At 59.8% G+C, this 57,671-nt stretch carries 33 protein-coding genes, 17 pseudogenes and 2 other annotated features (1 of these 52 running past the window's edge); of the genes and pseudogenes, 20 read left to right on the forward strand and 30 right to left on the reverse strand.

Annotation, left to right across the window (positions count from 1 at the left end; all coding sequences use genetic code 11):
- Both QFZ94_RS40455 and QFZ94_RS40460 read left to right on the forward strand, forming a co-directional pair.
- Window positions 1–1,758 (forward strand): thioesterase domain-containing protein (locus QFZ94_RS40455; protein ID WP_429463711.1); only part of this gene is annotated, 1,758 nt, incomplete at its 5' end.
- 4 nt (window positions 1,759–1,762) lie between these two features.
- A complete protein-coding gene (locus QFZ94_RS40460; protein ID WP_429463713.1) occupies window positions 1,763–3,313 on the forward strand; it encodes a hypothetical protein in 1,551 nt (516 codons plus the stop codon).
- 454 nt (window positions 3,314–3,767) lie between these two features.
- On the opposite strand, the gene QFZ94_RS40465 is transcribed toward QFZ94_RS40460, so the two are convergent.
- Complete coding sequence (locus QFZ94_RS40465) at window positions 3,768–4,310, reverse strand: transposase (protein ID WP_429464297.1); 543 nt, start codon at window positions 4,308–4,310, stop codon at window positions 3,768–3,770.
- A gap of 195 nt (window positions 4,311–4,505) precedes the next feature.
- Here QFZ94_RS40465 and QFZ94_RS40470 point away from each other — a divergent pair, with 195 nt between their 5' ends.
- Window positions 4,506–5,255 carry a Long-chain-fatty-acid--CoA ligase gene (locus tag QFZ94_RS40470; RefSeq protein ID WP_410853150.1) on the forward strand — a complete coding sequence of 250 codons (750 nt, stop codon included), beginning with the start codon at window positions 4,506–4,508 and terminating at the stop codon, window positions 5,253–5,255.
- A gap of 55 nt (window positions 5,256–5,310) precedes the next feature.
- Complete coding sequence (locus QFZ94_RS40475; RefSeq protein ID WP_429464299.1) at window positions 5,311–7,119, forward strand: ABC transporter ATP-binding protein; 1,809 nt, start codon at window positions 5,311–5,313, stop codon at window positions 7,117–7,119.
- 122 nt (window positions 7,120–7,241) lie between these two features.
- On the opposite strand, the gene QFZ94_RS40480 is transcribed toward QFZ94_RS40475, so the two are convergent.
- Window positions 7,242–7,457, reverse strand: coding sequence for a hypothetical protein (locus QFZ94_RS40480; protein ID WP_410853149.1), 216 nt, complete (start codon window positions 7,455–7,457; stop codon window positions 7,242–7,244).
- A 249-nt stretch (window positions 7,458–7,706) separates the two neighbouring features.
- Here QFZ94_RS40480 and QFZ94_RS40485 point away from each other — a divergent pair, with 249 nt between their 5' ends.
- From QFZ94_RS40485 to istB, 3 genes are all read left to right on the forward strand, one after another.
- Window positions 7,707–8,195 carry a hypothetical protein gene (locus tag QFZ94_RS40485; protein ID WP_429463715.1) on the forward strand — a complete coding sequence of 163 codons (489 nt, stop codon included), beginning with the start codon at window positions 7,707–7,709 and terminating at the stop codon, window positions 8,193–8,195.
- Between the two features lie 186 nt (window positions 8,196–8,381).
- Window positions 8,382–9,959, forward strand: a complete 1,578-nt coding sequence (istA, locus tag QFZ94_RS40490; protein ID WP_429455387.1) for an IS21 family transposase — start codon at window positions 8,382–8,384, stop codon at window positions 9,957–9,959.
- 2 nt (window positions 9,960–9,961) lie between these two features.
- The gene (istB, locus tag QFZ94_RS40495; RefSeq protein ID WP_429455436.1) at window positions 9,962–10,729 is read left to right on the forward strand and encodes an IS21-like element helper ATPase IstB; all 768 of its coding nucleotides are present in this window, start codon (window positions 9,962–9,964) and stop codon (window positions 10,727–10,729) included.
- Between the two features lie 224 nt (window positions 10,730–10,953).
- Here istB and QFZ94_RS40500 read toward each other — a convergent pair.
- From QFZ94_RS40500 to QFZ94_RS40535, 8 genes and pseudogenes are all read right to left on the reverse strand, one after another.
- A pseudogene (locus QFZ94_RS40500) lies at window positions 10,954–11,118 on the reverse strand (type II secretion system protein GspL); the annotation flags it as partial.
- A gap of 28 nt (window positions 11,119–11,146) precedes the next feature.
- Entirely contained in the window at window positions 11,147–12,280 is a 1,134-nt protein-coding gene (gene gspK, locus QFZ94_RS40505) for a type II secretion system minor pseudopilin GspK (RefSeq protein WP_429463717.1), read from the reverse strand.
- Between the two features lie 28 nt (window positions 12,281–12,308).
- A pseudogene (gene gspE / locus QFZ94_RS40510) lies at window positions 12,309–13,822 on the reverse strand (type II secretion system ATPase GspE).
- Window positions 13,823–13,827: 5 nt separating this feature from the next.
- A complete protein-coding gene (gene gspD, locus QFZ94_RS40515) occupies window positions 13,828–16,221 on the reverse strand; it encodes a type II secretion system secretin GspD (protein ID WP_429463719.1) in 2,394 nt (797 codons plus the stop codon).
- A 383-nt stretch (window positions 16,222–16,604) separates the two neighbouring features.
- Window positions 16,605–17,276 (reverse strand): annotated as a pseudogene (locus QFZ94_RS40520) (IS6 family transposase); the annotation flags it as partial.
- Window positions 17,277–17,334: 58 nt separating this feature from the next.
- Window positions 17,335–19,263, reverse strand: a pseudogene (locus QFZ94_RS40525) (S53 family peptidase).
- Window positions 19,264–20,004: 741 nt separating this feature from the next.
- Window positions 20,005–20,815, reverse strand: a pseudogene (locus QFZ94_RS40530) (IS5 family transposase).
- A gap of 220 nt (window positions 20,816–21,035) precedes the next feature.
- Window positions 21,036–21,853, reverse strand: a protein-coding gene (locus tag QFZ94_RS40535) for an IS5 family transposase (RefSeq protein ID WP_429463721.1) whose coding sequence is annotated in 2 segments (ribosomal slippage) — window positions 21,036–21,505 and window positions 21,505–21,853 — 819 coding nt in all. Because the reading frame shifts where the segments join, the coding sequence is not laid out codon by codon here.
- A gap of 106 nt (window positions 21,854–21,959) precedes the next feature.
- Here QFZ94_RS40535 and QFZ94_RS40540 point away from each other — a divergent pair.
- Entirely contained in the window at window positions 21,960–23,312 is a 1,353-nt protein-coding gene (locus QFZ94_RS40540) for an IS30 family transposase (RefSeq protein ID WP_429464301.1), read from the forward strand.
- Between the two features lie 289 nt (window positions 23,313–23,601).
- On the opposite strand, the gene QFZ94_RS40545 is transcribed toward QFZ94_RS40540, so the two are convergent.
- From QFZ94_RS40545 to QFZ94_RS40560, 4 genes and pseudogenes are all read right to left on the reverse strand, one after another.
- Complete coding sequence (locus tag QFZ94_RS40545; RefSeq protein WP_410853355.1) at window positions 23,602–24,627, reverse strand: IS110 family transposase; 1,026 nt, start codon at window positions 24,625–24,627, stop codon at window positions 23,602–23,604.
- Between the two features lie 63 nt (window positions 24,628–24,690).
- Window positions 24,691–26,064, reverse strand: a complete 1,374-nt coding sequence (locus QFZ94_RS40550; protein ID WP_429463723.1) for an IS4 family transposase — start codon at window positions 26,062–26,064, stop codon at window positions 24,691–24,693.
- Window positions 26,065–26,251: 187 nt separating this feature from the next.
- A pseudogene (locus QFZ94_RS40555) lies at window positions 26,252–26,434 on the reverse strand (transposase); the annotation flags it as partial.
- A gap of 65 nt (window positions 26,435–26,499) precedes the next feature.
- Window positions 26,500–27,737 (reverse strand): IS3 family transposase gene (locus tag QFZ94_RS40560; protein ID WP_429458928.1). Its coding sequence is split into 2 segments (ribosomal slippage): window positions 26,500–27,434 and window positions 27,434–27,737, totalling 1,239 coding nucleotides; the frame shifts between segments, so codons are not numbered across the junction.
- Window positions 27,331–27,447, reverse strand: a sequence feature (AL1L pseudoknot). (Overlaps the previous gene by 117 nt.)
- Window positions 27,738–28,303: 566 nt before the next feature.
- Between QFZ94_RS40560 and QFZ94_RS40565 the strand changes: the two are divergent.
- The 3 genes and pseudogenes from QFZ94_RS40565 to istA (QFZ94_RS40575) all read left to right on the forward strand — a co-directional run.
- Window positions 28,304–28,814, forward strand: a pseudogene (locus tag QFZ94_RS40565) (IS3 family transposase); the annotation flags it as partial.
- Window positions 28,815–29,230: 416 nt separating this feature from the next.
- Window positions 29,231–30,247, forward strand: a complete 1,017-nt coding sequence (locus tag QFZ94_RS40570) for an IS110 family transposase (RefSeq protein ID WP_429463725.1) — start codon at window positions 29,231–29,233, stop codon at window positions 30,245–30,247.
- Window positions 30,248–30,633: 386 nt separating this feature from the next.
- Window positions 30,634–31,828 (forward strand): annotated as a pseudogene (istA, locus tag QFZ94_RS40575) (IS21 family transposase); the annotation flags it as partial.
- 391 nt (window positions 31,829–32,219) lie between these two features.
- Here istA (QFZ94_RS40575) and QFZ94_RS40580 read toward each other — a convergent pair.
- A pseudogene (locus QFZ94_RS40580) lies at window positions 32,220–32,492 on the reverse strand (IS21 family transposase); the annotation flags it as partial.
- Between the two features lie 575 nt (window positions 32,493–33,067).
- Here QFZ94_RS40580 and QFZ94_RS40585 point away from each other — a divergent pair.
- Together QFZ94_RS40585 and QFZ94_RS40590 are read left to right on the forward strand one after the other, a co-directional pair.
- Window positions 33,068–33,655: a hypothetical protein gene (locus tag QFZ94_RS40585; RefSeq protein WP_410853031.1), complete on the forward strand. Its 588-nt coding sequence runs from the start codon at window positions 33,068–33,070 to the stop codon at window positions 33,653–33,655.
- A gap of 108 nt (window positions 33,656–33,763) precedes the next feature.
- A pseudogene (locus QFZ94_RS40590) lies at window positions 33,764–34,076 on the forward strand (DDE-type integrase/transposase/recombinase); the annotation flags it as partial.
- 59 nt (window positions 34,077–34,135) lie between these two features.
- Here the strand turns inward: QFZ94_RS40590 and QFZ94_RS40595 are convergent.
- The 6 genes from QFZ94_RS40595 to QFZ94_RS40620 all read right to left on the reverse strand — a co-directional run bounded on the left by QFZ94_RS40595 (window position 34,136) and on the right by QFZ94_RS40620 (window position 42,226).
- A complete protein-coding gene (locus tag QFZ94_RS40595) occupies window positions 34,136–35,401 on the reverse strand; it encodes an IS256 family transposase (protein WP_429455372.1) in 1,266 nt (421 codons plus the stop codon).
- Between the two features lie 523 nt (window positions 35,402–35,924).
- Window positions 35,925–37,060, reverse strand: a protein-coding gene (locus QFZ94_RS40600; protein WP_429463728.1) for an IS3 family transposase whose coding sequence is annotated in 2 segments (ribosomal slippage) — window positions 35,925–36,796 and window positions 36,796–37,060 — 1,137 coding nt in all. Because the reading frame shifts where the segments join, the coding sequence is not laid out codon by codon here.
- 160 nt (window positions 37,061–37,220) lie between these two features.
- The gene (locus tag QFZ94_RS40605; protein WP_368587726.1) at window positions 37,221–38,261 is read right to left on the reverse strand and encodes an SAM-dependent methyltransferase; all 1,041 of its coding nucleotides are present in this window, start codon (window positions 38,259–38,261) and stop codon (window positions 37,221–37,223) included.
- A complete protein-coding gene (locus tag QFZ94_RS40610) occupies window positions 38,254–41,529 on the reverse strand; it encodes a type 2 lanthipeptide synthetase LanM family protein (RefSeq protein WP_429463730.1) in 3,276 nt (1,091 codons plus the stop codon). Before QFZ94_RS40610 ends, QFZ94_RS40605 begins: the two co-directional genes overlap by 8 nt.
- A gap of 14 nt (window positions 41,530–41,543) precedes the next feature.
- A complete protein-coding gene (locus QFZ94_RS40615; protein WP_410853035.1) occupies window positions 41,544–41,882 on the reverse strand; it encodes a hypothetical protein in 339 nt (112 codons plus the stop codon).
- Between the two features lie 89 nt (window positions 41,883–41,971).
- Window positions 41,972–42,226: a hypothetical protein gene (locus QFZ94_RS40620; RefSeq protein ID WP_429463732.1), complete on the reverse strand. Its 255-nt coding sequence runs from the start codon at window positions 42,224–42,226 to the stop codon at window positions 41,972–41,974.
- Between the two features lie 893 nt (window positions 42,227–43,119).
- Here QFZ94_RS40620 and QFZ94_RS40625 point away from each other — a divergent pair.
- The gene (locus QFZ94_RS40625) at window positions 43,120–43,755 is read left to right on the forward strand and encodes a hypothetical protein (RefSeq protein WP_410853037.1); all 636 of its coding nucleotides are present in this window, start codon (window positions 43,120–43,122) and stop codon (window positions 43,753–43,755) included.
- Window positions 43,756–44,170: 415 nt separating this feature from the next.
- Here QFZ94_RS40625 and QFZ94_RS40630 read toward each other — a convergent pair.
- Window positions 44,171–44,386 (reverse strand): annotated as a pseudogene (locus QFZ94_RS40630) (IS3 family transposase); the annotation flags it as partial.
- Window positions 44,387–44,398: 12 nt separating this feature from the next.
- Window positions 44,399–45,448 (reverse strand): IS110 family transposase, encoded by a 1,050-nt coding sequence (locus QFZ94_RS40635; RefSeq protein ID WP_368587999.1) that lies wholly within the window; start codon window positions 45,446–45,448, stop codon window positions 44,399–44,401.
- A 344-nt stretch (window positions 45,449–45,792) separates the two neighbouring features.
- On the opposite strand from QFZ94_RS40635, the gene QFZ94_RS40640 reads away from it, so the two are divergent.
- Together QFZ94_RS40640 and QFZ94_RS40645 are read left to right on the forward strand one after the other, a co-directional pair.
- Window positions 45,793–47,190, forward strand: coding sequence for an IS30 family transposase (locus QFZ94_RS40640; protein ID WP_429463734.1), 1,398 nt, complete (start codon window positions 45,793–45,795; stop codon window positions 47,188–47,190).
- Window positions 47,191–47,494: 304 nt separating this feature from the next.
- On the forward strand, window positions 47,495–48,508 hold the full coding sequence (locus QFZ94_RS40645) for an IS110 family transposase (RefSeq protein WP_429463736.1): 1,014 nt from the start codon (window positions 47,495–47,497) through the stop codon (window positions 48,506–48,508).
- Here the strand turns inward: QFZ94_RS40645 and QFZ94_RS40650 are convergent.
- Window positions 48,472–49,709 (reverse strand): IS3 family transposase gene (locus QFZ94_RS40650; RefSeq protein ID WP_429458928.1). Its coding sequence is split into 2 segments (ribosomal slippage): window positions 48,472–49,406 and window positions 49,406–49,709, totalling 1,239 coding nucleotides; the frame shifts between segments, so codons are not numbered across the junction. The two genes, QFZ94_RS40645 and QFZ94_RS40650, sit on opposite strands and share 37 nt — an antisense overlap.
- Window positions 49,303–49,419 (reverse strand) — a sequence feature (AL1L pseudoknot). Its footprint overlaps the gene before it by 117 nt.
- A gap of 48 nt (window positions 49,710–49,757) precedes the next feature.
- Between QFZ94_RS40650 and QFZ94_RS40655 the strand changes: the two are divergent.
- The 4 pseudogenes from QFZ94_RS40655 to istA (QFZ94_RS40670) form a co-directional block, all read left to right on the forward strand.
- A pseudogene (locus QFZ94_RS40655) lies at window positions 49,758–49,874 on the forward strand (IS110 family transposase); the annotation flags it as partial.
- Window positions 49,875–49,886: 12 nt separating this feature from the next.
- Window positions 49,887–50,102 (forward strand): annotated as a pseudogene (locus tag QFZ94_RS40660) (IS3 family transposase); the annotation flags it as partial.
- 35 nt (window positions 50,103–50,137) lie between these two features.
- Window positions 50,138–50,310: pseudogene (locus tag QFZ94_RS40665) on the forward strand (IS5/IS1182 family transposase); the annotation flags it as partial.
- Window positions 50,311–50,744: 434 nt separating this feature from the next.
- Window positions 50,745–51,959 (forward strand): annotated as a pseudogene (gene istA / locus QFZ94_RS40670) (IS21 family transposase); the annotation flags it as partial.
- Window positions 51,960–52,018: 59 nt separating this feature from the next.
- Here the strand turns inward: istA (QFZ94_RS40670) and QFZ94_RS40675 are convergent.
- From QFZ94_RS40675 to QFZ94_RS40700, 6 genes and pseudogenes are all read right to left on the reverse strand, one after another.
- Window positions 52,019–53,556, reverse strand: a protein-coding gene (locus QFZ94_RS40675) for an IS3 family transposase (protein WP_429463739.1) whose coding sequence is annotated in 2 segments (ribosomal slippage) — window positions 52,019–53,328 and window positions 53,328–53,556 — 1,539 coding nt in all. Because the reading frame shifts where the segments join, the coding sequence is not laid out codon by codon here.
- A 156-nt stretch (window positions 53,557–53,712) separates the two neighbouring features.
- Window positions 53,713–54,807, reverse strand: a complete 1,095-nt coding sequence (locus QFZ94_RS40680; RefSeq protein ID WP_429463741.1) for a cysteine protease StiP domain-containing protein — start codon at window positions 54,805–54,807, stop codon at window positions 53,713–53,715.
- Entirely contained in the window at window positions 54,800–55,558 is a 759-nt protein-coding gene (locus QFZ94_RS40685; protein ID WP_410853053.1) for a trehalose phosphatase, read from the reverse strand. Before QFZ94_RS40685 ends, QFZ94_RS40680 begins: the two co-directional genes overlap by 8 nt.
- Window positions 55,548–56,675, reverse strand: coding sequence for a phosphoribosyltransferase domain-containing protein (locus tag QFZ94_RS40690; RefSeq protein ID WP_018436565.1), 1,128 nt, complete (start codon window positions 56,673–56,675; stop codon window positions 55,548–55,550). The genes QFZ94_RS40685 and QFZ94_RS40690 overlap by 11 nt, the downstream gene beginning before the upstream one ends.
- A 534-nt stretch (window positions 56,676–57,209) precedes the next feature.
- Window positions 57,210–57,541: pseudogene (locus QFZ94_RS40695) on the reverse strand (transposase); the annotation flags it as partial.
- 99 nt (window positions 57,542–57,640) lie between these two features.
- A pseudogene (locus tag QFZ94_RS40700) lies at window positions 57,641–57,671 on the reverse strand (IS6 family transposase); its annotated part runs 488 nt beyond the window's last position; the annotation flags it as partial.

A 57,671-nucleotide genomic window follows, 5' to 3' on the forward strand; every position in this document is an offset into this window, starting at 1 on the left:
TCTGTAAAGAATTTCTACGGGCCAACCGAAACAACCATCTGGTCATCCTTTTTTCCTATTGACACCCCATTCGGCGTGCCACATCAAGGTGTACCGATCGGCCGTCCGATTGCGAACACGCGGGTGTACGTGCTGGACGGTCATGACGAGCCGGTGCCGTTCGGGGCGGTGGGCGAGCTCTACATTGGCGGGGCGGGCGTGACGCGTGGCTACCTGAACCGCCCCGAGCTGACAGCCGAGCGGTTCATCGCCAGTCCCTTTGTGGAGGGCGATCGGCTGTACCGCACGGGGGACCTGGCGCGGTACCTGCCGGACGGCAATCTGGAGTTTCTGGGGCGCACCGACGAGCAGGTCAAGATCCGGGGCTTTCGCATCGAGCCGGGCGAGGTGGCCGCGCACCTGTGCGGACATGCGTGGGTGCGCGAGGCGGTGGTGGTAGCGCGCGAGGAGCGGGCCGGCGAGCCGCAGCTGGTGGCGTATGTGGTGGCCGCAGCGGAGGCGCAGGAAGCGCAGCTTGCGGCGACGCTGCGCGCGCATCTGGTGGGGCAGCTGCCGGACTACATGGTGCCGGCGGCGTTCGTGCCGCTGGCGGAGTTGCCGCTGACGGTGAACGGCAAGCTGGACCGCCGGGCGCTGCCGGCGCCGCAGGACGATGCGTATGCGCGGCGGGGCTACGAGGCGCCGCGCGGGGAGCTCGAGACGGTGCTGGCGCAGCTGTGGGCGGAGCTGCTGGGGCTGGAGCGGGTCGGTCGGCATGACCACTTCTTCGAGCTGGGCGGCCATTCGCTGCTGGCCGTGCGGCTGCTCAGCCGAGCACTGGATCGGGGAATGAAATTAAGCGCTATCGATCTATTCGAAGCCCCCGTCCTGAAGGATCTTGCCTCCAGGGTCGAGATGGACATGGATCCTCATGTGTCTGGAGTGTTGCCGGTCCGTTTGGCGGGAACTCAGCCTCCCGTTTTCTTTGTTCCGACAGGCTATGGAGATTTTTCGTATGTCTCCACTTTAGCAAAAGAAATGGAAGTGGATAGTCCCATCTACGCTCTACCATGGCCCTCCTTCAAAGATCGTTCACTGACTCTTGAGGAGATCGCAACACATACACTGTTGACGATGAAGAAGATTCAGCCACGAGCTCCCTACCGGATTGCCGGATATTCGTCCGGTGCGATCCTCGCTTACGCGATTACTCAGCAGTTGCTGCGCTTCGATGAAACGGTATCTTTTCTGGGTCTTATCGATGCCCCGCTGCCAGCAAATTCTCCGAAAAAATCTGATGCCGAAATAATACTCGAAATGGTATTTGAACCTCTGGAGTCTTTGGACGATGAACGATTCGAACTGCTACAGCGCTGCGCTAGGAACAGTTCTGTTCCGCTACTACTCCAAAAGGCACAGGAAATTGGGGCGATAGTTGTAGAAGCGGATTTCTACGAAACCGTCGAAACGTATATCCATTTTCAGCACGCGTTACTGAACTATCAGGTTCCATCCCTGCAAGTCGAAATTCACCAGTTCTATGCATCTGAGCTTCCCGAGAATTTCCGGGCTGGGCGCACTCCGGATGCAACGGAGGCTAAGAAGATTGCACCCATGCATGGCTGGGACCGAGTTCTAAATCCCGAGGCCATTCACGCCATACCGATTCCCGGCGATCACGTGACAATGATGGCCGTGCCGGAAAACCGTCGGATTCTTGCACGCGCGCTTTCCTTATGCTTAAGCAGCACACCACACCCGCGAACAATAGGGCCCTGACGCTATGACAACGCGCTGGCACAATCTCGACAGTTACCTCCCGTCGACTTTCGAAGCCCTAACGCAAGGAGGGGACCCGCGGATCGAACTCGACACCGCCGCAATGATCAACAAATATGGGGGGCGACCGATACCAGATACAGGACTGTTAGCATTTGGCTCCGCCACGGCATCTACTATTTCCCTATCTGGCCACTCTGCTGCGCAACAACTACGCTCCCATCTCTTGAGTAGCTTACGGGAGAGAAATCCGGCGGATGTTTATTTGGAGGAGATGTCGAGGCTGCGTAGTGAATTTATCGACCTGTGTGGCTTAGGAGAACTATCTGGGTTGGAGGCTATTGTATCCGCTTCCGGCACAGATGCTCACATGCTTGTCGCAAGACTGGTGGCCGGGACCAGCTCTCGCACAACGTTGGCGATCATGGTTCAACCGGAAGAGACGGGGAGCGGTGTCGCGCGTGCTTTGGCGGGCGCCTTGTATCATCGCTACCCCCCCGCGATGAACGATGGGAATGTGGGAGATTTCGGCGATGTCAATCACGTCGAGTCGATAGCAATTCGCTCAGAGGACGGCAGTCTCCGACCCATTGCTGAGGTTGATGACGAACTTGAAGCAACGGTATTGAGTGCTGTAAAGCAGTATGATCGCATTTTGATCGTATTAACCGACGTCTCCAAGACCGGCGTGTTGGGCCCCAGTCCGGATCGTGTCCTCGAACTCAAGCGGCGCTGGCCAAACATCATCGAGACTGTCATCGATGCCTCTCAATTCAGGCTGGCATCGAGCACGTTAGTTAGTTACCTCCGTGCGGATAGTATTGTCATCATTACTGGATCAAAGTTTTTTAGCGGCCCTCCATTTTCCGCAATGTTGCTGGTTCCGGCAGACGCAGCATGCAGATTGATGATGCGGCCGGTCGATCCGGCACTTCGCGTCAATAGCGCGCGCGCAGAGTGGCCGCCACATTGGAATGGCATCATGTCGCTTCACAATGCAAGCAACTTTGGATTGCTTTTGCGGTGGGAGGCTGCCCTCACTGAACTGCGGGATTTTCACGGCATCCCCGCGGAAGGTGTCAGAAAGGTCGTGGAGAACTTCTATAACGCTATTACGTCATGGATGAGTAATTCGCAACAGCTTAGTCTCCTGGAACAACCCGCCTTGCAGCGCCGTCCAACGGAAAATCAGTCGACGTGGGATCAGATACCAACGATTTTTCCTTTCATCTTGTTCGAGTTTAATAACCGAAGAAGGCCGCTGCGCGCGGAGGAGACCACCAAAATCTTCAATCGAATGAAAGCAGACCTTGGTGGGAATTCGCGCGGAGTAAGACGAAAAATATTGTCCGCGCGTTGCGAATTGGGCCAACCCGTTTTATGTGGCGAGATCGATGGGGTTCCTGTTTCTGCGCTGCGGATGAGTCTTAGCGCGCGCTTAATTGTGGAGGCCGTTTGCGAGAAAGATAACAGCGCTGAATATCTAGTAGAACGTGCCATTTCTGTGTTGGAAAAGGTATCTCTTCTCGCTAAGAACAGGGTGCTTGTATCCTGACTTAAAGCAATCTTGGTCGAGCGCCGGGCCTACTGGCGGGCGGCGATCGCAATAGTCGAGAGAGCGCGATATTTGCTTTGGCGTTGCTCGAATATGGTAATGATTTTCAAACTCGAACCAGTGGCACAATGACTCCGATTCAAGGCTGTCAGCCAACCTGCAACGAGAAAATGGCACTGACATCACGAGCAAATAGAAACGATCACTTTGCAGTGCTAGCGGTGATGTGAAGCGGGTCGACCCGCGGGGAGCGCAACTCAATAGTACGGCGTGGATATCCATTCCCGGTCAGAGAATGAGGCCTCTGGACGCGTCTTTCATCAATGGGGGCATTTGATCCAACATGACCGATTGTCCAGCCACAGTTCTCCACTATCTCACGCCGCGCGTGCATTGCATATATCAACAGGGAACTTGGATTGAGCTTGTGCTCAACGGGGACGCGCTTGTGGTGTTAGAAGGCAATTTTGTTAAGGAATGCACAGTGGATAGGCATAAACACGGGGGGTACGACAGAAAGGCCGGCCATGGTCTCGGGGAATTGCCGTTGGTGTCCTGCCAGTCGGTGGAAGCGGTTGAGCCAGCCGAAGCCGCGATCGACCGCCCAGCGGCGCGGCAACGGCACGAAGCCATTTTTCGCCTCAATCCGCTTGATTATCTGAAGCTCGATCTCTTCGTCGAGTGCGGCCTGTGCAGGCTCTTCGCAGGTATATCCCTGATCGGCGAACGCTACCTTGACCGTCTGGCCTTTGGCGTGCTGAATCTGGCGCGCCAATTCTCCGACCAGAGCATGCTCCTGTTCGTTGGCCGGCATCACATGCGCGGCAAGCAACTGGTCGAAGATATCGACCGCCATATCGACATTACTGCCGGACGGCGGAAAGTCATTGGCCAACAAAGGCCACGGCATAGCCGCGCGCACGATCCAGTGCAGTGCATTGAACATCTCGCGCAATTCATTGCAGCGACGCGGCGTGTCTTTGTTCATCAACGTCAGATACGCAGTGGCGAAGTATCAATCTTCATCCGATATATCGGTTGGCTATGGCCTGTGTTATTTCGCCCCGTCAGGATACAAAGCCCGGCACAAAGTGCCTAACGTTCTCAAGATCATTGATGATCCTATCCATTCGGGGGGCTGTAAGAAAGAATATGAGCGATGCAATTTAATGATTCCCGTCGGAGTTCGGAGATGAATTTGAAAATATTTTCTTTGCGAGAGAGGCCGGAACTTATTCCTCTTGTTTTTTCGAGCGAGTTAGATAGCATGTGGCCGGACTTTATGCGCCATGATCGAACCGCAAAGCTCTATTTTGGCGCGGGAGTCTTCTCAAGATACCTAGACTTCGCGTATGCTGGGCTTGTCGACGAGGAGGTCGTTGGGCGCGCTTTCGGCGTTCCATTTGCCTCAAACATCGAGGGCCGCATGGAATTGCCGGACGGCGGTTGGGATGAGGTTATCCGCTGGGCTCACGAAGACAGTCTGCTAGGCCGTGAACCAACGACGATAAGCGCACTCGAAATTACCCTACTGCCAAAGGCGAGAGGTCTCGGTAATGCGCTGGCACTGCTGAATGCGTTGAAGCAATGTGCCAAAATGGCGGGATTCTCAAAGCTTTCGGTCCCCGTTCGGCCAAGCCAGAAACACCATGTGCCCGGGATGCCGATGCTCGAGTATACGCGACTACAACGCCCCGACGGTTTGCCGATGGATTCTTGGTTGCGAACCCACCTCGGTGCTGGAGGAAGGCTCATGAAAATTGCCCCTTATTCCATGACCATCGTTGGAACGATTTCGGAATGGTCACGATGGACAGGGCAAATATTCGAACATTCCGGAAGTGCTGAGGTCGATGGGGCATTGGTGCCGGTGCTCGTTTCAATGGAGCAAAATTGCATCGTTTATGTCGAGCCAAATGTTTGGTTTCAATACGACCTATGATTGATGAAGCTTAATTCTTTCATTCCACGAAGTGAGATACGTCGATATATAAATGATGGCGAAAAAGAAACCTTGGTTTGACATGCGGGCGTTTAAGTGCGTACTAGTCTTTACTGTACGATACTGGCGCAAACAGCCTGTGAGAATTTCCGCGATCGCGACGCTCGCATTACTGGCCACCCTTGCCGAGGTGGTGACGCCATTCTTTTCTGGGCGACTGGTGGATGCGCTGACAGCTGGTGGCGGTGATATGGGCTTGAAGTCCGCTGCGTGGCACCATGCAGCAAGTACTTTTGGTTTGCTGATTGCATTGGGAGTTGGCACGACCTTGGCGAGACATTTCACGCTTCACAACATTATGGTGCTGACGTTGAACATGATAAGCGACGTCGCGTCGAACGCATTTTGCCGAGTGCAACGTCTCTCCACCGATTGGCATGCGAATAGTTTCGCCGGTGCGACAGTACATAGGATCACGCGCGGTATGTGGGCACTAGAACTGATGAACGACACGCTGCTTCTCGCGTTGCTGCCTTCGCTGCTGATGCTGGGTGGCGCGACGATACTGCTTGGTGTTCGCTGGCCGCTGATGGGTGTCTTGGTTGGCGCAGGCTCGCTGCTGTACATTACGGTCGCAGTGTCGCTATCGCTCGGCTATGTAGCGCCCGCCGCGCACATCAGCAATCTGTGGGACACCCGCATGGGAGGTAGGCTTTCCGACGCGATAGCCTGTAACTCGCTCGTGAAAGCGTTTGGCGCCGAGAGCCGAGAAGAAGCTAGGTTTGCCCGCATAGTCAGCAAGTGGCGTAAGCATACGGCTCGCATGTGGGCGCGCAGCACGACCAATGGTGGAGTCCAGAGCGGCATGCTCGTGCTGATGCAAACCGCGATGCTCAGTGCCGCACTATGGTTCCGCGTGCGCGATGAAGCAAGCGTCGGTGACATCGCGTTTGCGCTAACAATGTTCTATGTCTTGCAAGGTTATCTACGCGAAGTTGGGATGCACGTACGCAACCTGCAACGCTCTGTGAATGATATGCAGCAACTAGTTCTGCTTGAGCGAGAGAGATCTGGCATCGAGGACCGGCCAGGTGCGCGTCCTATCGAGATTCGACGAGGGGAGATTTGCTTCGACCGGGTGACTTTCCAATACGACAACGTCCGGGAGCCTTTGTACAAGGATTTCTCAGTAACCATTGCGCCCGGTGAGCGCGTTGGGCTGGTGGGCCGTTCAGGGGCGGGAAAGACTACGTTCATAAAACTAATCCAGCGGCTCTACGATCTCAGCGATGGTCGCATAAGGATTGACGGGCAAGACATTTCCCAAGTTGAGCAGACTTCGCTGCGACGGCAGATCGCTATCGTGCAACAAGAGCCGTTGTTGTTTCACCGTTCGCTCGCGGAGAACATCGCATATGGTAAGCCGGACGCGACGCAGGCCGAGATCGAGCAAGCTTCCGCGCTAGCGAACGCGCACGAGTTCATTGCCGCGTTACCGAACGGATATGCCACGCTGGTGGGCGATCGCGGCGTGAAGCTTTCGGGCGGTGAACGTCAGCGAGTGGCTATCGCTCGTGCTTTCTTGGCAGACGCGCCAATCATTATTCTCGATGAAGCGACCTCGAACCTTGACGGCGAAAGTGAAGTGCTGATTCAGCAGGCGATGGAGCGGTTGATGGTTGGGCGTACCACACTCGTGGCTGCACACCGCCTGTCCACGGTTCGTGCGCTCGATCGGCTGCTGGTGTTTGATCACGGCCGCCTCGTCGAGGAAGGAAGCCACGACCGGCTCGTTCAGCTCGATGATAGTACTTACCGTCGGTTGTTTGATCAGCAGGGATTCGGGTTAGCTCGCGAGATTTGACGACGTTGTGTGCTGCCGTTGCTGACGAGCGGATCAAACGGCGACAAGTCGGAAGCGTTTCGCGGCGCCATCCGACCGTCGTATAGTTCGTTTGGTCCCCCTCCGGTTTGAGTGTGAGGATCTCAATGATCTTCCTTTATGGCCGATTGATTGAAATGGGAGATCAGGTCAAGCGAATGCCGGCGAAGCTCGTCCAGCCATGCGATATCTGCCTTGGTCTGGACTGCGATAACGATTGCGCGTTCATGAACCCGGCCGTCTTTGATTTCAAGGCAACGGGTATCGAGATGGTGCGTTGGCGTGCCTGCAAGAAAAACGATCAGGCGCGGGTCGCGCAAAAGAATGGCGCCGTCTGTACGTCATCTGGTGGGGGACGGCAGGCTACAAGGTCTCGAAGCCACAGAAAACACTTGCCTCACTTTATCAAGTGTCGCGGCTGTATATCAACTTCTTCCAACCGTCATTCAAACTGAAATCAAAGACAGGTCACGGCGCCAAGGTGACAAAGCGCTATCAGGCGAGTTTGACGCCACCCGAAAAGGACGGATACCCCAGGATCGAGAGCGTGCGCGGCATGGCTGAGTTTGATGATGGCGCACTATGCGGACATACTGGTCCTGATCGCATTGCCTCTGGGTCGGGACGCTGGTGGCGCAATACCTTTCTTTTCGCGTCCGGGCAGCGATCGCGGTGAGGCCATGACAAAGGGAGGTACCTTCAGCTTCTATCAGCATATCAGTGTGGCGCGCGGCCTCCGTCACGGCCAAAGCTGGACGTGTGTTCTGGTGCGGTACGGTATCGTCACGCTGTTTCCGTCGCCGATCGCGGCGCTGCTCGAATGGAAGGTTATCGCGACCACCGTCATATCCGTCATGCCTCTATTGCTGGCGGTATTCGAAATTGACATCACGGATACGGTGGACTTCTCGGTCTATTCCGCGTCGGGAGCGTTGCTGGGCTTCACGATTCTCTTCGCACACACCTATGCGTCCGGGTTGCGCGCGCGTCTGGACCCCAGCGGACGGGCGATCGGGGGCACAGCGGCAATGCTGATGGTGGGGCGGCGTTCGAGTTGATTCTGTTCAATTCTTGCGTCGAACCAAGCGTCGTTCGCCGGCCGTTCGCCCCGATGGGCGGGCAAATTCCCCCACCTGTGGGCACCTAAAATCCCCCACCTAGAGACACGCGGAGCATGACGCTGGCGCGGTCTGGCAGGACGTTACCTTACACCCCTCGAATGAAGAAAAAGAGGGGTTGTTGGAGTGAATGTCTTGAAGCCGCATCTGCAAACAACCATCGCCACGCTCATCGCCGCGGGCAAACGTCAGCGGGAGATTGCCCGGATTACGGGAGTCGACCGTAAGACGATCCGCAAGTACCAGGAGCAATTCGCGGCGGCGCAGGCAAATTCCCCCACGGTGCCCACCGGCTCCGGGCTGCAAATTCCTCCACCCTGCCCACCGGCAAAGAGCAACCAGATATCGGCCTGCGAGTCACACCGGGAGTTCATAGAGGCCCAGTTGCGGCTGCGGCGCAACGCCATGGCCATCTACCAGGATCTGGTGGACCGGTTTGGCTTTGCTGCCGGATACGACAGCGTCAAGCGGTTGGTGCGGACATTGCGCCAGCATGAACCGGCCCAGTTTGACCGGCTGGATTTCCAGCCTGGCGAAGAAGCCCAGGTTGATTATGGCGAGGGGGCCCTGACCAGGGTGCCGGGCACAAACCGTTACCGCAAGCCGCGGTTGTTCGTCATGACGCTTCGGTACTCGCGACGCAGCTTCCGCCGCGTTGTGTGGAAGTCCAGCAAACAGGTCTGGGCCGAGTTGCACGAGCAGGCCTGGCGCCAGCTGGGTGGTGTAACGCAATACGTCGTCCTCGACAATCTGAAGGAAGGCGTGATCAAACCGGACCTGTACGAGCCGGAGCTCAATCCGGTGTATGCAGCCATGCTCGCTCACTACGGCGTGGTGGCGGACCCAGCCCGCGTACGAGATCCGAATCGCAAGGGCACCGTCGAGAACGCTATCCAGCATACCCAAGGCACGGCCCTGAAGGGGCGCCGGTTCGAGTCGATCGAGGAGCAAAACGCCTTCCTTGATCAATGGGAATCGAACTGGGCGGCCAGAAGGATCCACGGCAGTACCCGTCGCCAGGTTCAGGCGATGTTCGAGGAAGAGCGCCCCCATCTGCGTGCCTTGCCGGCGCGCAACTTCGAATACTTCACCGACAAGGTCTACACGGTCTGCGACGACACGTGCGTACGGGTCGACCACAGCAGTTACGCTGCCCAACCGGCTCCCATTGGCAGCAAGGTGCTGGTGCGTAAATTTGCCCGTCACCTGGAAATCCGCAACCTCCAGACACAGACATTGCTGCGCACCCACATTCTGGCCGACAGGCCGGGAACAGTGATCCTGCCGCACGACGAGCGACCGTTCAATCCCTCCCGGGAAACGCGCCGCATCCTCGCGCAGGCCAGGACGATCGGGCCATCGGCCGAACGCCTGTGCCAGCATCTGTTCGACACCGAAGGGCGAGTCGGTCAGCGCAAGCTCTGGGGCATCGTCGGCCTGGTCCGGCGCTATCCCCGCCGCCTGATCGAATCGGCCTGCGAGATCGCAATGAGAGAAGGCATGCCCAGCTACAAACAGGTCAAGGCGCTGACCGAGCGTCTGCTGGAGCAGGCGCTGGCCGAACTGGACGCGCCCGTCCAGGGCGAACTGCCCTTGACTCAGGAACATCACCTCATCCGGGACGGCGACGACTACGCCGACCTGTTCACCCTCGGCGCCAAGCATAGCGCCGCCATGCCATCACCCAACGGAGATCTCTCTTGAGCATGAGCCTTGCCGAAATCGACCGCGCCCTGCGCGAACTGCGCCTGTCCGGCATCAGCGCGACACTGGAAACCCGGGTGCTGCAAGCCCAGGCCAGCCAGCAGCCATTCCTTGAAACCTTCTCCATGATTCTGCAGGACGAGCTCGATCGACGACAGTCCCGGCTTCTCGAACGACGCTTCCAGCAGTCCGGCCTGGACGAGCGCAAAACCCTGAGCGACTTCGACTGGTCCTTCAACACGAAAGTCCCCCGGCAGGCCTGCTTCGAGCTACACACGCTGAAGTTCGTCGCCGACAGCGACAACGCGCTGCTGATCGGCAAACCCGGCACCGGCAAAAGTCATATCGCCAAGGCTATCGCCTACAACGCCACCCTGCAGGGAATGAAGGTGCGATACGTCGAGTCCGACACCGTGTTCGCCGGCTATGCCGTGGAAACACGTGCCGATCAGGACCGGCTGCTCAAGGCCCTGGTCGAGCCCGAACTCCTCGTGCTTGACGATCTGTTCCTCGCCAAACGCATTCCCGATGCCGCGGCCGAATTGCTGCAGACACTGGTCCATCAACGCTACAAGCAACGTCGCAGCATCCTCGTCACGTCCAACCGTGTCGTCCAGGACTGGGGGCGCTACCTTCGCGACAGCACCATGGCCTCGACGATCCTTGATCGTCTGCTGCATCGCTCCAAACTCCTCGAGTTTGAAGGCAAGAGCTATCGACTCCGGGAAGCTGCTGCCAGGCTTGCCGTCACTGAGGAATCCGACGCATAATCCGCTCGTCCTGCCTGGGGGAATTTAGCCGCCCACAAGTGGAGGAGTTTGAACTGCCCATCGGGGGCCGTTCGCGACCTGATTCTCCCGCCGTGCCGATTGCGCTCGACGGTGATGACCATTTTCAGCCCAAACGTGGCAGATTTGCCAAGGTTAGTTGTAGAGTCGTTGACTTTCGTGGCGTCCGACCTTCATTGAGGTCAGTTTGCGGACGACCACCGGGTCAGCACCGTCGTGTTCGCGCGCGGCAGCAGCGCGAGCGCCGAGCGCCCGGCGCGCTGCGTGCGCCCGGCCTTATCGAGCAGCACGAACGGTAGCTCGGGCAGTTGCCACTCCTGCGAGGGCACCGCCGGATCACGCAGCGGCAATAGGACGATCAGCGTGCTCAAAGGCCACTCTCTCTGTGGATTGCGTTATTCATAGTTGGTCTTGTACCCGCACGATACGCGTAGTGTGAGTCAGCGGATCGCGATAGACGAGCGTCGTGCGATCCACTTCGGCGCGCTCGTGCTGCACACTGCCGTGGACTAAAAAGTAGCTCGAATTGACGTCGAACTGATTCGGATCGATCGACGCCGATTGCACGCCGGCGGCGGTCAGCGCGAGCTGCACGTCGCCGGCGTTGCGGAAAAACACGGTCTGGCGCCGCGCGACCAACGCCTGCGCCTGCGACACGGTCATGCCCGGCACCACCGCCGCGATCACTTCGGCCGACGCGATGTTCATGTTGATCGCGGTGACGGTCGGCAGCACGGTCACGAACGGCCGCAGCTTTGCGACGATCTCCGATGTGTAGCCCGGAATGTCGAGCAGCGAATCGACGCCCGTCATTAGCAGCGGCGCGACCGCCACGTTGTCCTCGCCGTCCTCGATGGCGGGCTGGTTGGTGAAGTTGCCGCCCGTCATCCCGCCGCCGCCGACCTGCGGCGAGCTGCTGATCGACGTGCCGGTCTGAAAGCGCGTCGCCGATTGTGACAGCCCCGCGCGCACGTGCAGCGCGGTCACTTTGGCGAGCTGCCCGCTCAGGCCGAGCGAGACCAGCAGGCGCTGATACGCGGCCATCTGCTCGGCGCTGATCTGCGTCACGCCGGGTGCCGGACTCGCGACCAGATTGCGCAGATTGAATCTGGACTGAGCGTCCTCGATCGAGCCCGACAGGTACGTGGCCGCGCCTTGCTCAGCGCGCACCTCGCCGATCTGGCCGAGAAAATCCGACAGCCGCGTTTTCGCGATCGGCTCGCCCCACACGCCACCCAGATAGGTGATGCCCGCCGACGTATCGCCTTCGGAACGCAGGATCAGCCGGGTCCAGTCCAGCGCGCCGCGCGCGACCCATTGCGCCTGCGCGAGCAGACGCTGGCTTTCGATCCGTCGAACCTGCACCTGCTGGCGCCACAAAATGCTGGAGACGAGAATTGCCGATAGCGTCACCACCAGCAACGCGCTGATGATGGCGGCGCCGCGCTGCCGTAGCTGCACTTTCCGGCGGGAGCCTCGTCCCGCAGGCAACGCAGAAGCCGCACGGCGCGCATCAGAAAAAGAGAATCTCATGTCATTCTCCACGGAATGCCGCCTGCGCTTATGCTCCGCCCGTCACGCGAATCACTTCTTCGAGCGACGTCAGTCCCGACGCGAGCCAGCGCTCCGAATCCTCGCGCAGCGTGCGCATGCCCTGGGCGCGGCCCGCTTCGAGAATTTCGGCATCGGCCGCGTTGCGGTGGATCAGCGAGCGGATCGTTTCGTCGATCAGCAACAGCTCGTAGACGCCGCGGCGTCCCGCGTAACCCGACTGGCCACAACGGTCGCAACCGACCGGATGCCAGCGCTTGCTGCCGTCCTCTTCGGTGCGCTCTTCGCGGCACACCGGGCACAGTCGCCGCACGAGCCGCTGCGCGAGCACGCCGAGCAGCGACGAGGCGAGCAGATACGGCTCGACGCCCATGTCGGTCAGACGCGTGACGGCCGATGCCGCGTCGTTCGTGTGCAGCGTCGCGAGCACCAGGTGGCCGGTCAGCGACGCCTGCACCGCAATCTGCGCGGTTTCGAGGTCGCGGATTTCAACGATCATGATGATGTCCGGGTCCTGACGCAGAATCGAGCGCAATGCGCGGGCGAAGCTCATGCCGATCCGCTCGTTGACCTGGGTCTGGCCGATGCCGGACAGGTCGTATTCGATCGGGTCTTCCACCGTCATGATGTTGGTGGTCGCCGTCTCCAGTCGCGACATCGACGCATATAGCGTCGTCGTCTTGCCTGAGCCGGTCGGACCCGTCACGAGCACGATGCCGTGCGGTTTGCCGATCAGCTTGTCGAACTGGCGGAGCGTGTCGGATGCCATGCCGAGCGCTTCGAGATTGAGCCGTGCCGCGTCTTTTTCGAGCAGACGCAGCACCGCGCGCTCGCCGTGGCCGGTGGGCAGCGTCGATACCCGCACGTCGACCGGACGACCGCCGACGCGCAGCGTGATGCGGCCGTCCTGCGGCAAACGTTTTTCCGCGATGTCGAGCTGCGCCATGATCTTGATCCGCGAGATCAGCGCGCCGTGCAGCGCTTTTTAGGCCGCACCACGTCGCGCAGCGTGCCGTCGACGCGAAAACGCACCACCGACGCATTCTCGAACGGCTCGATATGAATATCCGATGCCTGCTCGCGTGCGGCTTGCGTGAGCAGCGCGTTGATCATACGGATGATCGGCGCGTCGTCTTCCGATTCGAGCAGATCTTCGACCTCGGGGATGTCCTGCATCAGCCGCGACAGATCGACTTCGCCTTCGACTTCGCCGACCACCTGCGCGGCGCTGCCGTCCTGGCGCGCATAGGCCTGGTTGATCGCCTGCGCGAGATCGTCGGCGGGCACGCGCACGACCGACACCACGCCGTAGTTGCGCGCGATTTCGGCAAGCGCGGCTTCGCTCGTGCGCTCGCTGATCCAGACTTCGAGGCTATCGGCATGCTGATGCGCGACCAGGATCTGGCCGCTGCGCGCAAAACCGTATGGCACGAGCCGGGCGGCAAGCGGGGAGGGTGCCGCGCGCTCGCCGGCCGCGGCATCGCCGTTCAGCGGACGTTGCGAAGGCGCGGTTTGCGCGGGCATCTGCGTCACGGACGCGCTCCCGGCGACACCGTGCTCGACACCGGGCCGCTTGCCGGCTCGACGACGGCCGGTTGCGGCATCGTCTGCGGCACGGGTTGGGTCGTGGTCTGCGCGCCAGCTTGCAGCACGGCCTGCGGCGGTACCTGTTGAGGAACCTGTTGCGGTGCCTGCTGCGGCATCATCTGCTGGCGGCGCATCTGGTTCAGGTCGAACAGGTTCATCGCCGGCACCCCGCCCTGGCTCGGGCCGAGCGGCATCGGCGGCACGACCGGATCGTCGCGATCCCTCATGATGTTGTTGTCCTGACGGTACGCGCCCTGCACACCCTGGATGTAGTCGTAGCGGTTCGCCGTGACGGCCTGCGTGGTGTCGCGGTCGGCGAGAATGACCGGGCGCAGGAACACCATCAGGTTAGTCTTGTTGCGCGTCTTCTGCTCGGAGCGGAACAGCTGGCCCAGCCAGGGAATGTCGCCAAGCAGCGGCACCTTGCTGTTGCTGACCTGGTAGTTGTCCTGCATCAGGCCGCCGAGCACGATGATCTCGCCGTTATCGCACAGCACGGTCGACTGGATCGAACGCTTCGTGAATTCCGGGCTCGCCGGGTTCGTCGCCGCGTTGTTCGTGCCGTTCACGATCGCCGAATCTTCCGTGTAGAGCAGCAGCTTCAGGATGCCGCCGTCGGTAATCTGCGGCTTCACGTGCAGCGTCAGACCGATGTCGGCGCGGTCGAACGTGTTGAACGCCGCGCTCGTCGTGCCGCTCGTCAGGTTCGAGTACGAACCGGTCTGGATCGGCACGTTGGTACCGACGATGATCTTCGCCTCTTCGTTGTCGAGCGTGATCAGGTTCGGCGTGGACAGCACGTTCGCGTCTGCGATCTGCGACAGCGCCTGCAGCAGCGCGCCGAGACCCTGCGCGCCGAAAATGTTGTGAAGCCAGCCGATGTTCAGACCTTGCTGGACAGGCGCTGCGCTCGAGGCGGGAGCCGTGGCGAGACCCTTTCCGGCGCCAGCGGCCGCGGCCGGCGTCAGGTTGATGATGCTGTTGCCCGTGCCCGCCGCGAGGTTAGTACCGGCAAACAGGTTGCCGTTCGCGACCTGCCACTGAATGCCGAGGTTGCCGCTCGTATTCGAGTTCAACTCGACGATCAGTGCCTCGATATACACCTGCGCGCGACGCGCATCGAGCTGGTCGATCACCGCGCGCAAGTTGCGGTACGTCGCTTCGGGCGCGGTGATGATCAGCGAGTTGGTCGCGGGATCGGCGGTAATCATGCCGCCGCCCTGATCCTCGCTCTTTTCCTTGTCGCCGCCGAGAAAGCCGCCGGTATTACTGTTCGAGCCCGAAGCGCCGCCGCCCATCGGCGAGTTCATCGAGCCGCCGCCGAGGCCGCCCGACGGCAACGGCGGCGTACCCGACGAGCCCGTCGAATAGCCGCTGTTCGACAGACCGCCACCGCCACCACCACCGCCGCCGCCGCTCGTGTTCTGGTTGAACGAGTTGGCCTCGTTCGCGCCGCCTGACGAACCCTCGCCGCCGCCCTTGCCGAGCATGCTGCGCAGCGTGCGCGCGAGCTTCGTCGCGTCGGCATTGCGTAGCGGCACGACGTGGATGTTGCCCGGCATCGTGGTCGGCATGTCGAGCTGCTTCGCGAGTTCCTTGGCCGCCGCGAGGCGTGCGGTGTTCGACGCGCGCATCAGCAGCGAGTTGGTGCGCGGATCGGACGAGATCGACACCTTGAGCGTCGCGTCCGTGCTGCCGATCGAGCCCGGATCGAGCATCTTGTTCATCTGCTGCGCGATGTCGATCGCATTCGCGTTCTTCAGCGGCACGACTGCAACCGCCTGGCCGGCCGCGCTATCGACACCCGCGATGATCTGGGCGATGCGCCGCACGTTGTCGGCGTAGTCGGTGACGACGATCGTATTGTTGGAGGGGTAGGCCGCGACCGTGTTGTTCGGCGAGATCAGCGGACGCAGTACCGGCAGCAAATTGTTGGCCGACTCATTCCTCAGCGTGAAGACCTGCGTGATGACCTGGTCGCCGCGCGCCGTCGGCGCGTTGCCGACGTAGGTCGGCACGCCTTGCAGCTTGGCGTCGGCCTCGGGCACCACTTTCAGCACGCCATGATCCTGCACGAGTGCGAAGCCCTGCATGCGAAGCGCCGATTGCAACGTCTTCAGCGCTTGATCCTCAGGCACTGCGTTTTCCGATACTAGGTTCAACTGACCTGTGACGCGTGGGTCGACAATGATCGTCTTGCCGGTGGCCGCGCCGATCGCCTTCGCGACCTGGTCGATATCGGCGTTCACGAAGTTGAGTGTCACCTGTGCGTGTGCGGTCGTCCCCGTGATCAGTCCAGCTAGCAGCAATGCGGTTAAGACGCGAGATAAAGCCATACGATTTGTTATCCGAATTTTTTTTGATTCTGGTTAGAATTCAATGTGGGTGCGAAGAAACGGCAGGTTTGCCCTTGCATAATTTTGATGGAAGGACGGCCAGAAAACAGCGAAGCGCACCTTTCGGGCGCTCCCGGATCAGGGAGAATTGGGCATTGCCAATGACGGCTGCAGAGTCAAACCTTCAACTGGCTGCCGTCGGCCGGATTGAGCGCGCCGACCTTGCCTATCGTGGTGGCATGGCGCGTGACCTACCTGATGCGCAAATGCCAACGCTGATGGAATTTGGTTGCCGCCTTGTTGTTCGACCCGAATGAAGTCCGTCGCGCGTATCTGCTCGTAGAAGAGAAAGTTCCGGCCACAATGGCCACCCGCAAACGAACTCTGATTTGCCCTTTTCGGATCATGTGCATGTTGTGGAGACCGGAGCGGATGATGCGCACGCACCGGAAATCCTCGATCGAATCATCAGTGCGACGATGCGCCTGATGGCGCGATGGTCCTTCCTGCTCGATGATTTTGTCAGGTCCCTGTTCTGACGGACATTGATCGGTGTGGGCCGCCCGGCGTTGAGCACTTTGAGCGCACCCAGATCGACTGCCGCCTCTGTTAACGGCAGCCGTTTCGGGCGCACCTTTCCGTGCAATCGCATTCTCGAAGCAACGTCGAACGGCGACCCTGTAGCGATGGGCACGCAACAGGAAATCGACCGTGTTAGCAGCCTTACCGATGACGAAGAGCAGGCACATCCATTGTGCCCTTGACCTTCACATAGGTTTCGTCCATGCGCCGGCTCCCGCCCATCGAGTGTTTGCATTCGCGAAACTCTTTTTTGAAGCAACCGTACAAGCTTGCATCCAGTGGTGCACGCTTGAGGATCGACCTGAATACTCCGTTCGTCCATCATTTCAAATCCAGATTACGTAAACTTAGCTGGTACGCAACGCACCAGCGCACACATCAGAATCACGTCCAACGCATAACGCAGCCGCTTTAAACACCTTGCCAATACCGGCGGACTGCCTCGTGCGCGGTGTTTTCGTGTTTGGCGTCATGCAGGTCACACATTGGGATTCGAAAGACTTTGCTCGACCCCGCTGACGCGACGGAACCTTACTGCGCGCGCCAACTTGGGATTGCCGCGCTGATCTTCGCGAAGTCCAAGCTGCCGAAGCCCGTAGCCATGTCCCAGCCTGACGTCGCAGTGAAGCCGTAGCCATGGTAGCCGTTGTTGCCTGCTGTCACGTCGTGGTGCAGCGCCGTATTGCCCGGGAGATTCTCATAGAACGCCGGCGTTGGCAGGCTGAGGCTGTTGTTCGTGGCCGATTCGAGCCGCGCCCAGCCGCCCACGAAGATCGGTGACGCGAGGCTCGTGCCGCCGCTTGGCGACTTCATCTTCTGCCCGTTGAAGATGATGTAGGCGCCAGTCGATCGCGCAGCATCGAACGCCACGTCCGGCAGGACACGCTTCGTCACCGAACTGCCGAGCGCCGCGGTTTGCCAACTGGGCGCGGCTTCGTACACGCTCTTGCCCCCTCCCGTCGCCCAGATGCGCACCACGTTGTCGACCCGCTTCCCAGTTCCGTCTAAGTCCGCGTACGCGGCGCCGTCATTCCATACGGTTTCGCCGGCCTACGTCATGGTGCCGGTCGTGGAGAGCATCGTACCGCCCACTGCGACGACACAGGGCGAACTCGCGGGATACTGCACGCTGTATTTGGACAGATCGTTTATCGTGGTGATCGAGGCGCCGTCGGACGTGCCGATGTACCCTTGGTTTCCGTGCGGCGAATACGATCCAACATAGACGCCCGCATCGCCTGAAGCGACTGAGAAGGTCTGTCCTTGCGCAACAGCCTGCTTGAACACGGCATCGGCGGCGGCGAGCGCGCCGGTTTTATAGGACGTATATTCGTCGTTCCCGAGGGACACATTGATGATGGTCGCCTTATCATCAGTCACCGCTTTGCTGTAAGCAGCGTTCACCGTTGTGTCGGTGGCACGGTCGGTGCCGGGACCGCTCATGGCCGGATAGAAGATTAGCTCCTTGACGCCTCCGGATGTGCCGATGATGACTTGGCTGTCGAGAGCAAACTCGATATCGGCGTCGGGGACCGGGATGCCCGATCCATCCTCGACGACCGCCGTGTTGACCTTCGGCAGGTGTGCGTTTTGCGTGAAGGTGTTCAGGTCGGCAATGGTCTGAGTCATGTCGCCCCAGGCGATGATGCCCACCGTCGTGTTGGTCGCAGCGGGCAGACTGCTCGCGTCATAGATCTTCGCGAAATCGGTTGGCTGGTGGCTAACCAGCTTCGACGCGTCTGTCGTGTTCTTCTCAATGGAGTCCGGTTCGATGACCGCTTGCGGCGCGAAGCGTTGGAGCATGCTGTGCGGCACGACCGCATTCTGCAGACCGAGTACCGAACCAACGCTCGAGGCGAGCGATGACGGGACACGGGCTGACAAATCGTTCCCATAGGCCGGCTTGCCTTTATAGTTGAAGCGCTTGATGCTCGTCTGGAAGGCGCTTTGCACGTTGTTTGCGTTGCCGTCGGCGGAGATTAGCATGTTGTTCTCCGACACGGAGACGTTGAGGAAGCCGTTCGCCTTCAGATGAGCGACTACGGCCGCGACCTGAGCGTCGGTCGGCGAGAAACGCGCCTTGAACTCGGCCGGCGTGAGGTACCTGTGGTAACTGGGGCTACCCGGCTGATTGAGGTCGCGAAGGAACCTGTCGAGCGTTTCCTCGTTGCGGTGCCTCAGGGCCACGGCAATGTGCAGCGGCTGACTCAGTTCGAGCGGCGTCACATTCGTATCGGTCAGCGCCGGATTGCCGAGGCTGTTCAGCGAGTAGCTCTGCGGGGCATAAGTTCCGGCCGGCGCCGGCGCGTTCGACAGGAGGAACGCTTGGGTGCGGGTCGAGACCCAGTCGGTCTCCGCTCGGGCGGACAGCGGGATCATCGTGACCGCTACGCCAAGGGAAAGGGCCGCCAATTCAAAGGCTCTTGGGAATTTGCGATTGCCGAAATGAATTGTTTGCATTGTGACCTACGAAAATTCAACGAAGCTGGCGCGCGGCCTAGACACGTGGCCCCTCGTCAGGCAATGCGCAAGGGCTTGACTGCGGCGTGGACAGACGGCGGTTGCGGGACGATGTTGCCGTCAACGCTTAACTCGACCGCGATCTCTTAAAGAGATCGCGGCGACGTCTGTAACGTTGCATGGAGTATGGAATCCCAAATTTGGACGACATTCGGGGTATTGCGTTAATGCTTACGAGCTTTGCCACGATTCCTCAAAGTCAATTTGCCGCAAAATATGCGCGGCCCCGGAAGAGATCGCAGAGCCTTGGTACGATATATCTCCGTATAAGAGTCCGTCACTATGGTGTTGATCCCACCGGTCGCGAGCAAATAAGCCGGATACCTGCCGGACGCTTCTAATGTGGGCGGATCATTTCCAAGTGCGACGCGCATGCGATTGTCGCCGGAGCTTCTGCTACGACGCAAGCAAATCGGATTCAATAAAACTGATATCGCGGTCTATGATGGGATTGCAGGGTTTGCTAGTGCTTGCGCATGGGTATGCCGATTCCCTCATAGCGAGGTACGCATCGCCGACTACCAGTATGCCCCGGACCGAGCTCCGCGACCGATCGAGAGCGGAGAGGCGAAACAATCGTTATCGAGGTCCAGGGGGCTGGTGACACCGCGCGCGTGATGAGTCGCGCTGGATGCGGGCAACCAGTCCTCGACATGGTTCAATCATGACAGATAGAGCGTGTTAGGAACTTTGAAGTACTGGCACGGCGCTAACAAGCATGAGCATTGCGAAGACGACAAAATGAAGCCCGGCGAGAGTTTCGGGGAGCCGTTCATAGTCACGTGCGAGACGCCGGAAACGGTTGAGCCAGCCAAAGCTGCGCTCGACCACCCACCGCCGGGGGAGCAGAACGAAACCCTTTTTCGTTTCTTCGAGTTTGATCACCTGAAGGTCAATACCCTCGTCGAATGCAGCCTGCGCTGGCTCTTTGCCCGTGTATCCCTGATCGGCAAATGCCACCTTGACCGTTCGTCCTGTTACCTGCTGGACCCGCCGCGCAAGCTCAGCTACCTGTGCGCGCTCCTGTTCATTGGCTGGGGTTACGTGCACCGCCAGCAACTGTCCCAACGTGTCTACTGCCATATGTACCTTGCTACCGCGCTTGCGCTTATAACCGTCATAACCCGCACGCGGGCCGCTCTCGCAGGTCGACTATCGTGCGGCCATCGAGGATGACCGCGCTGGGCTGTCCCCGACGGCCCTGTGCCACGCGTATCACCGAGCGCAGGTCGCTCACCATGCTCTCAAAGCAGCCCGCCTGCAACCAGCGTTGAGTCTGCTGATACACCAGCTCCCACGGCGGGAAATCATCGGGCAGCATCCTCCACGGCGCGCCGGCACGAGCCATCCAGCGCAATGCATCAAACATGTCGCGCAGTTCGTATTTGCGCTGGGGCGCGTCGACGTCCATCAGCGTCAGATACGGCGCCGCGAAACTCCATTCCTCATCCGACACATCAGTCGGATACCCTTTGCGGTCTGTTCTTTTCATCCCGCCAGGATAACAGGTCTCAATCGAAGTTCCTAACACGCTCTAGGTGAGGTTGTATCGAGACCTTCGTTTGGTCAGTGAAAAGGTGCGCAACCGTTTTGTTCGGTGCACGCCCATATGAACTCCATGCTCCTCGAGACTTTTCTGCAAGCGCTCAAGACGCAAGGCATTCTTGAGTACGCTGATGCGCCGTGGGAACCTTGGCTTCTAAGAAACGGTTTCATAAAGACTGCTGGGCACGCTTGAGCGTGTTCCAGCAGATCAAGGAACAACCGAGTTTGAGAAACGCCTCATGAATGTCGGCTCGACGTTCAAAACGGATGCGAAGACGGCGGAAATGATGCAACCAGGCATGCCTACGTTCGACAACCCAACGCACTCTCCCGAGGCCACTGCCGTGGGGTTGGCCACGTCGGGCAATGCTGGTTGGGATGCCGCGCTCGTGCAGGATGCGGCGGTACTTGTCGTGGTCGTAGCCCCGGTCTGCATAGACACGACCGGGTCGGCTCAGTGGTCGTCCACGCAAGCCACCGACGGGCACAATGGCATCGACCAGCGGAACCAGTTGCGTCACATCGTTACGGTTGGCACCGGTCAGGATGGCGACGAGCGGTGTGCCGTTCGCATCGGTCAGGAGGTGGTGTTTGGAGCCGGGTCGCGCGCGGTCGGTGGGGTTCGGTCCAGTTTTTCGCCCGCCCCAACCGCGCGAATCGACGAAGAATCGACGACCATGCGCGAGAAATCGATCTTCTCGGCTGCACGCAGCTTCGCCAGCAGGACCGCATGCAACTGGTCCCAGACGCCTGCCTCCTGCCAGTCGCGTAGCCGACGCCAGCAGCTCACACCCGAACCGCAACCCATTTCGGCGGGCTGGTCGCGCCAGCGGATGCCGGTTTTCAGCACGAACAGAATGCCGGTCAACGCTGCCCGATCCGGTACCGGTTTGCGGCCCGGATACTTGAAGCGGCGTGGCTTCGGTGGTGGTAGCAGTGGCTCGATCAGTGCCCACAATTCGTCGTCAACGATTGGTTTTCCCATCTCCTCGATCCACTTGTCACAACGACCGAGGTTATCTAGGCGGATTCAACCGGTCGTCGCAACACCTTTGATCGAGGAGATGTTTATGGGACGACCAGCGGGTTGGATGCATAAGTTGACAGGGCGAGGAGCGATGCGCTCGCCCGGTGCGCCGTCGCATCGGCGCGAGATCGAGCGGCGATTCTGGGAGCAAATCGCAACAGGCATTACAAGCGAGAAGGCTGCAGAGGCGGTTGGCGTGTCGCAGGCAGTAGGCACTCGCTGGTTCCGACATAATGGCGGCATGCCACTTTCCATGTTGAGCCCGATATCCGGGAGGTACCTGTCGTTCGCGGAGCGAGAAGAGATTGGACTACTTTCGCATCAAGGCGTCGGGGTGCGCGAGATTGCTCGCCGTATTGGACGCAACCCATCAACGGTCTCCCGGGAACTGACACGTAACGCTGCAACGCGTGGCGGGCAGCTTGAGTATCGGGCTTCGGTTGCGCAGTGGAAGGCGGAGCTGGTTGCCAAAAGACCCAAACCTTCGAAACTGGTGACTAACTCGCGGCTGCGCCACTACGTGCAAGACCGTCTGGAGGGCAAGGTTCGCGACGCTGATGGTCGTGAGATTTCTGGGCCACGGCAAGCACCATTCAAAGGGAGAAACAAACCGCATCGCGGTGATCGCAAACGGGTCAATGGCTGGTCGCCCGAACAGATTTCCAATCGGCTGCAGATCGACTTCCCGGATGACGAATCCATGCGCATCTCTCACGAAGCCATTTACCAGGCTCTTTATATCCAGGGCCGAGGTGCTCTCAAGCGCGAGCTGGTCAACTGCTTGCGCACTGGGCGGGCGTTGCGCGTGCCGAGGGCCCGGGCACAGGCCAAGGCCTGGGCGCACGTTAGCGAGGAGGTGATGATCTCCAGCCGGCCTGCTGAAGCGCAAGATCGTGCTGTGCCAGGGCATTGGGAAGGTGACCTGATCATCGGCCTAAACCGGTCCGCGATCGGAACGCTGGTTGAGCGGTCAAGCCGGTTCACCATGCTCGTCCATCTGCCTCGCGAGGAGGGCTACGGGCTGATTCCCAGAACGAAGAATGGTCCTGCGCTGGCTGGCTACGGAGCTGTCACGATGGCCAATGCGCTCAAGAAGACCGTGACTGACCTGCCCGCCCAGTTGTGGCGGTCATTGACCTGGGATCGTGGCAAAGAACTATCCGATCACGCCCGTTTCACGGTCGAGTCCGGGGTACAGGTATTCTTCGCCGACCCGCACAGTCCATGGCAGCGCGGCACGAACGAGAACACGAACGGTCTCTTGCGACAATACTTCCCAAAGGGTACAGACCTGTCCCGGTGGAGCGCTCGAGAAATCCAGGCCGTTGCCAATGCACTGAATACCAGACCCCGGAAAACACTTGGTTGGAAGACACCTGCCGAAGCACTGGACGAATACCTGAGGTCTGCTCAATAATCGAGTGTTGCGACGACCGGTTGAATCCGCCCTATGGTCACCCCCGTTTTTGCAATGCTGAATTTTTTGGCGCGTTGGGTTTGCGTAAATCTATCCGGCGTCAGAGCGGGATGAGCCGTCGCGCCTCGATGAGAATCGCGCCTGATGGTCCTGATAACAGGGGCAGCTTCAGAAGCTGGTTAACCTCTCAGGGTTTCCGTCAGGCCGGTTTGCCGTTCACGTCATCAGTATTCAGCAATCGCAAAACCAGATGGATCGACTTCGGTAAAGCAGTTCGGCGGGAGGTGGCTCATCGAGGGGCGCTTCGCGTGCATGGGTCGAATACAGCGTCGCGACTCGCAATGGCCCAGGCTATTCGCGCGAACTTGTTAGCGAGCGCACAGGCCACTACGTTTGAGTGTCGTCGCGCGAGCATTGAGCGCACCCAGTCGGCCATCTTGCCCGTGTGCCTGTTCAGATGCAGCATGAAGGCACGGGCACACTGGACGAGCAACCGGCGAATGTTCTTGTCCCCCCGCTTGGAAATTCCCAACAGGTTCGACCGGCCTCCCGTACTGTACTGGCGGGGGACCAGTCCGACGGCAGCGGCAAAGTCGCGGCCGCATCGATACTGCTTTCCATCGCCGAGTTCTGAGGCAAGTAAGCTTGCGGTAATCGGTCCAACTCCCGGAATGGTAAGCAGTCGCTGGGCTATAGCGTCATCCGCAAGCTGCCGGTTGAGCTCCTTCTCGATCTCGCCAATCTGCTCCGAAAGATATTTGAAATGCGCATGCAGGCGCTCAAGAATCGCGACGAGACGTGGCGGGAGGGAGTGCTCGGCCAGCAACGCGGGCAGGCGCCTGACAACGGCATTGCCGACAGGTAGCGTGACGCCGAATTCAAGCAGGAATCCATGCATCTGATTGGTCGTGCAAACCTTGTCCCGAACGAGTGAGTCGCGTACCCGGTGCAGGGCAGACAGTGTCTGCTGCGATACAGTCTTCGGCGTTACGAAGCGCATTGACGGTCGGGAAGCTGCTTCGCAGATTGCCTCGGCATCGACGAAATCGTTCTTGTTGCTCTTCACGAACGGGCGTACGAACTGCGGCGAGATCAGCTTTGCCTCGTGCCCGAGTTCGGCGATCTTGCGTGCCATGCAGTGCGCACCAGCACACGCCTCCATGACTATCGTGCATGGATGGAGCGTGGCGAAGAACTCAATCAGTTGCTTGCGCGATAACTTTCTGCGAAACACCGCTTTACCCGCCGCATCCTGACCATGAAGGTGAAAAGCGTGCTTACCCAGATCAATACCGACCAATGTGACGTTTTGCATGGCAGATCTCCCAAGGAATCCCGGCAGAGTACCCCTGCTGCGGGGCTGAGCTTTACCCACAAGTTACGGACCTGAATTAAAGATGCGGAACATCTCGGTGATTTCGTGCAAGACGAGGAAACCTCGCCAGATGACCGTGGCGCCGGGTGGTGGATCATGACGTCGATTCAGGTAGCCGCCCAGGGCGGCAATCCATCGTATCGCCTTATGCAGCGACGGCACCGTGTCCGGTGGCCGGGTGGTTCGATGCACTCGGCAATACAGGGCTTGCCATTCGACGGGCTGGAGGACCACCTCACAAGGCAGGTCACCGTCCAGCCGCGCCAGCAGCGTGGTGTAGAGAATGCGCCAGGCAATGACCGCGAACAGGGAGGTGGCCCGAACAAAGCGTTCGAGCGTGCCGAACTGGCGGGCCTCGATGCGGCAGCCACTCTTGAGTACCCGGTGCCAGGTTTCAATCGTCCAGCGCCGTGCATACCATTGCAGCCGCTCAAGTGCCTGCCCGGGCGAGTGAGTGGGCACTGAGGTGAGCAGCATCCATTCGAGTGGCTCGATACCGGCAGGCGGTTTGTCCTCGATGACGTGCACGGCGAAGACGTCCAGCTCGGGCAAACGGGTCCGCGTCTGAGGCGGTCGCAGACGTACGCATGCGTATCGCAATGTCAGGCGTGCAGTGCGCTGGGGGCGAGTCCCTTTGGCCGGCACCAGCAACTCGGTGTGACCTGCTGCGGGGGTGTCCAGTACTGCTTTCCAGAGATAGCGCTGGGGGTGCCGCGCGCAGCGGTTCCACGCCGCGCGCACCAGCCAGTCCACTCCGTCCGGGCGTTGCGCAGCAAACAGTTCATAGACATCGCTTTCGCGATCACCGATGCCAATGACTTGCGTGTGCTCACAGCGCGACTTCAGCGCCGACAGGTGCGCAAGTCCCTCGATCCACTTGATGCTTTCCTTCTCGTGGATGGGCCGGGATTTGCGCTGCGCGGCGCTGCCCTGGGTCTCTTCGCGACGCGCCCACGTCTTCATGCCCAGTACGCCGAGTGGCAAGCCTTCCGGACTGACCGCCAGCAGGCTGTGCATCAGGAACCCGCGTTCATTGCCACCGGTACAGCGCCCCAAACCATCTGTGGCAGGCAGATGCGTCAGGTTGAATTCGGTGGTGTCCTGTATCGCCAGCACCACCGGGATCTGCTCCATACGGTGCAGCGTCTGCGCGATATGCGGCGCCAGTACACCGTCGGTGTCGATCTGGTCGTTGTCAAAGAACCGGTAGGCCGCCTTCAGTTCAGCAGGCGAGAGAGCCTGCGGCAGCGACGTGTGGGGGCTGCTCGCCAGTTGACGTGCTAACACAATCAGGCGATGCGATAGGCGAGCGTCTCCGAGATTCGCTTGCGCGAATTCCTCGCTCGCCCAGTCTGCCGTGTCGTCTCCGATCGCCAATCCGCAGCCGCTACATCAATTGAATGCGCGAAAGTTAAGGAAGCTCTGCAGAAGTCGTTTTCGTAGCGGCGATTTTCCACACGCATCGCAGTCTGAACGGCGACGACATTCCTTGTGCGGAGATCGCCCGGTACAGTCACCAGTCGGAGGCTGTACCGGTGAAACATATGCCCGCACCGGCTCCATCTTAAGCGTTTCGCAAAGCTCTGCGCGCCATCCACAAATTGCTCAAAGCGAACAACGTGGTGATCTGGGCAGTGTTTTTCATCAAACCGCGATAGCGGGTCTTCGCATAGCCGAACTGCCGCTTGATGACGCGAAACGGGTGCTCAACCTTGGCACGGATACCGGCCTTGAGCCGCTCGATCTGATCGTATATCGCGTCCAGAGGATTACTGAACCGCCCCGGGTTTCCCGGAGACTATTTTGCTTGAGTCATGCCACGGCGGCAGACCCAGCGAGATTTGCATAATAAGCGGCTTCGGCCTGCGCGGGTGGAATGTTGCCGATGGGGCCGAAGAGCCGACGATTGTTGAACCAGTCCACCCATTCGAGCGTCGCCATTTCAACGGCCTGCAGATTGCGCCACGGTCCGAGGCGATGGATGACCTCTGCCTTGTACAAGCCGTTGATCGTTTCAGCCAGTGCGTTATCGTAGGAGTCGCCCACGCTGCCCACCGACGGCTCGATGCCCGCCTCGACCAGCCGATCCGTATAGCGGATCGATACGTATTGCACGCCGCGGTCGCTGTGATGGATCAGCCCGTCCTGCTGCGCCGGCTGTCGTTCGTACAAGGCCTGCTCCAGTGCGTCCAGAACGAAGTCCGTGCGCGCCGAGCTCGACACGCGCCAGCCGACAATGCGTCGGGCGAACACGTCGATGATGAACGCGACATAGACGAAGCCCTGCCAGCTCGATACATAGGTAAAATCTGAAACCCACAGCGCATTGGGCCGTTCGGCCGTGAATTGCCGCTTCACCAGATCCTTCGGGCACGGCGTCGAACCATCGCTCACTGTCGTACGTACCGTCTTGCCCCGCACCACGCCGCGCAGGCCCATCTGCTTCATCAGCCGCTCGACCGTGCAGCGCGCCACGACAATGCCTTCGCGCTTCAATTGCGTCCAGACCTTGTCTGCGCCATAGACCTGGAAGTTTTCTTCCCACGCGCGCCGGATCTCATCCTTGAGCATCCTGTCACGCTGGGCCCGCGGCGGCACCAGGTCAGGATTGGCGCGGCGAGCCACATGGGTGTAGTACGTCGACGGTGCGATTGGCAGCACCCTGCAGATCGGCTCGACCCCGTAGACGTGCCGGTGATCATCGATGAACGTGATCATCACTTCGGTCGGCGGTCGAGCTCCGCCTGTGCGAAATACGCTGACGCCTTGCGCAGGATTTCATTGACCTGCCGAAGCTCACGTACTTCCCGCTCCAGTTCCTTGAGCCGATCCTGCTCCTGCGTACTCGTGCCCGGGCGCAAACCCCGATCCCGCTCCTCCTTGCGCACCCAGCTACGCAGCGTCTCGCCCGAGCAGCCAAACTTCGCCGCAATCGACGCGATCACTTTCCATTGCGATTCCCGGTCGCCTTGATGTTCCAGCACCATTCGCACAGCCCGCTCACGCACTTCCGGCGAGTATCTTGGGGATTTCTTCTTCGTGTTTTCCATAGCTCCATTTTCTCAAGAAGTGGAGTCTCCGGAAAACCCGGGGCGGTTCACCCATTGGCCGCCGCGCTGCTTGAGCTAAAACCTCGCAGGCTGCGCGGCGGCCTCACGATTGACTTTCCATATCAAGTTTTTCGAATTGCGAACCATTTTTCAGGACCCTTCATCGGGGGGCTGAATTTCTAAAATCGAAACATGATTCTCTCCTTTTAAATTCGGCTGCTGATAAGCTGTTGAAGATGATCGCAGACGAAGCTAGAGAAAATCGTGCCAACAGCCATGGTATCGGTCGAATCGAAATCCTTTGTCGAACAACAACGGACGGGACTTACAATGCAAACACTGATTGTCGCGAATGCAACAGTCTTGGTGCAAAAAGCACTGGGCAATGCGCTTTGGGTGTCGAGCTTGAGCAGCATCGGTGTTGCTCTGTCGGGCCTTGATCGGCGTGGGCCCCCGGCGTCAGAATAGTTGTCGTGTCGTTTGATTCTTAGAGAGGTCCGGGGGCGGTAGGATCGGCATGAAGGAAAGCCTGCTCAGCGTAACGAAAAGAAGTCGTGGTGCGTCGTATGATGCCGCCGGAAGATGTGCCGGTGTCGGCGCTGGCGAGAGAAACACGAATCACGGAACAGACGTTGTACGTGTGGCGCCGCGAGGCGAAAGGAAAGGGATGGCCGTGCCGGGCGACGGGAAGAACGCCGAAGGATGGTCTTCGGAAGACAAGTTTGCCGTTGTATTGCAAACTGCCCCGCTCAACGCAGCGGAGTTGGCCGAGTATTGCCGGCGCAAAGGGCTGTATCTCGAGCAAGTCGCGGCGTGGCGGGCCTCATGTGTGGCCGCCAACGCGAATGCTGCCGAACAGGCGCGCGAGCAACGTCAGCAGCCCAAAGAAGACAAGCAGCGCATCAAGCAACTGGAAAAGGAGTTGCAGCGCAAAGAGAAGACACTGGCGGAAGCTGCGGCGCTGCTCGTACTTCGAAAAAAAGCCTAGGCGACCTGGGGAGAACAAGAGGACGACTGACCAACGTCCCTGATCGCCTGTTATGGATATCTTTGATCCGAGAGACGGTGGGCTCGGGCTACCTGCCGTTCACGAAGGAGATCGTGCCTGCATTCGCCAGAATCTCCGAGCGTCTGCCAGCCATTCTCGTCGACAGCGTTCCACTCTGACCGGGAATTTGCCGCATGGCTCGGCCTAGCTTGCGTGAACAGTGGGCCCGTGTACAGGCGATCAGCGAAGATATTGCGTCGCTGGAGCGGCGCCTCTCGAACGAGCTCAGACTTAGCGTCGAATGCCGATGCCCTTCGAGTTCGAGTGTTAGCTGAGACCCTCGTCAGCGAATTCCATATGGGCCAGCAGGCCGACCAACCTGCATCAACGGGCCGGACATAGTGGAATGGCCTCGTCCCACCTCCGGCGGATGTATGCAAACGATCTCCGCTAGAGGACATGGCAGTATGGGCGATCCCTGGTCCGCAACTGAACGGAGGCTGTCATGAATGTCGCCTTGCTAAGCATTGACCTCGCCAAAAACATCTTCCAGCTGTACGGCGTCGACGAACGCGGCCATCCGGTGTTGAGCCGGCGAGTCAGCCGCAGCAAGCTCCTCGAGACGGTCGTCTGTCTGCCCTGCTGCCGCATCGTAATGGAGGCGTGTGGTGGCGCGCATCACTGGGCTCGGCGGTTCTCAGCAATGGGGCATCATGTGCAGATCATTGCGCCTCGATTCGTCAAACCGTTCGTCAAATCCCAGAAGAATGATCGCAACGATGCGGAGGCGATCGTCGAAGCGGCGTCCCGTCCGACCATGCGCTACGTCGCGGTCAACAGCGTCCAGCAGCAGGATATTCAGTCCATGCATCGCATCCGCAGCCTGCTCATGCGCGACCGTATTGCGCAGATCAACCAGATACGAGGCCTGCTGGCCGAATACGGGGTGGTCATTGCGCAAACGGCGCTGAAAGTAAGGCAGCAGCTGCCCACAATTATTGATGACGAACGCAACGAGCTGACAGGGTTGAGCCGGTCAATGATGCGGGATATGTATGAGCGGCTTGTGCTGCTGGACAAGCAGATCGCCCGGTATGACGAGTTGATCCATCAAGTGCACAAGGCATCCCCTTCAAGCCAGCGACTGGAGAAGATTCGCGGTGTCGGGCCGCTGATCGCAACCGCTGTCATTGCTGCGGCAGGTAGTGCCACTGAATTCTCAAACGGCAGACAGTTTGCAGCGTGGCTTGGCCTGACACCACGTCAGCATTCGTCGGGCGGCAAGGATCGCCTGTTCGGTATCAGGAAGCGCGGCAACGGGTATCTGCGAATGCTGCTGGTACACGGCGCCAGATCGGTTGTCCAGCAGGCCATGAAGCATACGGATGCACTCTCCCGATGGATCCTCGAGGTTCAGTCGAGGCGGGGAACAAACATCGCCGTTGTCGCACTTGCCAACAAGATAGCCAGGACTATCTGGGTCCTGCTGGCATGCGGTCAGGAATACGCACCGCCGCTGTGAAGGGAGTACCGATCGCACGGCAGCAGTAGCTTACCTCTTCATCGGTTGCACAAGTGATCTGATTCAATGGCAAACAGGTCGGACCGTCGGTGACAAAACCTGCGCAGTCTTAGGGCTCTTGAGGCCGTGGATATAAGAAGGAGTCACCGGGCGAAATCCATTGGGGCCGGGCACACGAGTGCCACCGAAAGGCCGAATGTATATATGCAATCCAGCACCTGCCCGCTGTAGACCAGATCATTTGGCAAATGGGACGAGGCCATGTATAAGCGTGCTGCCTTGACCTGTAGACAAAAGTGCAAACCCTGCTTGCTATCCGGGAGGCGTCCACATAAGCCGCTCTAAGAACACCAACAGGCTGATCGAATAAGAAAGCGATCAGCTACATGTCTGGAACCCGCATTACCGACCAACAGGTTCGCCTCTACATGTCCAAGCGCAAACATCACTCGCAGCAGATCGCCGCCGCCAAGGCCGGCATGAGTGTCCGCAGCGCCAGGTGCATAGAACGGGACACCGTACTGCATGACAGAAACCGCGTCGTTACTGGCGTTCCCGTCCCGATCCCTTCGCCGACGTCTGGGATACTGAAGTCGTTACGATGCTCGCGAATGCGCCGCAACTTCAGGCGGTCACGATCGTGCCCAAGCTGCAGGACGATCATCCCGGGGAGTATCCCAACAGCACACGCCGCACACTCGGGCGACGCGTGCGGCACTGGCGGGCGGACGTCCGGCTCACCCAAGGAAGTCTTCTTCCCGCAGTTGCATGAGCCCGGCGCACGCGGCCTGTCCGACTTCACCGACATGGCTGAACTGCGAGTGACGATCGCTGGCGTGCCATTCGAACACCGGCTGTACCACTTCGTGCTCGCGTTCTCGCGCTGGGAATACGCAATGTTGTTGAAGGTGGCGAGAGCTTCGAAGCATGTCTGTCCATGGGACTGCAAAACGCACTATGGCAGGCTGGGGGATATCCGCGCGAGCATCGACCGACAATCTGTCGGCGGCGTTCAGAAACCTCGCGGACGAAGACGACTTCACGGTGCGCTATGCGGCGCTGCTCGAGCACTATGGCGTGACCGGGACCCTCAACAATCGCGGCCTGGGTCACGAGAACGGTAGCGTTGAGTCATCGCATCGCAATCTGAACGAAGCCATCGACCAGGCGTTGATGTTGCGCGGTCACCGGGACTTCGTCGATCGTGCTGCCTATGATGAATTTCTGCGCGAGGTCGTCATACGTCGCAACCGGTGTAACGCAGCCGCGTTCCGCCTTGAGCGGGAACAACTCATGGATCTGCCGTTAAGGCGCACCACAGACTTCGTCGAGGAAGAAGCCCGCGTCACACGCTGCAGCACCTTCACGGTACGCGGCATTCTTTACAGCGCACCATCGCGCCTGATCGGTCATCGCCTGAAGGTGCGCGTGTACGGTGACCGGCTCGACTGCTATCTGTCGGGTGCGCTGGTGCATATCACCTCGCGAGGCTCGCGTGGCGGCGACAACCGCCCCGCACTGAATTACCGACACTTCATTGAGAGTCTCAAACGCAAGCTGCAAAGTCATCGTTGGATTTCGGCTTTGGCCGCCGGGTAGCTACGCAAATGGTCGGTAACGATCTGCCGGGTATCGGCTTTGAGCGCAGCACCCGCTTGAAAAGCGCCCACCGTTTGTCCGCAACCCAACATTTCCTACAACCGTCGGCCCGATTGGAGGAAATGCGTCACTGAACACGGAGATGGCCAGCCCCCGTTGACTTAAGTCGTGCTCGTATGCAGCGCCAGCGACCTTGAGCCGTACGTCTACCTCGTGCACAGGCTCACTGAATGGCCACCGCGCAACCTGCTGCGATTTGTCCGAACGCGTACCGCTCCGCATCTCAAAACTCGCACCATCGCGGGCATTGAATTCGACTGCGGCCCAACGGCGTAGTTGTCGTTCGCATGAAGCTTCCCTGCCAGTACGACCCCACGCCGTGCAGGCCCGCGAGCTCAAGCAGGCTGATCATCGTCTTGCATGCGTCGCGTTGTGACAGGCGGGCATCGCGTTGCTCCCACGTTCTGCGGTAAGCCTAACGCGGGAACAGTGCGTCACGAAACGCGAGCCCCTTGAATGCCTGGGATTTGCGCTTCAGGGCGTCAATGAAGTGGCGGTAATCGAGCACGTGCCGGTTGTCGTGCGCACGTGAGCCCCGAGCGGTGCTGTGGACCAGCACGCCGGACAGGTAACAGTCGAGTCGATCGCATGTAGATGCGCACGCTTATTCCTGCCGTCGCGGCCGCGAGTTCCTGCGGATGGTGCTTGCGCTTGTTTATGTAGAGGCGAACCTGTTGGTCGGTGATGCGGGTTCCAGACATGTGCTGACCGCTTCTTCTTTAAGAATCGATCAGCCATCCTATTACCCCACCGACGCGGCGCCGCCGGTGGGTCGTCTTTTCCGGCGGCTACGCCGCCTCCGACTCCTCACCACCGGCCGAAACAAACGTCAACGACCGGCCAAAGTGGCGCCCCCGGTGGTGCTGGCTCGACTTTTGCTCTTTGCTTCTCGTGAGTCATTAGGAGTGGATTGAATGAGGATTGAACACGAAATCAGATCTCACGGTGCTGCAGTCACAACCAGCGTTTTTGCGCACGCCCTACACGCTCAGGAAGGCGCGCGTCACGGGGGGGGGGGGGGGGGACGCCCGCCGGCGGGACGTCATAGACCCGCGAGGCAGTTCTGGGCGGCAATGGGCGTACTTGCATGGATTCGACCACGGCTGAGCCGTGCGAGGGCGTGCGCGTCGCGTTCTATCGGGCAACACTTACGGAGGCAGCATGACCTGCATTGTGGCGCTGACAGATGGCAAGAAGGTTTACATGGGTGCGGATTCGGCAGGAGCGGGGGGTGGGTCCATCACCGTGCGCGCCGACCCCAAGATTTATCGGGTGGGACCGTTCCTGATCGGCTTCACCACATCCTTCAGGATGGGGCAGCTTCTGGGCCATAGTCTGACCGTCGCGCCGCGCCCTGAGGGCACCGATGTGTTCGCCTTCATGTGCACAACGTTCATTGAGGCGGTACGCGCGTGCTTCACCCGCGGTGGGTTCGCGCGCAAGGACGGCGAACGCGAATGGGCTGGCACTTTTCTGGTTGGGTACATGGGGCGCATCTTCCAGATTGGCGACGATTATCAGGTTGGTGAATGCGCCGTGAACTTCGATGCCTGTGGTAGCGGCGAACAGGCGGCGCTGGGCTCACTTCATACCACCGCCGGTATGCCGATGCGGCCAGACGTCAGACTCGAACGCGCCTTGGCCGCGGCGGCCGAATTTTCAATGGGAGTCCGTGGCCCGTTCCGGATAGAAGTGCTGGACGGCCAGATCGCTCAACGATCGAACGAAGAAGAGGTAAGCGACGTTTGATCTACCAGTCGCCCACTTACCACGAAATGGGTGATGGTTGAGCCGCTCTTCGTGCAATGCCAGTTCCAACAGCTCGCACTGGGCGAGCCGGTCTTCAAACGCGCGCCGACCATCACGCTCGACGGCTATGCCGCCTCGCACCGCGCGGTGCGCGAAATGAAAACCGATGGTCTGCTGCCTGAAGACACGAAGGTGCGGTCCTCAAAATATCTGAACAATGTGATCGAGCAAGACCATCGCCACATCAAGTCCAGAACGAACGTGATGCCTGGATCAAGCGATTCTGGAGCGCCGCGACCACGATTTTCAGGGAATCGAGTCGACGCATCGCATTCGCAAGGGGCAGTTCGATCTCGCAAAGCTCGGCCTCAAGCAGGCCGCTGCGCCCGCCGTATGGAATGCGGTCCTGTTTGATCGATAAGCCTTCCCACCTATATGGCCGAGTTAAAGTCAAATCTGGTGTATGCGGTCTCGGCGTAATCAGGCGGCTAGCGATTGCTGAGCCGGTGTGCTGTCGGTCACCGGTTCTCCATCCTTGAACGTCATCCCGTCAAGCATCGAAGTGAGCTTTTCCGGGGCGCGGATGCGCCGCCACGATTCTTCGGCCGACTCGATCAGCTTGAACGCCAGCCCGAGGAACGTCGCGCGCGATACACAGTTGCGCGTGCGTTTCGTGCGATGGCGCACCGTCGCAAAGGTCGATTCAATCGGGTTCGTGGTGCGCAGATGCTGCCAGTGTTCAGCCGGGAAATCGTAAAACGCGAGCAGCTCGTCACGATCTTCCGTCAGCTTTTCGGCGACCTTCGGGTACTTTGCCGAGTACGCGTCGACGAAGTGATTGAATGCGGCCAGTGCATCAGCGCGCGTGGCCGCCATCCAGATGTCCTGCATCGCCTTCTTGCCTCGAGCCTGCTGCGATTTCGGCAGCGCATTGAGCACGTTACCCATCTTGTGAAACCAGCAGCGCTGATGCTTCGTCTGCGGGAACACTTCCTCCATCGCGGCCCAGAATCCCATCGCGCCATCGCCGCAGGCCAGCAGTGGCCCCGACGGCAGGCCGCGCTTCTTCAGATCGAGCAGCAGTTCGCTCCACGATGCCTTCGATTCCCGGTAGCCGTCACCGATGGCCACACGTTCCTTCGTCCCGTCCGGTTTGACGCCAATGATCACCAGCAGGCACTGGCCGTCGGAATCGTCGCTGCGCACACCGGTGTGAATGCCGTCGGCCCACCAGTAGACCCAGCGCGCCGACGACAGCTCACGCCGATTCCACTGCTCATGCTCATCGACCCATTGGGCCTTCAGCCGGCTCACGACGTTCGGCGACATGCCGCTGACCTGGCCGCCCAGCATGATGCCCATAGCTTCGCTCATGTCGCCCGTCGAGATGCCTCGCAGGTACAGCCACGGCAGCGCTGCCGACACGCGCGCGGACTTGCGCACGTACGGCGGCACGATCGTCGAATTGAACCGGATGCCCGAGCCCGAACGATCCCGCACCTTCGGCACCTGAACCGTCACCGGACCGATCGCTGTGACGACCTCGCGCTCGGGCAGGTAGCCGTTGCGCACCACGGCACGCCGGCCGTCGATCGACTTCACGTTGCTGTACTGTTCGAGCATGGTCGCCAGTTCCACCTCGACTGCCTGCTGAATGATCTGCCGCGCGCCTTGCTGGATCAGCTCATCTAGCACGCTTTTCGTTTGCGCTTTACTGCTGTTCGCTTCTTGCGTAATCTTCTTCATGGTGGTCGGGTCCGGTCTTCTCGGGTTCGCTGGTTGTGCCTTTGACAAGCAACATTCTCGCTAGACCGCCACCGCCTTCTCAAATTCCCGCCGCTCCCGCTGTACACCAGATTCGACAATAGCTCTATATGGCCTTTCTCAACCCGCTTATCTATGCACCATGTATGGACGACTCCCTGTTGTCAAGCAGTCTCAGTTTTCTGGCATCAGGTCGAGGTTGCAGCCATGTATCCGGGCTCAGTTGGCAGCACTCGCTGCGGGCCCACGATGAATATCCGCGAATGGGTACCCCATCAGAGCCTCGGGCTTGGTTGCCCTTGGTGCAAAGCGGGTTTGGCCCCACACGGCCCAACCGTTCTGCCATCGAATTGAAGTCTGCTCAAGCAACCTCTGGAAGTGAACGCTGTTTCACTGCTAATGGCGGGACCTGTCAATCCGTCACGCTGGATCGCGTAAGCACATAGAGGTGGCGCCGCTTGTTCGGGCAGGGTCCCGAGATTTTTAAGTGGAACCACCGGGGCGTTCATGCTGCCGATTTGATCGCAGGCAGTGTCGCGAAGTATGCCTCATCCGGCGTGCGGTCTTCCAGACTCGAATGAGGTCGTCTCTGGTTGTACAGATTGATGTAATCGCCGATTGAGCGCCGGGCGTGGCTGACCGACTCATATGCCTTCAGATACACCTCCTCATACTTGACGCTTCGCCACACTCGTTCGACGAACACGTTGTCGCGCCAGGCTCCCTTGCCGTCCATGGATAGTTTGATGCCGCGATCCAGAACCGCGTCGGTGAAAGCGGTCGCCGTGAACTGACTGCCCTGGTCGGTGTTGACGATTTCAGGCTGGCCGTATTTCGCGAATGCCTCTTCAAGCGCCTCGACCGCATGGATCGCTTCCAGCGTGATCGCCACGCGATGTGCCAATACCTTTCGGCTGGCCCAGTCCACCACAGCCGTCAGATACACGAAGCCCCGCGCCATCGGAATGTAGCTGGTGTCGAGTGCCCACACCTGATTGGCGCGGTTGATCTTCATTCCCTGCAGCAGATACGGCCAGATCTTGTGCTGCTTGTGGCGGCGGCTCGTGTTCGGCCAGCAGTACAGCGCTTCGACACCCATGCGTTTCATCAGCGTGCCCACATGCCGTCGGCCCACCTTGATGCCTTCGCGGCGCAGCAGACGTACCAGCATGCGCGCTCCCGCGAACGGGAACTCAAGATGCAGCTCGTCGATCCGGCGCATCAGTTTCAGTTCCGTCTCGTTGACCGGTTGAGGCTGGTAGTAGACGCTTGATCGGGCGATCCCCACAAGTCGCGCCTGTTGCGCAATCGGTAGCGCATGTGCACGGTCGATCATCGCTTTCCGCTCAGCAACCCCGCCTTGCCGAGCGCTCCGCTTAAAAAATCGTTCTCCAGCGTCAACTGGCCAATCTTCGCGTGGAGCACCGTGACGTCCACTGGTGGCTCACCTGTCGTCGACTTGCCCGTCTCGAACACTTCCGACACGCGCTCCTGCAGTTGCTTCTTCCAGTCCGTAATCTGGTTCAGATGAACATCGTACTGCTGCGCCAGCTCTGCCAGCGTCTTGTCGCCCTTTAGGGCTGCCAGCGCTATCTTTGCCTTGAATGCCGGGCTATGCGACCGGCGGCTTCTTTTTGCCATCTTTGGGTTCCTTTTGCTGGTCCCTATGACCAGCTCAGGCCCCGACCGTTCCACTTACCGACCTTGTCCGAAATTCCGGCGCCACCTCTCAACGGCAGAGGCACGGACTGCCGTCCAGCACGGCACGGGAGCGCAATGATGCGCCACGACGCTTCCCGGCTCATTGCCGGTCGATCCACTCTGGCATCGCCGGGGTGGCCTTATCAGTCCCCGCTTCGTGCGCGAATGCGATCCTCGCCGTGCTCCGGGCCAGCGCCTGACGTCGCCATGCATCCGCCAGCGTGCGTGACGACGATACGAGATCGTCGTCGAGCCGCTCCTCGATCTGCTTCAGGGCGACGTTGGACGCGATCGGCGCAAGTTGCAGCGGCGAGCCGTCCGCGCCGGTTTCGAGAAACACGATGGAGCGTTCCCACACGTGCATGCGCGACCAGAACGTCGCATCGCGCTCGCCGCATTCCGATGCGGGTACGAACAGCGTGTGCAGCGGCGTCATCATCTGCACCGTTCGATGCAGGTCGGCCAGCTTGAACCAGAATTCGTGCGTCATGTCGGCCGGATGCATCGGAAACCTGACCAGCGCCATTGCCTGACGCGGCCCGAACGACAGCGACAGCGTCTCGGCCAGCGCGTTAAAGCGGTCGGCACGGGATTGCGGCCAACCCACGTGCCACAACGTGTCGAAGTAACCGGGCTGGATGACAACGGTATCGAGCCCGGCGCTCAGCCTGATTCGCCGTGCCACGAGTTCCTGTGCGAGCACGGTCTGTAACCCGCTGGACGGATCGATGCCGAACGTGATGCAAAGATGCTCCAGACTGGAAATGCCCGCGACGATCCGGGTGCGCAGCCCGGCACCGTGTGCGGCCTCCAGCACGAAGCGCGTCACGAGGTCCGTCACCATCGCACTGCCCGGCTCGATCAGGACCACGGCGCCCGACTCGCGCGCCGCGCCCACCACCCGGGACGCCATCGCGCGGTACATGTCGGGCCGATACTGGCCGACCTGATAGTGACCGGTATCGATGTCGACGACGTCCGCGTCGCCGGCGAGATCGGCCAGCCAGCGGGCAACGCCCTCATGACATCCGGCGTGAAACACGACCTCTGCGTGGCGAATCGCCCGACATGCCTCGACGCTCGGATCCTTCGAAAAATCGAGCCCGCCGCCAACGATGGTCACTTCCGCTTCGCTATGCATCTGATGTCTCCTCTTCTCGATCCCAATGGGTGGACGCAATCGGGCGAGACCCGATCCCCCACAGCAGCGCGCATGGAAACTTGCTCGGATACGCGAGGCGGAGCAATTCGTAGCCAATGCCCGCGACACCCTGGAAAAAACCGAGGTTCTCGTTGTCGCTGCCGAACGGCCAGCTAAAGCCTTCCACCGTGCGATCCAGACGAGCAGCGGCGCGTCGGCGCGCCAGCGCGACGAGCGCCGGCCTCCCGAGCGTGACGCCGGCTTCCAATAGCAGATCGAGCCGTCCGAAATTGCCGCAGCACAGGCAGTCGAGCGCGCTCATCGGTTCCGCCACCGTGCGGGCGATTGCCCGCTCCAGGTCTTCGCGCACGGCGCGTGCGGACGCGCCGTGCAGAACCATCCCGAGACGCGCCAGTCCGATCCCGGATGCGCCGTGGCACCATCGGCAGCTCGCGTGTTCGGACTGCGGTCGTTCCTCGGCCTCGAAGCGCAGGTCCGGCCAGTTGCCGGTTGCATCATCGAAGAGCGCGTGCTCGTATGCGACCCATTCCGCAGCGGCGCTAGAGCATTCGCGTCGCGCCGACGCGGCCGCGAGGCGTTGGAGCGCATAAGCGAACCCCGCCGCGCCGTGAGACATCCCCGCGAGTGGACGCGCATGGCCGACGGTATCGTCCGCCGGAGCCGGCCGACAGTGTGCGAGCAGATGCGCACCGCAGGCCATGGCGCGGTCCAATCCGATCGGCCGGCCGGCCTCGTGCAAAGCCAGCAAGCCGAGCATGGCACCCGCCGCCCCGCCGATGACGTCGTATGCGGTATCCGCGCCGATCCACGCGTCACCGATGCATTGCGCGATCTCCTCGGCCCAGTCCAGCAGCATGTCAGAGTCGGCCAAGTGCGCGCCCAGCACGAGCGGATAGATGCAGGACGCCAGGCCTTCGGCTCCGCCGAGAATCCGGTCCCGGTCGGGAAAGCCGGCATGCCGTTCGCGGACGAAACCGTCGCGCAGCGTCGCAAATGCGTTGAGGCCGGTCTGCCTGCAATCGTCGCGTCCGGTCGCGCGAGCAAGGGCCAGCAGGAAGACGGCAATGCCCGCCGTCCCGTCATAGAAGTTCTCGCCTAGCACCTGGATGTGCGGCGCGGCATCGATGGCGGTCGAGGGCAGGCCGATCCATGTCGCACCGCCGTCGCTGACGACGGCCAGCGACAGCAGATGCTCGCCGATGCGGGTAGCACGCTGCACCATTTCCTGAGGACGCCAGGCTCGATCGCTGTCCTCCGGCCACGCGTCGCTGGCGAACGCGGGCGCGATGCCATCGCGCGAGAACGCGAAGCGCAAGAGTCGCCGCTGCTGCTCAAGGTGTGCGTCGTCGAATGCATCGAGCCGTGCCGCCGCGTGCGCCATCGGCGACAGCACGTCGTCTTTCAGGTAGAAGAATTCGACTTCCTCGCCGCCAACCTCATGCAGTGTCGTGCCGTCGCTTCTCATCCGGAACAGCGGCGTATCGAGGCGCAGCATGGCCGTCTGCTCGCAACGCACGCACGTTATTGCGTTCGCGTCGACCGGATGATGGAACCGCATCAGGAACTCCAACTCGAGGCTGGCGCTCAACCCGTCCACCAGCCGCGTCGGCTGCATCGCACGCCGGCTCAACATCTCATAGAAGCGCGTGTCGCGGAGCACGACCCGCACGCTGGTGTCGCGAAACACGGCGAGCGCGTCGCGGACCGTCTCGCGATGGGCCAGAACGAAGCGCCCCATGGCCACGAGCCCGGCATCGATGTCTCCGAGATGGCCCGAAGGATCGGCAATGGATTCCGCGAGCCTCGGCAGATGCCGCACGGCGTCGATTGCAAGCGGCTTGCGGCCGAGCATCATCGCATCGGTATTTGCATGCAGCCAGCCAGTCACCTTGACCTCCTCGGGAGCCGACCAGCTCAGCCCGCCCGCGGTCCATCTCGTACTGCGAAACGTATTCCAGTACGGGAGATAGCCCGATTCGAGCACCGATGCGCTCATGATCCGCACCGCGGCGGAGATAGCCGGATGCCAAGGTCGGTCGTCGCCATCTAGCCTGCCCCCGGGGCGCAGCAGCGTTTCGAGGTCCACCGGTATTGGATGGCTGCCGCATGCAATGACGTTCTCCTGATGGAAATCGCAACTGCCAAGGATCTGGAACAGCGCGAGAAGCGCGCCTGCGCGCAGGTAGAACACGCGTACTTCGTCGAGCGACGCGCACGGCTCGGCGTTGACAAACGACGTCCAGCCATAGCCGTCCCGGCATAGTACGTCCGGCGTCCGGAGTTCGCCCGGTGCGCCGGCTGCCTGGATGCGTTGCAGGAATGTCGCCCACGCACCATCGATGCCCAGATCCCGAGGCTTATAAACCAGCTGCTGCCCGCTGTCGAACCGCACGATCGCGACGCCGCGCCCGTCCCGGTGCCGATCCGACATGCCGAAGTCCAAGCCGGCGACCGCACCGGGCGAGCGACCGCCGAAGAACCGCGCGACAATCACCTGCCGATCATGCTCGAGACGCTGCGCGAGCTCCGTCACATGCTGCTCCCACTGCAGGACGGAGATCGCGAAAAAGCGGGCAAGGACCGGCTTTCGATCGAGCAAGCGAACGAAATGCCCGCTGCGCAGCCACGACAGGAAATCGGTGTAAATTCGGTTCGACGCGGCCGCAGCCTCGTCCGCCGCAAGCTGGCCGTGCGATTGCCGGACCGACCGGAATGCGTCGAACCAGACGTAAAGGCTGTCGGCGAACAGGGCGGACAGGTGTGTGGCTAGCCCAGCGCTCACGTCGTCTCCAACCGGCGCGGCCCAAAGCGAGCCATCCAAATGGCGGGCGATGCGATCCCATATGGCACGGCCCAGCGGACGAAAGAGATCGGCAAACGGGACATTGCCGTTGTCGCGGCCCTCCGATGCCGCGTCGCCCGTACAAACGAGCGCAATCCACGCGGGCAAGCGATTCGCCCAGTCAGGCAGCGCAGCGCGGCCGGCCTGCCTAGTAGGGCCGAGGCGCAGCACCGCCTGGTGCTCGCTCAGCCCGAGCCGTTCGAGATAGGTGTCGAAATGGTGCGCGTGATCCTTCGCGGCCAATCGGCGCCAGGACGCAAAAGCGGTAGCCTCCTTGTCGCCCCCGACGCCACCGGCGTCGGGGGGGCAGGTCAGGCGCTCGCCTAGCCACGCGCTGCGAGCGACCCAATCGCGCAACGTCGATTCCGCGAGTGGAGGAAGAAGCGTGACGACTTGCGCGTCCATCGCGAACCTCTCCGTCAGCCCCGACACCCGCCGCAGGTGTGCTCGCAACTTTCGGTGATGGTCTGCGTCGTGCGGCCGAATCGCATTTTCGACCGCGTGCCGGAGGCAGCGGCGCCGATTGCGTGCAAGTCGCAGGTCTCCAGATCCTCGTCCAACGCCAGCGACGGGTCATTCACGGCCGGTGCGGTGTCCGTCGCTTCGACGAGCATCGCTTCCAGCATTTCCGGATCGATCGCGTGCACTTCCGTCTCGGCGCCGTTCGGCCGTGCACCTCGCAATGATGAATTGCTGCTTGACGTATGGTCATTCATATCAACTCCTTCAAAAATGTCCAACAGGTTTATGACGTTCACGCCCATATCGGCGATACGGACACTTATTTTCCTCCGGTTTCGATTTCTTGAACAATGAAATCGACCAATATCGTTAAGTTATTCCTGTTTCAAGAAAACCTCTCATGAAAGGACAAGCCGATCCGTACTGCACGAAAATTTGTATTCAATGCCTTGTCGTTCGGAGCAAGAACGGCATGTCCATCGACATAGTCGGCCAGTCTGTTCAAAGCGCCCAGAGGAATTCCCGTTCTGGTTACGGGTCGAGATAACGCACTGAGTGGGTCGGAAAAACCTGCCCGCGCTGCTTCGCACGCTTCGCCGCTGAACAGCAAGCGATAGTCATCAATGGAGTTGATCGCCACCGTCGTTGAGATAGTTTCACCGGGTCTTGAGTCGGGCAACATCATCCCCCGGCAATTTATGCTCGATCTCGAGAATTCATTTCGGATGCAATTGTGGGCATATAAATAAAATTGTCCATCGCAGAACACGTCGAAAGCGTCCCGAGCAAACCAACTAGGCAATCGGCCTGGCGAATGTTGTTAAAGGAACACGCATATGGAGTCATGGTGTCAAAGCGCGGCGGCGCGGGTATCCGTAAGACGGGCATGTCCTTTTTCCTGAGCAGCTCGCATGTTTATCAAAAGCGAGTTTCATGCCAACTCACTCGTTTCCGCCCACATTCGCGACCGTCGGTCAGCCAACGCAATTTTTACGTGGAGGCCTACATTTCAAACCCGACAAACCCGCCGTTTATCGTCTTAGTTGCGACGAGGCCAATTTCGGCGCTGTCACGTTAAATTGTTCGCGGCGCAATAGCGGAGAGGACTCAGATCTGTTCAGAAAACGGAACCCGGCACCTCAATGAAAAGATGCCAAGCGGCGAAGCGTGCGGCGAGCTGATTGCGATAGAGTGAGGTGAGCAGTTCTTCGACGCCGGCTTCGCCCGATCGCTTGCGCCGCCGCGTGAGTACTTCGGTCCCGCTTGTGAACATACAATGTCGAGAACCCAACACCTAGGACAATCACCCTCAAAGACTAATGTGTTGTGTCGGCCATTTCTCGTGTTCTCGGGTCAGCTGGCACGTAAGCTGCTTTGGCTAGGCGAACGTACAAACGTTCCACCAACCGGAAACGCAGTACCTTACTCATTTACTTCGTAGAACTTTCACACCTTGATTGAGCAAATCGTTCAGATTTGCCGCCAAGGGCAGGATAAGTTATCCATCAACTCTTGAAATAAGTGAATGCACTCATGTCTTCTTACACCATATCCGTGCTCAATGCCAGCGGCGCTCCCGCGAATGTCGCTATCTACCAGACGTATCCTAATTTAAAAGCAGGATTGCCACTAGTGTGGCTTCTGCAATCGGTCAACAATGGCAATACCAATATCTACAATTGGACAGTCGACTGGGCGCTCAACTGGGGCACCTCCGAGCAACCGCTTGTACCGGGCGTCCAGTGGAGTTCTGGCGGCCCGCTCCAAAGGATGGATCCAACCGCTGCTGGCGGCAACAACGAGATGGGCGTGACTTATGCTGATGAGCAGTTTGAGACTCGTCCTCTGGCATTCAACGACCCGCAGGTGCCCAACGGTAGCATGCTGGTCACGACAGACGCGTCGTTTACAGTTTCACAGTCACAAGCAATGAGCCTTGCCGTGTACATGAATTCTCTGCCAACGTTTGCAATGCAAGGCAAACCAAATGGCAAATTTTTGTTTGACACCCACCCGATTTACTGGATCTGCACAACTGAGGCCAAGCAAGGCGTTGCTGTCTCTGGCAGCTTTGTCAGCAGTCCGACACAATTCGAATTTGCGGGAGGCGCGACTTCGTTGAAATTCAAGCTGACTGATACGTTACAATTCGTCCCGGTCCCGGTATAGCCGGAGGCTGGCAGCCTGCTTTTCGGTGGCTCGGTAAAACCAGTCTGTTTTCAAACAGACTGGTTTTTATTAAGCTCGGCGACAATAAATTGCCAATACGCGCCATCACCGCCAATGGCAAATCAATAAGCGCATATAATATTCATCTATATCAATTCCCTTGAAGCATTCATTTTCTCCCGCGAAGAAGAAGGATCGACATTTTATCGTGACCTATTCCGTGACCGTCGCCAATAGCAGTGGCGCACCGCAGAACGTTGCGATATTTCTGGCGGACACTTTCGGCAAATGTTGCTTTTCTCTGGTCTGGCTACGAAGCAGGATCAATGACAAAGGCAACCACCAATTCAAGTGGGACGATACTGCTTACGGACTTTGAGCTTCCCTCGGTTTTTCGCCTTCCAGAGGTCCGGGGTTATGCAGCCGTATCCTTTGTCCGCTGAGCCGCAAGCCAGTCTTGCATGAACTGAGTTGGCGACGTGAAGCCGAGCGATGAATGACGACGACTGCGGTTATAAAACACTTCGATGTATTCGAACAAGTCCGCAACGGCGTCGCGATGCGTGCGATACCGCGTGCCGTGTACCCGCTCGTTCTTCAAGCTGTTGAAGAAGCTTTCCGTCGGCGCGTTGACGCTCCTATGTCAAGAAGCGCGGGCCGAATCGGCCAAGTCGGCCAGAATGAGCGGGTACAACTCCCTGACGATATAGCGCTTCAGGCAGCGGTGAATTTCCTTGTTCGACATGCCTTCCTTGGTTCGTCGCTCGACGTACGCCCGGGTTCTCGGATCACTGCGCATGCGCACCATGGCGATGGTCCACAGGGCGTTGTTTGCAGCACGGTCGCCTCCGCGGTTCAGGCGATGCCGGACCGTTTTGCCAGAGGATGCTTGCAATGGGCTCGTGCCACAAAGCGCGGCGAGTGCAGCATCGCTTTTCAAGCGTTCCGGATTGTCGCCTGCAACGGCAACAAGCACAGCCGCCGTTTGAGGCCCAACGCCGAATCGTTCTCGAAGCCGTCTGGCATGCTTGAGGGTCAGGCGTTCGAGCATCGCGTCGAGCGTCTTGAGCTCTTCCGCGAGCGCGAGGTAGCGCTTTGCCAGCAAGCGCAACGTGGTTGCCAGAGTCTGCAACATAGGCGTATCACCCAACGAGCGCAGCCGTGCGCAGCTAGCAACGCATTCGGCAGTCTTTGTCTTCAGAAGACGCTCGCGGATGTCCTGCGGCGCGCTCACCAGCAAGGCCCGCAACTGATTGATCGCCTGCGTCTTGGCCTTGACGGCGCTACGACGAGCAACGGAAACAGTTCGCATCGCTTCGGCCGCTCCAGATTGCTCTTTGGGAATCGCCGTTGCTTTTTCGGCGAGGACCGCTCGCGCAGCGTTTTCCGCATCGGTCGGATCGGACTTTCCGCGCGATCGACGCGCAGCCCGATCAGGACGATTGACCTCCAGCACTTCGATCTCGTGATCGCGCAACACACGGGCAAGGCCTGCGCCATAGGTGCCGGTTCCTTCAACGCCAGCGCGGCGCAGATGACCAAGAGAATTTGCCCAGGTCAGCAGCTTGAGATATCCCGCCGTTTCGGCAGTCACCGACAGGGTTCCGAGGAGCTTCCCCGTTTCGCTGATTACTGCACCGACATGCGTATCGAGATGCGTGTCGACGCCAAGAATGACTTCGTGTTGTTCCATGCGTGTTTCCGTCGAAGTGGGCGCATCGCCAACCCCATTCGCTGGACAGGACACTCACGGTGCAGGACAAAGCTCCTATCAGGTCACAAACGCTGGGCCCGGCAACGCTCGGGGAACGACGGAGCCCGATCGACAGGTCAACGCCAAGGCAGCTCGGCCAATCCCAGCACGGGTCAGATCGGTCCGACGTTCGAGGCGTATTTTGGACTGAGTGTCCCAGCAATTGCCTTTGCGACTCATGGCGCAACGCATGCCATAGTCAGCCAGCCTGCACTGAAATTCGTGGCTCGCGTACCGGGCGAATTCAACCGGTCGTCGCAACACCTTCTATCGAGGGGTGTTGCATGGGACGAAGTGTAAAGCAGGTGTATCGGTTGACGGGGCGAGGAGCGATGTACTCGCCGGGCGCGCCATCACTTGGACATGAGATCGAGCGTCGGTTTTGGCACCAGATCGCGACTGGCATTACAAGCGAGAAAGCAGCGGAGGCGGTAGGCGCATCTCAAGCGGTAGGCTCGCGCTGGTTCCGCTATCGTGGCGGCATGCCACTATTCATGTCGAAACCTATTGCGGGTCGATACTTGTCGTTCGCTGAGCGAGAAGAGATAGCATTGCTTTCTGCCCAGGGCCTCGGGGTGCGCGAGATCGCCCGCCGTATCGGACGCAATCCATCAACCGTTTCGCGGGAACTCACGCGCAATGCGGCGACCCGTGGTGGGTGCCTCGAGTATCGTGCTTCGGTCGCGCAGTGGAAGGCGGAACGGTTCGCTAAACGACCAAAGCCAGCGAAGCTGGCGACTAATGCACGGCTGCGTCAATATGTACAGGAGCGCCTGGAGGGCAAAGTACATGACGTTGATGGTCGTGAAATTGCCGGGCCCAGGCAGGCGCCGTTCAAGGGGCGAAATAAACCAAATCGCGGTGACCGAAAGTGGGTCAACGGCTGGTCACCTGAACAGATTGCCAATCGATTGCAGGTAGATTTCCCGGACGATGAGTGTATGCGCATCTCTCACGAAGCCATTTATCAAGCGCTCTATATTCAGGGGCGCGGCGCGCTCAAGCGCGAGCTGGTGGGCTGCCTGCGCACCGGTCGTGCGTTGCGCGTTCCCCGAGCGAGAGCGCGTGCCAAGGCGTGGGCGCACGTAAGCGAGGAGGTGATGATTTCCAGTCGGCCTGCAGAGGCGGAAGATCGTGCTGTGCCGGGCCATTGGGAAGGAGACCTGCTCATTGGCCTGAACCGATCCGCCATTGGGACGCTGGTGGAAAGATCAAGCCGTTTCACGATGCTCGTGCACTTACCCCGGGAGAAAGGCTATGGACTGATTCCGCGCACGAAAAACGGACCCGCGCTGGCCGGCTACGGAGCTGTCACGATGGCCAACGCACTCAAGAAGACCGTGGCGGACCTGCCTGCCCAGTTGTGGCGATCACTAACCTGGGATCGTGGCAAGGAGCTGTCCGATCACGCCCGCTTCACTATCGAGTCCGGCGTGAAGGTATTCTTCGCCGACCCGCACAGCCCATGGCAGCGCGGTACGAACGAAAACACCAATGGCCTTCTACGACAATACTTTCCAAAGGGCACAGACCTGTCCCGGTGGAGTGCTCGAGAGATCCAAGCCGTTGCTAACATATTGAATACCAGGCCCCGGAAAACGCTCGGCTGGAAGACGCCTGCGGAAGCGCTGGACGAGTACCTAAAATCTGTTCAACAATCCAGTGTTGCGACGACCGGTTGAATTCGCCCAGTACGCGAGCCACGAATTTCAGTGCAGGCTGGCTGACTATGGCATGCGTTGCTCCATGAGCCGCAAAGGAAATTGCTGGGACACTCAGTCCAAAATACGCCTCGAACGTCGGACCGATCTGACCCGTGCTGGGATTGGCCGAGCTGCCTTGGCGTTGACCTGTCGATCGGGCTCCGTCGTTCCCCGAGCGTTGCCGGGCCCAGCGTTTGTGACCTGATAGGAGCTTTGTCCTGCACCGTGAGTGTCCTGTCCAGCGAATGGGGTTGGCGATGCGCCCACTTCGACGGAAACACGCATGGAACAACACGAAGTCATTCTTGGCGTCGACACGCATCTCGATACGCATGTCGGTGCAGTAATCAGCGAAACGGGGAAGCTCCTCGGAACCCTGTCGGTGACTGCCGAAACGGCGGGATATCTCAAGCTGCTGACCTGGGCAAATTCTCTTGGTCATCTGCGCCGCGCTGGCGTTGAAGGAACCGGCACCTATGGCGCAGGCCTTGCCCGTGTGTTGCGCGATCACGAGATCGAAGTGCTGGAGGTCAATCGTCCTGATCGGGCTGCGCGTCGATCGCGCGGAAAGTCCGATCCGACCGATGCGGAAAACGCTGCGCGAGCGGTCCTCGCCGAAAAAGCAACGGCGATTCCCAAAGAGCAATCTGGAGCGGCCGAAGCGATGCGAACTGTTTCCGTTGCTCGTCGTAGCGCCGTCAAGGCCAAGACGCAGGCGATCAATCAGTTGCGGGCCTTGCTGGTGAGCGCGCCGCAGGACATCCGCGAGCGTCTTCTGAAGACAAAGACTGCCGAATGCGTTGCTAGCTGCGCACGGCTGCGCTCGTTGGGTGATACGCCTATGTTGCAGACTCTGGCAACCACGTTGCGCTTGCTGGCAAAGCGCTACCTCGCGCTCGCGGAAGAGCTCAAGACGCTCGACGCGATGCTCGAACGCCTGACCCTCAAGCATGCCAGACGGCTTCGAGAACGATTCGGCGTTGGGCCTCAAACGGCGGCTGTGCTTGTTGCCGTTGCAGGCGACAATCCGGAACGCTTGAAAAGCGATGCTGCACTCGCCGCGCTTTGTGGCACGAGCCCATTGCAAGCATCCTCTGGCAAAACGGTCCGGCATCGCCTGAACCGCGGAGGCGACCGTGCTGCAAACAACGCCCTGTGGACCATCGCCATGGTGCGCATGCGCAGTGATCCGAGAACCCGGGCGTACGTCGAGCGACGAACTGAACCGCCCCGGGTTTCCCGGAGACTATTTTGCTTGAGTCATGCCACGGCGGCAGACCCAGCGAGATTTGCATAATAAGCGGCTTCGGCCTGCGCGGGTGGAATGTTGCCGATGGGGCCGAAGAGCCGACGATTGTTGAACCAGTCCACCCATTCGAGCGTCGCCATTTCAACGGCCTGCAGATTGCGCCACGGTCCGAGGCGATGGATGACCTCTGCCTTGTACAAGCCGTTGATCGTTTCAGCCAGTGCGTTATCGTAGGAGTCGCCCACGCTGCCCACCGACGGCTCGATGCCCGCCTCGACCAGCCGATCCGTATAGCGGATCGATACGTATTGCACGCCGCGGTCGCTGTGATGGATCAGCCCGTCCTGCTGCGCCGGCTGTCGTTCGTACAAGGCCTGCTCCAGTGCGTCCAGAACGAAGTCCGTGCGCGCCGAGCTCGACACGCGCCAGCCGACAATGCGTCGGGCGAACACGTCGATGATGAACGCGACATAGACGAAGCCCTGCCAGCTCGATACATAGGTAAAATCTGAAACCCACAGCGCATTGGGCCGTTCGGCCGTGAATTGCCGCTTCACCAGATCCTTCGGGCACGGCGTCGAACCATCGCTCACTGTCGTACGTACCGTCTTGCCCCGCACCACGCCGCGCAGGCCCATCTGCTTCATCAGCCGCTCGACCGTGCAGCGCGCCACGACAATGCCTTCGCGCTTCAATTGCGTCCAGACCTTGTCTGCGCCATAGACCTGGAAGTTTTCTTCCCACGCGCGCCGGATCTCATCCTTGAGCATCCTGTCACGCTGGGCCCGCGGCGGCACCAGGTCAGGATTGGCGCGGCGAGCCACATGGGTGTAGTACGTCGACGGTGCGATTGGCAGCACCCTGCAGATCGGCTCGACCCCGTAGACGTGCCGGTGATCATCGATGAACGTGATCATCACTTCGGTCGGCGGTCGAGCTCCGCCTGTGCGAAATACGCTGACGCCTTGCGCAGGATTTCATTGACCTGCCGAAGCTCACGTACTTCCCGCTCCAGTTCCTTGAGCCGATCCTGCTCCTGCGTACTCGTGCCCGGGCGCAAACCCCGATCCCGCTCCTCCTTGCGCACCCAGCTACGCAGCGTCTCGCCCGAGCAGCCAAACTTCGCCGCAATCGACGCGATCACTTTCCATTGCGATTCCCGGTCGCCTTGATGTTCCAGCACCATTCGCACAGCCCGCTCACGCACTTCCGGCGAGTATCTTGGGGATTTCTTCTTCGTGTTTTCCATAGCTCCATTTTCTCAAGAAGTGGAGTCTCCGGAAAACCCGGGGCGGTTCAAACCAAGGAAGGCATGTCGAACAAGGAAATTCACCGCTGCCTGAAGCGCTATATCGTCAGGGAGTTGTACCCGCTCATTCTGGCCGACTTGGCCGATTCGGCCCGCGCTTCTTGACATAGGAGCGTCAACGTGCCGACGGAGAGCTTCTTCAACAGCCTGAAAAATGAACGGGTTCATGCAGCGCGCTATCGCACGCATCGCGAAGCCGCAGCGGACTTGTTCGAATACATCGAAGTGTTTTACAACCGCAGTCGTCGTCATTCGTCGCTCGGCTTTGTGTCGCCGGCCCAGTTCATGCGAGACTGGCTCGTGGCTCAGCAGGCAACGGATGTAGCTGCATAACCCCGGGCCTCTGGAAGGCGAAAAACAGAGGGAAGGTCAGTCAGCGCAAGCGCAACTGCATTGAGTAGGTCTTGGCTGGAGCAAGACGGCTGCACGATTCGTGCAGGCGATATTGGGGGGACTGCAACGAGTTGACCAGCTTTTCCTGTTGATTCAGGCGGCCTACAACCTGACTCACATGCGCACGCTCGCGGCGAAAGCGGCATAGGCTAGACAGGCGGCGAGGAAATGGCATTGCGTCCACCTGAATAAAAGGCTTCGAGCATTAAATCGACATCAACCAAACCGGCGCAGCGACTCAATGAAACAGAGTGCTCAACGCTGGCGAGGTGCTTTTCAACAGCCTGCTAGACGAGCCCCGGGTTTGCAGACTGACGGACACGTCAGCGTCGGATAGAATCTCTTCCGTGGGGTGCGGACAGAAATCTGGATTTGTTCACTCGGCAATTCCGGTGCGTATTTCGGACGAACGTGACCGGCCGTTTCGGGATGGTGACCGGCGATTTCGGCAACGTGACCGGGCATTTCGGGAACGTGACCGAGCGGACCGGAAGGCAGGATTGGCGTTGCGCATGACATCAACTACGCGGGCTATGCTCGCCGGCTTTTGCCGGAGAGAGCATGCCCGCGCACCGGATGAACATGCGCATGATCAAGGACGTTTTACGACTTAAATTCGACGGTGGTTTCTCGCACGATCGGATCGCCGCGTCACTGGGCATATCCAAGGGCGTGGTCACGAAGTACATAGGACTGGCCGGTGCCGCCGGGCTGGACTGGGCAAGCGCCAGCGATATGGATGAAGGCGACCTCGAGCGGCGGCTCCTCGGCAAGCCCACGGGGCCAGCAGGCTACGCCCAGCCCGACTACGGACGCATCCACCAGGAGCTGCGTCGCAAGGGCATGACGCTGACGTTGCTGTGGGAGGAGTACCAGGCCGAGTTCGCGGACCGGCAGACCTACCGCTATACGCAGTTCTGCGAGCACTACAAGGCGTTCACGAAACGCCTGAAGCGCTCGATGCGTCAGATTCACCGCGCCGGCGAGAAACTGTTTGTCGACTTCGCCGGCCCCACGTTGCCGCTGACGACTGGACGCCGCGCGCACATCTTCGTGGCGGCCATGGGCGCATCGAGTTACACGTTCGCATGCGCGACGCCAGCCGAAACGATGGAGGACTGGCTGAGCGGCATCGCACGTGCGCTGACCTTCTATGGTGGCGTGCCGCAGCTGATCGTGCCGGATAACCCGCGCGCGATGATTGCCGATCCCGACCGCTATGAACCTCGCGCCGGCGACACCGTGCTGGACTTTGCGCGTCACTACGGCACGTCATTCCTTCCTGCACGCGTATATCGTCCGCAGGACAAACCGAAGGTAGAGGTTGCGGTCCAGATCGTCGAACGCTGGATCATGGCGCGCCTGCGTCATCACCGGTTTGAGTCGGTCCACTCGGTCAATGAGGCGATCCGCCCGCTGCTCAAGAACCTGAATGAGAGGCCGTTCCAGAAGCTGCCGGGATGTCGCGCCAGCTCATTCGCCCAGCTGGACGCGCCGGCACTGCAGCCGCTGCCGGCACAGCCCTATGAGCTCGCGCGCTTCAAGACAGTGACGGTTCACATCGACTATCACGTCGAGATCAACAAACACCGCTACAGCGTGCCGCACGCGTTGGTCGGTCTCAAGCTCGATGCGCGCATCACGGCGGGCGCTGTCGAACTGCTGCATCGAGGTCGCCGTGTCGCCAGCCACGCACGCAACGACCGCGCAGGCGGCTACACCACCGTCGTCGAGCACATGCCGGCGGCGCACCGCGCTCATCTGGAATGGACGCCGCAGCGGCTGATTCATTGGGGACATGTTAGCGCCGATGTAAAACTGACCCACCGGGGGTACGGCAGAAATCTTGGACTCGTTCATGCTGCAAGCCCGAGGCTCTCCCGGTATTCGCGGGGACTGAGGGAGCCCAAGGAGATTTTGATCCACTTTTCGTTATACCAGCGGATGTAGGAATCAACTACTGCGATGAATTGTTCAATGGTTATAGCCTGCCAGTCCCGAGGATAGAACAGCTCCGTTTTCAGCCGGCCGAAGAAGCCTTCGCAGGCTGCATTGTCGGGCGAGCACCCTTTGCGGGACATCGAGCGAATTAGCTTCGCGTCGCGCATACGTGAGAGCCACCCCGGCCAGCGATAGTGAGCACCGCGATCAGAGTGGACGACGGGCCGCTCGTCGCTATTGGCTACCGTCTCGATGGCTGCATCCAGCATGGTATTCACAAGCTCGGCATCTGGACGCGTACCTATTGACCAGCTGACGACCAGGCCATCGAAACAGTCGATTACGGGCGACAGATACACCTTACCAGCTGGAATCTGGAACTCGGTGATGTCGGTGAGCCACTTCTCATTCGGGGCTGCCGCCTGGAAATCGCGGTTGATGATGTTTTCAGGCGCAGGGCTGATCTCTCCGAGATAGGAGCCATAGCGACGTCGCCTCGTAGTGGCAACGGCCGGCCGCTCCTGCTTCATCAAACGCCGCACGACTTTTTCTGACAGGAAGACCTGCTGCCTGACGAGAGCCGCCCGCACCCTTCGATAGCCGTAGCAGCGGTGATTTAGCTCGAAGATGTTTATGATGGCACGGCGCACGTCGGCATACTTGTCAGAGACCCGTCGCCGTGCCCGATGATAAAAGTAGGAGCTGCGCGCAAGACCCAGCTCGGCAAGGAGTTCTGGCAGCGCGTAAGTCTGTTTCAGGGCATCAACCAGCAACGTCTTCTCCCGATTGGTCAGGAGCTGCAGGTCGACGCCCAGGTCTTTTTTTAGCAGTTCATTGGCCTTCTTCAGGATATCGTGTTCGAGCTGCAATTGCCGGATGTTACGTCGAAGCGATTCGACTTGCCGCTCCAGGTCTGCCCGTTCAGGGGCCTGCGGCGAATCGTTGTGGCGTTTCATTAATGCCGGAACCTCACGACCGAGTAGCTTATTTTTCCAGTTGTATAACGTCGGCCTGCTCACGCCTATCTTTTGAGCAACCACGCGCGCGCTTTCTTCCCGGGTGCACAGCTCGATGACTGCCGCCTGCTTCAACTCCCGGGGCTGCGGTGCGCCCACGGCTTTCCCCACAACGCACTTCCTGGCTTCGGGGTGCAGCTCGTCGACCCAAGCTGCGAGTGTCTCGCGCCCCGGATATCCCAACGCCCTCAAAGTTCCAGCAAGACAGTACCATGGTTCAGATAGTGCTCGACGGCGGCCTTTTTCTGCTCGGCCGAGTATTTCGGCCTTGAACGCACATAGCGCGCCGGCAGATCATGACATCGTTCGTATTCTCGATGCCAGCTTTTTAGAGCATTCTTTGTCGGGTAGCCTAACTGACGGATGGTAGCTGCGATGCGTTTTCCGAGTTTTATGTAGAGCTCGACCGCTCGAATCCGGTCTTCGTACGAGTACATGGACTACCTCCAAGTAGTCCAAGTTTTCGTCCGCACCCTCCACCACAAGTGAGCACAATTCTGAGATCTTGGTGCCGAAAACCACGTCCAGCATGTCACCGCGCGTAGCCGGCATCTACAGAGTCGCCCCGAGGGAGAACGTAGAAATGTCGCCCCTCAGTTGGGACTCCGTGTGATTGTCGCGGCACGATACGGACCCAGGTCCGCGCCAGCTTCCTCTACGGTCACGCCCGCGCGGTCAGTGAGATGCATTAACAATTGCACGTCGCTGTCGTTGCTATCACGTACCAGAACGTGATCGGGCACACGACGCAGAACAGCTCTGGTTGCCTCAGCGATACCCGGCTTCACGCGATTCAAGTTGAAGGTGCCAAAACGCGTTGCCAGTGAGGACACCACGTGATCAGCGGACGCTTGGAGCTCCAATCGCTGTTCGTCGGTCCATGGAGTTGCGGGATAAACTTCGCCCAGCGCCCCACGTTCGGCCTCGATCTTATCGATGAACTCTCGGGTTACGTCATGCTTAGGCAGGTGGTCGTATGTCACGCAACCATGAAGCCCACCTTGAGTCGGCCAGATGGTGCGGGATACGAGGCCCGACACGGTTGCACCGAGGATGCCGGACGGAATTACCCAGTCCTCTGCAGAGCCAGCCAGCCAAGCGCGGCCGCAGGGGTCTGCTAGAACAACGAGGCGAGGCTCTGCTGGGAAGCGCTTGTCGTCGTCCAAGGTCCGCTTGAGCTCATCGGAGATTGCGCCTTTGCCGGTCCAACCATCCACGAAGGCGATCTTTTCGGCCCCATGCAGCTGGATGATGGCTTCCAGAGCCACCATGTCGATCCCGCGATCGCGAATGATGCTGACACCGTAGTGGTGAGTATCGCGGCCCATTTCGACGAGTGCCCGGCGCAGCAGGACACCGAGGGGCACGCCTGCGCGAACAAATGAAACCAGGGCGATGCTCGGCCCGGTGTAAGCGGCACTCAATGCCAATGCCAAGGCCTGAACATTGGAAGCCATACGAGCGCCGTTCCGCGCCAAGGCATGGGTGTAGAGACCCTTGTGCACGTCGGTAGGAGCCTGCTCGAAGCTTATCATCTCAGAGTAGTGCTTCCGGTTCGTCTGAATCAGAAGCTCCTTTTCCTCAACGGTAGTGAAGCTCATCTGCACGCGTTGCAAAAGGAAATGCACATCTTCAGGGGCGTAGCTGCCGCTGCCGACGGTGCTCAGGGTGGCGAGAGGATTACTCATTGATGAGCCCCTTCACTACTGTTGCCAGTTGACTGCGCGCCGGCGTTGACCACATGTGACAGAGGTCCATGAACCCCAGGTCGGAGATGCTGTCACCGAAGCCCAGGACCGGCCGCTCGCCGTGGACTTCACGATCGCGGCGCAACCATTCTTGAACGGCGAAGCGTTTTTCCAAACCCGCAGGCAGGAAGGCGAGGTTGTTTCCATTAACGTGGGTGTGCATGCATTCCAACATGCTTCGAGATTGAACTTCGGTCAGCAACTCGGTGAGCACCGAGTCGTTGGACTCGTTGTGTTTGGTCAGCACGTAGTGGCGCAGACCTTCCTCTTCAACTACCCAACTGCGCAGGGAGTAGCCCAGTTCTTTGCCGATTTGCAGGGTGGCCTCCCTCAGTGTCGACAGCCGGTCTTGAAAGGTCCGGAGCGACTCGGCCATCTGTGCGTGCCAGGGCTGGTCAAGCGATCCGTCAGGGCGGAGCATCACGCCTCCATGGGAGCAGATTGCACCTTCGGTGAAAGGAAGCTTGACGCGGTTGTAGGCCTCCACGCTACGTGCGGTAACCGGAACGACGTCGGCCGAGGCCAGCAGCCAGTTCAGGAAGAAGTTCTGGACCGGGTTCATATACCCGTTGGGCTGCCCATGCACGTCCAGGGTGGCGATGATTCGTGGGGTGGCGTCCGCCATCTTACTTGCGGTCTGGAACAGGGTGTCGTCGAGGTCCACGAATATCAGCGGACGATTACTGCTCATCGAAAATTATCTCCGCATTCAGGACATCAACCAGTTCTGCAGGGAGCGCTTGCGCCGGGGTTTCTGTGCAGATAAGAACTCGGTCGAATTCACCGGGCTTCACGTTGTAGAGGAAGTTCGGAATACCGAGGCCATAGTTGTCAGGAAACGACAGCGCGTGCTCGATGGCGTGGCCTATGGCTATAGGGGACCTGGTGGTTGCGCTGAAGTAGACGTCTGCCCCGGCTCGCTCCGCGCGCTCTGCCAGCAGGAAGGGACGCCAGACGAACTCACCGGTACCCACTACGACGACTTTCTCGCCGGGCTGGATTTGAATGTTCGGTGCGAGCGTGTCGTCCACGTGGCGAACGCCCAAGCGCCCCCAGTCATTGCGGGGCGAGAGAGGCCATCCGCCTATAGAAACGGCGCCGACACCTAGCATATCCGGCAGAGGCGCGGACTGATCTTCGTGGAACTGATACGAGCCGCTCAGCAAGGATACGGCGGTGGTCGACTCTCCGATGGCCTTACGCACAGCACCCCCAGACCAGTCCGTCAGGACACACGTGACCACTCGCTCGATCTTGTTCAGGCCGGCTTCGATTAGTGCGCGGTGCAGGTTGAGAAAGGTCTTGCCGGTCGAAGCCTCATCGTCCACCAAGATTAAAGATCGGGCCTGGAGCATCAAATCACGAACCTCGGGATCGACTGGCAGGTGGATTAAATGGGTGCTGGCATGACTGTGCTCTTCCTCGAATCGAGAAAAGAGGTCGGTACCCAAAGGATGACGGGTACTGGTGAGGTACACGCTGTCGGAACGCGTGGCACTGTAAGCACGGTGCACGCCGGCACCGAGGCCAACTGCGGCTTCGGCGACGCCTATTACCAGCACTGGGCCGGGCAGGTCCGCTGGGATCTCGCTGACGAGGCTCTCGAAACTGGCAGCCATGATCGATGGCCGCGTCGGCACGAGTCGTCCCAGAACTTTTGACACGAAGAGGAATGCCCGCTTTGGATTCCGGCGCTCTGCGAAACCGAACAGGGTAGCCGCGGGCAAGGCGGCGGCGTCGACTTTGACCTCGAGAAGTCCCCGCTTAAGTTGAGCGCGTAGGAACGTCGGTACTACATTGCTGTCCATGAACTGCTTCCTTGCGAAACGCTGATCAATGAGCCGATTGCCGATTGCCGATGGCTTGGCGGTGCGACTCGCGGCTTTTAAAAACAGGACGGTCGTCGACGGCTGATTCTAAGCATCCGTGCGGGTGTATTTCAACGGCCCGGTCGCCAACAGCAAGCGCTCCCACGGTACCACTTTCTCCATCTCTGCAAGGAAACGCTGACGCCTGATCACTCGCTTCTTGTCCAGACTTCCTACTTCTGCAAAACCGAGCTACCGCTTCATGATCGTGGGACCGTTTCGTGAGCCTCTTGCTACAACGTCTTCGTCCTCGTCACCGACGACCGCGTAGCCGATTGATCAGCCTTTCCCACGTTTGATGCGAGGTCGAGGACCTAACAGGCTGTCGAAAATCGCCTCGTTTTGACAACCGCGGCAATGTTTAAAGGGATTTCGTATGCAATTCGTCGCTGAGTTGCACATGGATCGTCCGGGGCACACCACAGGCGAGTGAGCCAGCCGGCGCGTTTTCGCCCGGTGGCCGCGTCCGGCGACTCATTGCGCTGCTCCTCGCGGCACGGCCATCAGTATTCGGGCCATTCCGGTCAGGTTGCTCGCCAGCATGGTCAGTCTGAAGTGCTGGTGACCCGCTTGATGCCTCGATAGTTGGTCTGCCGAATTCTGCCAATGGTCTTGCCCCAACCGGAGTACTCTTCGATGCGTTTAAGTCTCACCTGGCTGATGCCGTAACCGGCGTGCCGCGAAGCGCGCCCATCAATCGCGCTTCCGTCTTGATGAGCAACGTTGCGCGCCACATGGGGCGTCACGTTGCGCGTCCGGCAATCACGAACAGAGTCGCACATGTCGTAAGCCTTGTCGGTCCCAACACGATTTGGTCGCGAAAAGGACACAGTCATAGCAAAGCGCGATAGCATAGAATTGCTTATTTCGCCAGCGAGTAGAATTGCTCAGTAGCAGATCGTTGAATTGTTCGGGCATTTGTTCTGGCAGACCTTG

Source organism: Paraburkholderia sp. JPY465, from assembly GCF_050436725.1.
GTDB lineage: Bacteria > Pseudomonadota > Gammaproteobacteria > Burkholderiales > Burkholderiaceae > Paraburkholderia > Paraburkholderia youngii.

What these genes read in the sequence shown, in the direction of transcription:
- QFZ94_RS40460 (WP_429463713.1), top strand. Translation starts at nt 1,763, where the DNA reads ATGACAACGCGCTGGCACAATCTCGACAGTTACCTCCCGTCGACTTTC.
- QFZ94_RS40470 (WP_410853150.1), top strand. Translation starts at nt 4,506, where the DNA reads ATGAATTTGAAAATATTTTCTTTGCGAGAGAGGCCGGAACTTATTCCT.
- QFZ94_RS40475 (WP_429464299.1), top strand. Translation starts at nt 5,311, where the DNA reads ATGGCGAAAAAGAAACCTTGGTTTGACATGCGGGCGTTTAAGTGCGTA.
- QFZ94_RS40485 (WP_429463715.1), top strand. Translation starts at nt 7,707, where the DNA reads ATGATGGCGCACTATGCGGACATACTGGTCCTGATCGCATTGCCTCTG.
- istB (WP_429455436.1), top strand. Translation starts at nt 9,962, where the DNA reads ATGAGCCTTGCCGAAATCGACCGCGCCCTGCGCGAACTGCGCCTGTCC.
- gspK (WP_429463717.1), bottom strand. Translation starts at nt 12,280, where the DNA reads ATGAGATTCTCTTTTTCTGATGCGCGCCGTGCGGCTTCTGCGTTGCCT.
- gspD (WP_429463719.1), bottom strand. Translation starts at nt 16,221, where the DNA reads ATGGCTTTATCTCGCGTCTTAACCGCATTGCTGCTAGCTGGACTGATC.
- QFZ94_RS40540 (WP_429464301.1), top strand. Translation starts at nt 21,960, where the DNA reads ATGCATAAGTTGACAGGGCGAGGAGCGATGCGCTCGCCCGGTGCGCCG.
- QFZ94_RS40545 (WP_410853355.1), bottom strand. Translation starts at nt 24,627, where the DNA reads ATGCAAAACGTCACATTGGTCGGTATTGATCTGGGTAAGCACGCTTTT.
- QFZ94_RS40570 (WP_429463725.1), top strand. Translation starts at nt 29,231, where the DNA reads ATGAATGTCGCCTTGCTAAGCATTGACCTCGCCAAAAACATCTTCCAG.
- QFZ94_RS40585 (WP_410853031.1), top strand. Translation starts at nt 33,068, where the DNA reads ATGACCTGCATTGTGGCGCTGACAGATGGCAAGAAGGTTTACATGGGT.
- QFZ94_RS40595 (WP_429455372.1), bottom strand. Translation starts at nt 35,401, where the DNA reads ATGAAGAAGATTACGCAAGAAGCGAACAGCAGTAAAGCGCAAACGAAA.
- QFZ94_RS40605 (WP_368587726.1), bottom strand. Translation starts at nt 38,261, where the DNA reads ATGCATAGCGAAGCGGAAGTGACCATCGTTGGCGGCGGGCTCGATTTT.
- QFZ94_RS40610 (WP_429463730.1), bottom strand. Translation starts at nt 41,529, where the DNA reads ATGGACGCGCAAGTCGTCACGCTTCTTCCTCCACTCGCGGAATCGACG.
- QFZ94_RS40625 (WP_410853037.1), top strand. Translation starts at nt 43,120, where the DNA reads ATGTCTTCTTACACCATATCCGTGCTCAATGCCAGCGGCGCTCCCGCG.
- QFZ94_RS40635 (WP_368587999.1), bottom strand. Translation starts at nt 45,448, where the DNA reads ATGGAACAACACGAAGTCATTCTTGGCGTCGACACGCATCTCGATACG.
- QFZ94_RS40640 (WP_429463734.1), top strand. Translation starts at nt 45,793, where the DNA reads ATGGGACGAAGTGTAAAGCAGGTGTATCGGTTGACGGGGCGAGGAGCG.
- QFZ94_RS40645 (WP_429463736.1), top strand. Translation starts at nt 47,495, where the DNA reads ATGGAACAACACGAAGTCATTCTTGGCGTCGACACGCATCTCGATACG.
- QFZ94_RS40680 (WP_429463741.1), bottom strand. Translation starts at nt 54,807, where the DNA reads ATGAGTAATCCTCTCGCCACCCTGAGCACCGTCGGCAGCGGCAGCTAC.
- QFZ94_RS40685 (WP_410853053.1), bottom strand. Translation starts at nt 55,558, where the DNA reads ATGAGCAGTAATCGTCCGCTGATATTCGTGGACCTCGACGACACCCTG.
- QFZ94_RS40690 (WP_018436565.1), bottom strand. Translation starts at nt 56,675, where the DNA reads ATGGACAGCAATGTAGTACCGACGTTCCTACGCGCTCAACTTAAGCGG.